The following is a 57,671-nucleotide window of genomic DNA, read 5'->3' on the forward strand; positions in this document are numbered from 1 at the left end:
TAAAATATCATTATGAGAAAAAATTCTACTTAATAATTAATATTGGCAATATTCATATTAAAACTGCCTTATCACAAGTTAAATATGCAAGGCGTATTCGACTAATTTTTGGTTTTATTAGTTTCAAGTTGGTTACAACAAGGATGTAACATACCATAACCAGAGAAAAGGAAGTCTTGGAAATATTAATACCGGCATTTCATTATCGATCTATTTGAAAAAAAGTTTCTTTATTGAGGAAAAGAAGTAAATATATTGGTATTAATAAATACATTCATTAAGTAACAGGTAATTAAATATGGTAAAAAATTCAGTTTAAAGCTAAATCCGCTTTATACATCCGGCAATTATGTAAATAAAACTATTGTAAAAGATATTAATGGAATATCAATTAACTTAGGAAAATAAAATTTTTCAATTATCCTATTTGAACAGAAAATTAAGTAAGGAACATACTTATGAAAATAACATGTAATCACTGCAAACAACCTGTTGAAAAAATGAATCTAAAACAAGCTAAAGTTATTCAGACTCTTGAATTTGGTGAATGGGTTGTTGATTTAATCTTGGTTTGTCCACATTGTAGTCAGCAATACGGTGTATCTGTGGCAACATGGGATTTACAGCCACTGGAGACCCCTCATGGATAAAACGGTCTTATACCGAAAAGCCAGGTTCAGTAATATCAAGTTAATGCTGACTATTTTGGTTTACTCAATTAGAGAGTACATAGCAGAGGATGAATAAGATGGCAAAACAGAAATTTATTCAGCTTATTCATATTGCACATAGTAATCTAAAACTAGATGAAGATACGTATCGCCAGATGCTACTTTCAGAAACCGGAAAAGCCTCTACGCGGGAAATGGATATCCCGCAGTTAACTCGCGTTTTGGATGCGATGAAAAAGCGCGGTTTTAAGATTAAATCCCCTAAGAAATCCAAAACATCGCGTTCATTAGATTGCCACCCCCACTCAAAGAAGATACGTGCATTGTGGTTGGAAATGGCATCTATAGGTATTGTTCATAATAGTTCTGAACAAGCCTTAGCTCACTGGGTTAAGCGTGAAACGGATATTGATGATTTACAGTGGTTGGATTCAGGCCAAGCCAGCAGCATTATTGAAAAACTGAAGAAGTGGCGGAACCGCGTCACGAGGAAAAAATATGAATGATGTGAATAACTTTCGTAGCAAAGGTCCTGAACTGCTGGTAGAACTGGCACAGCACACAGCCTGTACGGTCAGTGAAATAATCCATGTTGAGCCAGCGTTAGCTGAACAAATTGGCGAAGCTGTTGCGAACCATATGATGCAGGTTTGGGGCGGTCAGAATGTCTATTTTCCTATGGGCATGGTTTGGAAAGTCAGCCTCCGTGATCGTGAGATTTTCAACGAATTTAACGGTAAAAATCATCATGATCTGGCTCGCAAGTTTGGTGTTTCTATTCAATGGATTTACAGCGTAGTGAAGCGTATCCGAAAGGAAGAACTAGATCGCCTGCAAGGTAAGTTATTTGATAACGAGTCTGAATAGGCAGGTCAAACTGATTGAGCTTAGTAAAATTAGACGGCAGACTAAGCATGATTCTCGTTCGGTCTGCCTTTCAAATACTGAAAAGAATTTACAATTGAATCTCCATAACTTCCCACTTAGTCCAAGTTTTTCCCATAATTATCTTTCAGTTCCCTGTCAAATATCTTACTTATGATCATGTTGTGTCTGCTGCACAGGATGCCGCGCAGCGCGCAGTTGAGCAGTCAGAAGTACTCCGTTTGTCTCTGATCGATCAGCAATGTTTTGCGCAGGCATTGCTGAATCCACTGGAACCTACCCTGGCACTTGAACGTGCATTCGCACGGCGCCGCTCTTTGTTACGATCAGAATGAGTTCCACGACGTTTGATGTTATGCAACTTAACGAAGAATATGATCGGGGTTTGTTCTACAGTGGTTCAGAATCTCTTTCACCATTCACATTATTCCTTCCTCTCATAGCTGTAGATAAAAAAGGGAAAAAATAAGCAGTTCACCTGTAATAGCGCTGAATGAACAAGTTTATTGGCTATTTTTGCGATAGTTTTGTTCAATGTTTGAATAACCATTGCAGCAATGAAATGGGAATGGTACAACCGATATATCAGATTATTTATTGTTATCAATCATTGTTATTTCGTCAGAATAAGGTGAGGTAAATGAATCAGGTATATAATTTTAGTTCAGGTCCCGCTATGTTACCGGTTGAAGTATTGCGTAGAGCTGAACAGGAGCTCTGCAACTGGAATGGTATTGGGACTTCAATTATGGAGATCAGTCACCGAGGTAAGGAATTTATCGCGGTAGCAAAGGAAGCTGAAAATGATCTGCGAGATCTCTTGTCAGTGCCTGAAAACTATAAAGTGTTGTTCTGTCATGGCGGCGCCCGCGGTCAATTTGCCGCTATCCCGATGAACCTACTGGGTGACAATGTTAAAGCCGATTATATTGATGGCGGTTATTGGGCTGCATGTGCAGTTAAAGAAGCAAAAAGATACTGCACGCCGAATGTGATTAATATCAAAACCGAAATTAATGGTTTGAAAAGCGTTAAGCCAATGCATGAATGGTCATTGAGCGATGATGCGGCTTATGTTCATTATTGCCCGAATGAAACTATTGATGGTATCGCCATTTATGAACAGCCGGATTTTGATGATAATAAAGTTATTATTGCCGACTATTCTTCTTCTATTCTTTCCGGGCCATTGGATGTGAGCCGCTACGGTGTGATTTATGCGGGAGCGCAGAAGAATATTGGTCCGGCTGGTATCACATTGGTTATTGTGCGTGAAGATTTATTAGGCAAAGCTCGCAAAGAAACCCCGTCTATTTTGGACTATGCTGTTCTGGCAGAGAATGACTCCATGTTCAACACTCCGCCAACGTTTGCCTGGTATCTCTCTGGTTTGGTCTTCAAATGGCTGAAAGAGCAAGGCGGGGTACAAGAGATGGCAAAACGTAATCAGGCTAAGGCTGAATTGCTTTATCGTGCCATTGATAACAGTGATTTTTATCGCAACCAGATTACCCCTGAAAATCGTTCCTTGATGAATGTACCGTTCCAGACGGCAGATGCCTCGCTGGACAGTAAATTTCTGGCAGAGGCTGATGCTCAAGGGTTGCAGGCACTGAAAGGACACCGGATTTCCGGTGGTATGCGTGCTTCCATTTATAATGCGATGCCGATAGAAGGGGTTCAGGCTTTAGTTGATTTTATGGCTGATTTTGAGCGTCGTAACGGCTAATTTACCAACTATTACCGGGAACAACGGTTCCCGGCCTAATTTAAGGTAAAAAATATTTCCTCAAACGTAAAAATGACTCACTTATAATTAAAATAACCTAATTGAGAATTGGAGAGCCTGTTATTTATGCAATCCCTGATGCTACAACCTATTTCCTCCATTAGTGGAACTATTAACCTGCCAGGGTCAAAAAGTGTTTCTAACCGTGCGCTATTACTAGCGGCTTTTGCCAAAGGTACTACCTGCTTAACTAACTTGTTGGACAGCGATGATATTCGCCATATGCTCAATGCCTTGGTTGCGTTGGGTGTCAGTTATCGTTTATCTGATGATCGTACCCGTTGTGAAGTTGACGGTATTGGAGGGGTGATTACCCATAAAGGCCCGATAGAACTGTTTCTGGGTAATGCCGGCACGGCAATGCGCCCCTTAACCGCCGCGTTATGCTTGGGCAAAAGTGACGTCGTTGTTACCGGCGAACCTCGAATGAAAGAGCGTCCGATTGGTCATCTGGTGGATGCTTTGCGTCAAGGGGGCGCAGAAATCGATTATCTGGAGCAAGAAAATTATCCGCCGTTACATATCAAAGGGGGTTTTGTTGGCGGCAGAGTGACGGTAGATGGCCGTGTTTCCAGCCAATTTTTGACTGCATTGCTGATGGCGGCGCCATTGGCGGAACAGGATTCTGAGATTCATATTCAAGGGGAATTGGTTTCCAAACCTTATATTGATATCACTCTGGCATTGATGAAAAGTTTTGGTGTTACCATAGATCACGATCAATATCAGATTTTCCATATTAAAGGCCGACAGCAATATGTTTCTCCGGGTCACTATCTGGTTGAAGGTGATGCTTCTTCTGCCTCCTATTTTCTGGCGGCCGCAGCAATTAAAGGTGGCACTGTGCGGGTGACCGGAATTGGTAAACATAGCCTGCAAGGGGATACCAAATTTGCCAATGTGCTGGAGAAAATGGGGGCGAAAATTCGTTGGGGTGATGATTTTGTTGAATGTGAACGCGGCACCCTCACTGGCATTGATATGGATATGAATGAGATCCCCGATGCTGCTATGACCATTGCCACCACCGCGTTGTTTGCGCAAGGGGAGACTGTCATTCGCAATATATACAACTGGCGGGTAAAAGAGACGGATCGGCTCCATGCGATGGCAACTGAATTGCGTAAAGTCGGCGCAGAGGTGGAAGAGGGGGTTGATTACATTCGCATCACACCACCACCAAGATTATTACCTGCTGAAATTGGTACTTATAATGATCACCGAATGGCGATGTGTTTCTCGTTGGTGGCGCTGTCCGATACACCGGTTACCATTCTCGATCCAGGTTGTACAGCGAAAACCTTTCCTGATTATTTCAATCAATTGGAGAGATTAAGCCAGCGAAAGTCATAATTATCGATTATTATGATCCAATAGAGCGTATTTTTTTGATTAAAATCTATCTACATGGCATGCGCTTATTTCGTTCACTCTGTGAGTGCATATAATAAACGGCAGATATTGATTATTTTATTGAGTAAATATTCAGCATCTGGTGACGTGTTAACTTGCCATGCTAAAGGAGAACAATAATGGTGGCGATAGCCCCAGTAATAACTGTTGATGGGCCAAGCGGTGCAGGTAAAGGAACGTTATGTCAGGTACTGGCAGAGGCTTTAGGCTGGCAATTGCTTGATTCAGGCGCTATTTATCGAGTATTGGCGCTGGCCGCGATTCATCATCAGGTGGATATCCAGTCTGAAGATGCGTTAGTTCCTCTGGCTGCTAATCTTGATGTACGTTTTGTCCCTGGCAAAGGAAAGCTCAGTGTGATGCTTGAAGGCGAGGATGTCAGTAATGAGATCCGTACTGAAACGGTTGGTAATACTGCCTCGCAGGCGGCTGCTTTCCCGCGGGTTCGTGAAGCGTTGTTACGGCGTCAGCGTGCTTTTCGGGTTGCGCCGGGCTTGATTGCCGATGGCCGTGATATGGGAACCGTGGTGTTTTCTGATGCTCCGGTAAAAATATTCCTTGATGCCAGTGCAGAAGAACGCGCGCGCAGACGTATGCTACAGTTGCAGGAAAAAGGCTTTAGTGTTAACTTTGAATGTCTTTTGTCCGAGATACAGGAGCGTGATTATCGCGATCGTAACCGGGCAGTTGCGCCATTAGCGCCGGCTGAAGATGCATTAATATTGGATTCAACCAGTATGTCTATCGAGGAAGTTATCGACAAGGCGCTAAATTATGCGAAAAAAATTCTCTCAATTACCTGAACGATTTTAAGTTTTTAGCTTATAATTGGTGACGATGTACTAAAAATTGAGTACGCGGGTAGAGAATTTTTCCGCGAACTAAACAACCCTGTTACAGGAATCGTAGCGGGGCATGTAAAACAACCCCATTCGGCGGGAAGCTAAATGGACGTTAAATTAAAATCTTGAAGATCATTAACATGACAGAATCTTTTGCTCAACTCTTTGAAGAATCCCTGCAATCTATTGAAACTCGTCCAGGTGCTATTGTTCGCGGCATCGTTGTTGCTATTGATAAAGACGTTGTATTAGTTGATGCAGGTCTGAAATCAGAATCCGCTATTCCTGTAGAACAGTTTAAAAATGTTCAGGGTGAGCTGGAAATCCAGGTTGGTGATGAAATTGATGTTGCGCTAGACGCTGTTGAAGATGGTTTCGGTGAAACTGTTCTGTCTCGTGAGAAAGCGAAACGCCATGAAGCGTGGCTGATGCTGGAAAAAGCTTACGAAGACGCAGAAACTGTTACCGGCATCATCAACGGCAAAGTGAAAGGCGGCTTTACTGTTGAACTGAACGGTATCCGTGCATTCCTGCCTGGTTCTCTGGTTGATGTTCGTCCAGTTCGTGATACAACTCACCTGGAAGGTAAAGAGCTTGAGTTTAAAGTCATCAAACTGGATCAGAAACGCAACAATGTCGTGGTTTCTCGTCGTGCTGTTATCGAATCTGAAAACAGCGCAGAACGTGATCAACTGCTGGAAAACCTGCAAGAAGGTATGGAAGTTAAAGGTATCGTTAAGAACCTGACTGACTACGGCGCATTTGTTGATCTGGGCGGCGTTGATGGCTTGCTGCACATTACTGATATGGCTTGGAAACGTGTTAAACACCCAAGTGAAATCGTCAATGTGGGCGATGAAATCGCAGTTAAAGTACTGAAATTTGACCGCGAGCGTACCCGTGTATCTCTGGGCCTGAAACAACTGGGCGAAGATCCTTGGGTAGCAATCGCTAAGCGTTATCCAGAAGGCACTAAACTGACTGGTCGCGTAACTAACCTGACTGATTACGGCTGCTTCGTAGAAATCGAAGAAGGCGTTGAAGGTCTGGTACACGTTTCAGAAATGGACTGGACCAACAAAAACATCCACCCATCCAAAGTAGTTAACGTTGGTGACGTTGTGGAAGTTATGGTTCTGGATATCGACGAAGAACGTCGTCGTATCTCCCTGGGTCTGAAACAGTGTAAAGCTAACCCTTGGCAGCTATTTGCTGAAACTCACAACAAAAATGACCGTGTTGAAGGTAAGATCAAGTCTATTACTGACTTCGGTATCTTCATTGGTCTGGATGGCGGCATTGATGGCCTGGTTCACCTGTCTGACATCTCCTGGAACGTTGCAGGCGAAGAAGCAGTTCGTGAATACAAAAAAGGCGATGAAATCGCGGCTGTTGTTCTGCAAGTAGATGCAGAGCGTGAGCGTATCTCTCTGGGTATCAAACAACTGGCGGAAGATCCATTCAATAACTACCTGTCTGTGAACAAGAAAGGTGCTATTGTGACTGGTAAAGTGACTGCGGTTGATGCTAAAGGTGCGACAGTAGAACTGGCTGACGGCGTTGAAGGTTACCTGCGTGCATCAGAAGCTTCTCGTGACCGCGTTGAAGATGCAACGCTGGTTCTGAATGTGGGTGATGCAGTTGAAGCTAAATATACTGGTGTTGATCGCAAAAACCGCGTTATCAACCTGTCTGTTCGCGCTAAAGACGAAGCTGACGAAAAAGACGCTATCGCTTCTGTGAACAAACAAGAAGATGCAAACTTTGCTAACAATGCAATGGCTGAAGCTTTCAAAGCAGCGAAAGGCGAATAATTCAAGTGAATAACGGTGGATAACGCGTAAGTGTTATCCAGGTGCGGTAGTTTAGGGAGGTACTCATGACCAAGTCTGAATTAATTGAAAGACTTGCTGGCCAGCAATCTCATATTTCGGCCAAAACCGTTGAAGATGCAGTGAAAGAAATACTCGACCATATGGCAATAACATTGGCAGATGGCGAACGTATAGAGGTGCGCGGATTCGGCAGTTTTTCTCTTCACTACCGTGCTCCGCGCGTAGGCCGTAACCCTAAAACCGGTGATAAAGTGGAGCTGGAAGGTAAATACGTTCCCCATTTTAAACCTGGCAAAGAGTTGCGTGATCGCGTGAATATCTACGATTAAGTTTGAAGATAACAAGTTATTGCTTATTCTAAACAGTGTTTCGATGCTGTTTTAGATTCATCGCAAAGTGCTGGCCTTTTGGTCAGCACTTTTTTGATCTAACCAAGACTCATATAAAAAGAGCTGATTTTTATACTGAGAAAACCTACTCCCGTAATCCTGCCAATCTGACATTGTTTCCCCAGAAACCATTTGGTGTGTAAAACTCATATCATTATTGGTTTTAAATTTATTTGTGATGTTCACTTTTGATAAAAAATTGTATTCAAATCATTAAAAATATGAGTTGTTACAAGCAGAAATCAATTCGTGGTATAAACGCTGGTTTAGCGGCAATAAAGATAAAACCGAAGCAGCCGTGGTCGCTGCGGCGGCAACTGCCCGCTGCACCGAATCCGTTGACAGTTGGATTAGACATATTGAAATTCATTCAAATAGAAGAGGGATAAAATAAAACTGAAAGAAAAGTTAGAAGATTATACAGAATCGGGATTTTTAGAATTTGCTAGAAAAGTGTGCAATGCAGATTATGCAACTGAAGATTAAGCTAGTGTTACAGTTCAAGATTTTATCCGCTTATCAGAGCATCCTGATGGTATTGATATACTCTTTTATCCATCGCCTGGTAAGGATGATTCTCTTGAAGGAATAGTGAAACAAATCAAAGAATGGAGAGCCAGAAACGGTAAACCGGGAGCGGTCTGAAACGCCTAATAGGGAGTTCGTTCTTATAAAGTTATTGGTCTAACGGTAAGTGAGATCTTAGTCTAATATATTGATTTTTATGATGATCAACCATTCGTCTTAACTCTTCATCAAGAAACATATCCGGCAACTCGTAATCATCCCTGTGTTCAGAGAGATTAACTTGAAGTGATTCAATAACTTTATGGAGTTCAATCCCATACTTGACAAGACAGTGACGCCGGGTTCGTTCTTGTAGCAGATAATCAAAGTATTCAACATATTTTCTAGCTGTTCGAAAATCTTTATGCTCAAGTTTTTCTAACAGAAAGTAATAAGCAGGGATCATCAGGCTTCTGATGCGCTCTTTCTCGACCTCAATATCGTCTTTGACTTTATTCACAATGTTGGCGAGGCGAGATCGAATACAAGCGATAGGATTCAAAACACGGACGAACTCATGAGAGCCTGGCGCTGCATTAATCATAAAACGTTCTGTGTTTAAGTATAGTTTGTCGCCAGATAAATCGTCGTGTTCAAAACCTGCTGGCCGGTCAATGATATCAACAAGGTTACATTCATCATTGTTATCAGGGTTAGAGAACAATCGGCCTTCATGCTCTTTAATCGTCTTTGTGTCCTTATCGGTCAGAAGGCATATTGCAATAGATGGGAGATCAAGTGGGTTGTTATAATGAGGTTCAACGTTGAATGCTCTGGCGATGTTTTCAACATTGTTTCGTTTTGTTACATAATCAACATCAACAGAAGTTATGAAAACTTCGTTAGGTAAATTATTTTTCGAGTATTTATGAAGGTATGTATTTACCCAGTAGCACACAGCTTGACCGCCAACAGTGATTGCCGGCCCTGTTAAGCTATCAGCGTTTTGGATTAGCTCTTGATTGAGCAAATAAATTTGTTCAGAAGGCGGTATGTGTTCAACAGTCATAAAAAAGAGCTAAATATTATAAACACTTGGCTTAATATATCATGTTCGGTACAGGGGAAGAATCAGAAGTTCGGAGCCATATCTGCGACGGAGCTACCTGATGGCATACTTAAAGCTGGTCTTTGTATAACGGGCTGTGGAGCTGCATGACCATTCTGCTGCTTTTTTACACGTTGAGCGTAGGCAACATGTTGTGCTTTTTTAATATCAGGCGCATTCATCTTGAAGTTCTCCCTACGAGGGAATTAATTTAAAAAATCTTTGCACAAAATATATGCCAAAGTCACAGCAACTTCAACTAAGTTTGTTTGATCATGTTTTTAATGGCGTAAACGCTTATCGGATAGCACAATGGAACGGGGGCAAGAAATTGAGAATATCCTTGTCGTAGTTCTTGAGTTTAATGGGTGTGTCGAGAATCGTTACCGCTCCGGTATCCTCTGTTCAGTACGGATAAGACGTTCCACAGCTTGATACAATCCTTCTCGTTTAATTAACAATAAGTAATGAAATCAGAGCAGTTATTTTAAATAAGGTTTCATAATAGTGCTACACCCATTTTTTTGTCTTCCTGGTTCTTGCTGTGATGAAAACGATCTCAAAAAGGCATCAACATAATTAAGCAACTGCCACATAAATTGACAACTATGATTTCGCGTTACTGTCTCACGGAGCGATTTCTGGGTCATAATCATCAGAAAAAACACGGATTTTGGCACTGACATTGATGATGGAAAGCGGACTTTGGTGTTGCTTTCCTCTTGGTGCCACCATATTATAAAACCACATTTTGTTGTGGAGTTAATGGCATGAAACCATCAGTAGCTTTGGCTGCCAATCGGGAGGCCATCCGTCGTGTAGTGGAGTCTCATCGTGCCCGTAATGCCCGTGTTTTTGGGTCTGTTATACACGGTGATGACACCGAGGACAGTGACTTAGACATCCTGATCGACCCGACGCCGGAAACCACTCTCTTTGACATTGGCGCGATCCGGCATGAGTTGTTGCAACTGCTCGGTGTGCCAGTGGATGTGCTGACTCCGAAGGCACTACCAGAGAAATTCAGGGCGACCGTTCTTGCCGAGGCTGTGCCTGTATGAGCCGTGATCAGCAGCGTCTTGTCGATTATCTGGCCCACATCCTGGAAGCCATCAAGCGTATCGACAGCTACACGGAAGACATGGATGAACTGGCGTTCCTAAACAACCAGTTGGTGCAGGACGCCGTGATCCGCAACTTCGAGATCATCGGCGAGGCCAGTAACAACATTGGGAAGCACTATCACAATTTCGCCGTTGCTAACCCTGAATTGCCATTGTCGTTCGCTTACCATATGCGTAATGCTTTGGCTCATGGCTACTTCAAGGTGGATCTTGAGATTGTTTGGAAAACGATCCACAGCGATCTACCAGGACTTTACCAGCAAGTTCTAGAAGTAATGCCTAAAGATATCCACGAAATTTCGTTTGATTAAAAACGTTATTCGACCTTCAGGCATAATATTTCCTGACTTAAGGAAATTTTAGATTAAATAATGTTATTGAATATGAAAAGAAATAGATTCCAAGCATAATAAGAACGACACCGCTGGTGTAATTAATAAACTTAATAACACGATGACTGAGCATTTTTCTGGAGAAAAATATAACAGCATTAATAAAGGCAACCCAAACAATAACGCCAATAATTGTCCCTGCTGCGCCAATAGCTAAACTATATTTACCTGATGCAATATTGTTGAGTTGCGCACTGACAGACAGCCAGAAAATAACATTGTATGGATTTAATAGTGTTAACAATACACCATCAAAAAATTGCCTATGATAAGGTTTGGAGATGATATTGATATTTTCCTCATTTTTCTTATTAATGAAGCTGGTAATACCAAACCAAATGACCATTAATGCCCCTAAAAACCCCAAAATAGGCATGAAAATAGTATTGGAAAACAGTTGTAATATGCCAAAACCTAGAAGTAATAAATAAATTATATCGGCAAAACAGGCGCCTAAACCAAAAACTACTGCGTGAAGACAACTGATATTCAAGTGCCTACGCATAATTTCTATATTTATCGGGCCAACGGGAGCCGCAGCTCCCAATCCTAAAAGAAAAAATGTTCCTAATGTACTGATTACATCAACCATATAATTAATTCCATAACATGAGATGTTTATTTAGTGATAATCCAATAAAGCTTTGCAATGATATTCTGCACCCCTCGGGAAAACTACGAATAGCATGGGGTTTCCTGGTGTTTATTATGATCAAATCTCCTTGTTCTGGTTTAATAAGGATAGATGGCGGAAGCGTACCTCGCCAATCATTTTCTGCATTATCTTCGATTAACTCGGTGATAGGAATTTCGGGAACATCCCACAGCTCTAGCTCTCCTCCAATTGCAGGCATTTTTATATAGATATTCACTGAACATTGCCCCAACAAATTGACCGATTGTTGTTGAAGGCCATCAAAATGGGGTTGCTTTTCGACCATGAAAGAGCGTTCTGGCCTGTTCATCACCCTGGCAATACCAGCATGCATCTTTTTACCTTCAAAGTTGGCGATACTGGCCCCGGCGGACCATATTTCGTCCAGTTCTAAACGAAATTTATCGAAAGGGGCTAACATGGGAGCACAGAAATTTCTGACATTTCTGATGGCAGGTAACGCATTTTCAAAATATTTTTTATAGCTATCGCTATCTTTGGATTTGCCAAAAGTTGTGTTGTAAGATGGGCCGATTCTATCAACACCATAATCAACTAAAACAACCTCATCTCCTTTTTTCAAATCATGAGGGTGACATTCTAGATTTTCGTGGGAGAGGAAAAAATCAGAAAGCTTGTTTGCAAGAGGGATATCAACATATTTCTTTATATGGATTGCTAACACTTCATCATTAAATAATTTAGTAAGATGATGTTCTTGCAGAGAGTCAGATACAATTATCTTGTTTTTCATAAAAACCACCTTATTGTATTTAACATGATTTTTTAATTATTTTCCATATAAAAACAGAATGGAAATATTAATTTAATATTATTTAAATTTAATCAATGCGATCTTAATCACAAAACAAAAAGTAGACAATTATTTAAGTCGTTTTATTAATTCAGTGCTTAATCACTTAGGTAATGTTTGGCAATAATGATTTTTATTGTTTTATACCCGTTACCATAGGGTATATATATGGTTAAATTAATTTTTTATTAATCTATAGGCTTGGTTAATAATTTCAAAAATGAATTTAGTCTTTAATTATAATAATAAGTGGATAATGTAACTTCTAGTGAGTTTTTATATCTGTAATAAGGGTGTAGACAAAACCTTACGAAATATTTTATTTGATATCAATATCGCAATGTTGCATTTACGACCAATATAACATTGGGTGGTAATGAGCAGGCGGCAGTTTCTATCTTTGCGAAGCTGTTCGCATATATTTTTGAAATGATTGTTAGCCTGGAATTAATCTGCGAAGGTGTTTGATAATTTTTCTTGTGCTTCTGGCTGCATTGTAAAAAATGAGGAATACTTTGCTGGAAAGATAAAAGGGTAAGGATGAATAAGGATGTGGTTTTCAGTTTTGATAAACAAGATAACGACAAATTGGAAACAACCTATACCAATCATTAGCGTGAATCAGGCTGCAATAGCTATTATTATCGGTATTGTACCCTTGCTTTTTCTACCTGAGTTACCACAGAAATGGCAGATTATTATATTGCTGTTACTGGCTCTATTCTGCTTATTCTTGCCATTTTGTTTTTGCCGGATGGTTTCAATTTCGTTACTGGCATTTCTTATTGGGTGCTGGCAGGGAAATCATCTGCTCGAACAGATAATCTATTTTAGTGAGAAAGTGCATTTATCACGGGTTATTATTGAAAGTTTATCATTAGATAATGAAGAGAAAGGCAGGGTTATCCTGCGTATTATTGAGGATGAAAATAAAGTTATTTTTCCACCACTGTATGTTTCCGTTGCTTGGGATATTTCGCCTGAATCTCTGTGTGCTGGTCAAAAATGGTTGCTGAAAATGAAATTACGGCCAGTTCATAGTCAGCTAAATCAGGGTGGATATGATAGCCAGCGTAGAGCATTAGCTATCCGCCAACCTTTAACAGGGAAAGTCATTCACGCTGAATTAATTGACGGTAAATGTAACTTACGTCAGCGATTGGTCAGTCATATTGCACCGGATATTCGTGAATTGAAGCATAGTGGCATTGCGATGGCATTATCATTCGGGGAACGTCGGTGGTTAAGTAAGGAGGACAATTTATTATTGCAACAAACAGGTACGGCTCACCTTATGGCTATTTCCGGGTTGCATATTACCGTTGCCAGTATGTTTGGTTGGTGGATGGCAAGATTATTACAGCTCTTCTTTCCCGTGCACTGGATAGGACACAGATTTCCATTGATTATCGGCTGGATAGTGGCAATAAATTATGTTTGGTTATCGGGTTGGGGCATTCCGGCTATTCGTGCATTACTGGGGTTAACGCTCTGGCTATATTTACGTTACAGAAATATTCTCTGTTTCCCTTGGCAGTGGGCATTGTGGACAGCCGCAATGATTCTCTTATTTGATCCCTTAACTGTGCTTTCTGATAGCTTCTGGCTCTCTTTCTTTGCTGTGATGGCGCTAATGTTCTGGTTCTTTTGGGCGCCGTTGATTGAGCCATTTCGTTATGGTTGGAAATGGCTATGGCTGCGTGGGTTATATATGCAAATGGGTATGATGTTGATGCTTATTCCTCTCCAGCTATTATTATTTCATGGCGTCAATTTTGCCGCTTTATTTGCTAACTTTTGGGCCGTGCCAATCATCTCATTTATTACTGTTCCGTTGATTATGCTGGCATTAATCAGCCATTTTTGTTCCTTTATTAACGCTTTATTATGGCAATTAGTCGATTACTCTGTAACCTTCTCTTTAATTCCTTTGCCAGTATTACAACAGTCATGGAGTGAAACTGGCTGTTTTCCCTTCTTAATAACGTTTATTGGTTGGTTTGTTGTCATTATTTGGCGGTTTGCTTGGTGGCAATCATATAAATTACTGATTGGCATTTCTTTAGGGATAATGCTCTGCTATCTGAGGCGCACCGAAGAATATCTGTGGCGATTTTCTATGTTGGATGTAGGGCATGGGCTTGCGGTTATCATTGAAAAAGATGGCAAAGCGCTGATTTTTGATACCGGTAATCGTTGGGAAACCGGCAGTATGGCTGAAAGGGTGATTATCCCTTATTTGCGTTGGCATCGATTAACGCCAGAACAGATTATTATTAGTCATGATCACCTTGACCATACGGGTGGGTTAGAATTCTTACAACAAAAATATCCTGGTATTGCTGTGAGAAGTTCTTTAATCAATCAGCAACATCTTCCATGTATACGCGGTGAGCAGTGGTACTGGCAAGGGTTGAGCTTCCGTGTATTATGGCCGCCGGTAAGATCATTACATGCAGGTAATAACGAATCCTGTGTTATTCGGGTAGAAGATGGCAAACATAGCTTGCTTTTAACCGGAGATCTGGAAAAGCAAGGGGAATATAAGCTATTGGGAATAGAAAAAGAGAATTTAAGATCAACCATATTGCAAGTTCCACATCATGGTAGTAATACGTCATCTACATCTGCTTTTATTCATACCGTCTCACCACAATATGCACTGGCCTCTGTTGCACGTTATAGCCCGTGGCGACTCCCTTCGGTTAAAGTGCAGAGACGTTATCGTAAAAACGGGGCAGAGTGGCGTAGCACCGCAGTATCCGGGCAGATAACAGCTTATTTTTATGGCGATCATGTTGAAATGATGAGCTATAGGCAACAAATTATGTCACGCTGGTATCATCAGTGGTTTGGTATTCGTGGTGATCATGAGTAGAATAACCCGCTATTTCTTTTGGTGTTGGTACTCAATAATGAATGATAAAGACCTTTCTACCTGGCAGACGTTTCGCCGACTATGGCCGATTATCACTCCGTTTAGGATTGGGCTGATAGTTGCTGCGGTTGCACTGATCCTTAATGCTGCCGGTGATACGTTAATGCTTTCATTGCTTAAGCCTTTACTTGATGAAGGTTTCGGCAAAGCAAGCAGTGATGTACTGAAATGGATGCCGCTGATTGTGATTGCTTTAATGGTTATGCGAGGGCTATCCGGGTTTGTATCAAGTTATTGTATCTCTTGGGTCTCCGGTAAAGTGGTAATGCAGATGCGTCGCCGTCTGTTCAGCCATATGATGGGGATGCCAGTGTCATTTTTTGATCAGCAATCGACAGGAACTCTGCTTTCCCGTATCACTTATGATTCTGAACAGGTGGCCTCTTCGTCTTCCAGCGCACTGATTACTGTTGTCAGGGAAGGGGCATCAATTATCGGCCTGTTTATTTTGATGTTTTACTATAGCTGGCAATTATCTTTGATCCTGATTGTGATTGCGCCGGTTGTGTCATTAGTGATTCGTGTGGTATCGAAGCGATTTCGTGATATCAGTAAAAATATGCAAAACAGTATGGGGCAAGTTACTGCCAGCGCAGAGCAGATGCTGAAAGGTCACAAGGAAGTGCTGATTTTCGGTGGGCAGAAAGTAGAAACTGAGCGCTTTAATAAAGTGAGTAACCATATGCGCCAGCAAGGCATGAAGATGGTTTCTGCTTCCTCAATTTCTGATCCCATCATTCAGTTGATTGCTTCATTTGCTTTAGCTTTTGTCCTGTATGCAGCAAGTTTCCCGGAGATTATGGACACACTGACTGCGGGGAAAATTACCGTGGTATTCTCATCAATGATTGCGCTGATGCGTCCGTTAAAATCTTTGACTAATGTTAACGCGCAATTCCAGCGTGGTATGGCGGCCTGTCAGACTCTGTTTGCTATTCTGGATATGGAACAGGAAAAAGATGACGGCAAATTGGAACTTAAAAAAGCGGACGGTAATATTGAATTCCGTAATGTAACTTTTTGCTACCCGACCAAGGAATTGCCCGCGCTACAAAACATTTCTATGCATATCCCGGCGGGGAAAATTGTCGCTTTAGTTGGGCGCTCTGGCTCGGGTAAATCCACAATAGCGAATTTGCTGACCCGTTTTTATGATGTCAATGAAGGCAGTATTCTGCTTGATGACCGTGACTTACGGGAATATACGCTCTCTTCTTTGCGTAGACAGGTTGCTCTGGTATCGCAGAATGTGCATTTATTTAATGACACAGTAGCGAACAATATTGCTTATGCCAGTGAAAACCAATATAGCCGTGAAGAGATTGAGAGGGCGGCTGAGATGGCTTATGCGATGGACTTTATCAAGAAGCTGGATAACGGTTTGGATACCATGATCGGTGAAAATGGCGTGTTGCTTTCTGGCGGTCAGCGTCAGCGTATTGCTATCGCGCGTGCCTTATTGCGTGATTCTCCAGTCCTGATTCTTGATGAGGCTACTTCGGCGCTAGATACGGAATCTGAACGGGCGATTCAGGCGGCACTGGATGAGTTGCAGAAAAACAGAACCTCACTGGTTATTGCACATCGTCTATCAACCATCGAAAACGCGGATGAAATTCTGGTGATTGAAGATGGTCATATTGTTGAACGGGGTAATCATCTCTCGCTGCTGGAGCGAAATGGTGTTTATTCACAACTACATCGGATGCAATTTGGTCAATGATTGAGCGCATATGGTCAGGCCGCTCATGGCTTTATTTGCTGTTATTACCTTTTTCAGCCCTTTACGGGCTGATAAGCGGCTTACGGTGGTTGAGTTATAAAACTGGGGTGAGTCAATCCTGGAAAGCGCCTGTACCTGTTGTGGTAGTCGGTAATCTAACCGCCGGCGGTAATGGTAAAACGCCGGTAGTTATCTGGCTGGTGGAGCAGTTGCAGAAAAAAGGTTATCGGGTTGGTGTTGTTTCTCGTGGTTATGGGGGTAAAGCAGAAAATTATCCTCTGTTGGTGACTAAAAATGTCACTACGGCTCAGGCCGGTGATGAACCGGTATTAATTCACCGTCGTACTGGCGCGCCTGTGGCGGTTGCGCCAAAACGGGTTGCAGCAGTGAAAGCATTACTGGCAGATACGCCATTGGATATTATCGTGACTGACGATGGCTTACAGCACTATGCTTTGCAGCGAGATTTTGAAATTGCGGTTATTGATGGCGTGCGTCGTTTTGGTAATGGTTGGTGGCTTCCGGCTGGCCCAATGCGTGAATTATCTGGGCGATTGAATCGGGTTAATGCCATTATTACCAACGGTGGTACTCCTCAGCCAGGCGAATTATCCATGACATTAGCTGGCGAATTAGCTGTGAATATGGTGAGTGGTGAAAAACGCGCAGTGAATCTCATACCTCACGTTGTGGCTATGGCTGGAATCGGCCATCCACCGCGGTTTTTTGCAACTTTGCAACAGTTAGGCGCTGACTTACAAAAAGAGTACCCATTTGCCGACCATCAACGGTACACCGAAGATCAATTGCGTCATCTGGCTGATACAAACCAGAATTTACTGATGACGGAAAAGGATGCAGTTAAGTGTTTTAGTTTTGCTCAGTCGAACTGGTGGTATTTGCCGGTAGATGCTCAATTACCCCAGGAGAAGGGGCAGTCGATGTTACGTGAAATTTGTTCATTATTAGCAATAAATAACAATATTAAGTAAATCTTATGCTTGAGCCTAAGCAGTTTATACAACCCTCTGGTCAACAGAGGGATTGCCCTTCTGCTGTCTGCCAAAGCGGTTCTCGCTTTGCTGATTCGTACAGTTCAATTCGTACAATTCAGTAATTTTTCCAGATTTATTTGATTTTTCGCCATTGTTACATGATATTAAAACTATCCATTTTGGATAAACAACTATTGTGTATTCTTGGTTCAGACATGTGCGATTCTGGTAGGATATCCGCTCGTATCTGTTACTTAAACAATACACTACTCGAATGAAATGTATTTCAAGGTTTTAAAACTGAGATGAGGTTCTATTCGAAAACTTAATATGAAGGGTAAAAAACATCAAAAACAATGAATTAAATTATTGTGAGATGGATAAATGGGGGAGTTATCATGACATTACAATTAAAGATGGGTAGAGTGAAATGGTTTGATGAGCGTAAAGGATATGGCTTTATTTCTCCGCAGGATGGAGGACAAGACATATTCGTCAGTAGAAAAGCGATTGCTAATACCAAAAACAAGTCACTCACAGAAGGGCAGAATGTAGAATTTTCAATTATTCGCAAAGGTTATGATTTAACCGCGGCAGATGTGATTGCATTCTAAAACCCTATTAAAATCAAGCTATTTTATTACCATTCTTTAAGTAGTAAAGAGGAAGCATTGAACCATGTGCAAACAAAGGTAATCGTTTTTTTGAACGTACCTTTGGTAAAGCCCGGAGAGTAGCGAAATGAGTCATTTCTGATAATGGCGTTTACTCTCCGGTTTTTGTTTGTCGTCTATATTGATGATTTATTGGCAATTTGGGATTGTGCCAATTACGCCTACCGAGATAGTTTTGGACTTTCACCAACTTACCTGACTTTTCAGTGGATGATATTGGGAAAGGGATCGAAAGATCAAATAACAAGAGTTAACGATGATACCAAGCTTATGTTATTCTGGGCCGCACTAAGTTGCACTAAATTAAAGCTCCATAATTGGAGGATGTATGGATCACCGTTTACTCGAAATTATTGCCTGTCCTGTATGTAACGGAAAACTCAGCTACGATAAAGAAAATTTTGAACTTATCTGTAAGTTGGATCGACTTGCGTTTCCTGTACGTGATGGTATTCCCGTCCTGTTAGATCACGAAGCCCGTGAATTACCTCTGGATGAGGAAAAATAAGGTATGTTCACCGTTATTATTCCAGCCCGCTTTGCTTCAACCCGTTTACCCGGTAAACCTTTGGCTGATATTCACGGCAAACCAATGATTGTCCGTGTTATGGAGCGGGCGAAGCGTTCAGGTGCTGCGCGCGTCATTGTAGCAACAGATAATCATGACGTTGTTGATGCGGTTGTGGCGGCGGGGGGAGAGGCTTGTCTGACCAACGAAAATCATCATTCTGGTACCGAGCGGTTAGCTGAGGTTATCAACAAATATCAATTTTCCGATGATGAAATTATCGTTAATGTTCAGGGTGATGAACCGCTGATTCCCGAAGAGATTATTAAACAGGTTGCAGAGAATTTGGCAGGCTGCAACGCGGGAATGGCAACGTTAGCCGTGCAGATTCATGATGCAGAGGAAGCTTTTAACCCTAACGCTGTGAAAGTCGTTATGGATAAACAGGGTTATGCGCTCTATTTCTCCAGGGCGACAATTCCTTGGGAGCGCGACCGTTTTATTCAATCACGGGAAACGATTGGCGATCATTTCCTGCGCCATATTGGTATTTATGCCTATCGCGCGGGTTTTATCCGTCGCTATATACAATGGGAGCCAAGCCCGTTGGAACAGATTGAAATGCTGGAGCAACTGCGAGTACTTTGGTACGGAGAAAAAATTCATGTGGGGATTGCATTAAAAGCGCCGGGAGTAGGCGTTGATACCCCGGAAGATTTGGCCGCAATCAGAAAAATGTTTGCTGAAATTTGATTAACTGTTTGAACTTATTTTTGGGTTAACGAAAGCGCGTCATTTATTGCTGTTTATTTCTATTGCATATTATTTCTATTGCGCTTTCGTTTCTCCATCTATTTTTACTTTAAGAAGTAGTTTGAGGATTTTTTCTTGGTTGAGAATGTTCTGATTTTTGTGGGTGTTCTGGATCTTTCGACGGCTTAATACGTTGCCAGAGGGTGCCTAAAGTTTCATACCATACTCGTTCCGAATGAGACAGAAAGTAAGCTGAGGGCAGATATTTTTCCCAAGGATGTAATGGTGAAGTGATCGCTAATTGGTTAGCTGGGCCGGGAATGGGGTTCAACCCATGTTGTTTAAAGAAATTTATCGCTCGCTGCATATGATTGGCGGAAGTCACTAAAATAAAGGGTTGTTTACCAATCAGTTTCTCAACCTCATTGGCTTCCTGCTCAGTATCCATTGGCTTTGTCAGTGCGATGGTATCTTCTGCGGGCACGCCGAGCGACTGGGCTACGGTAGCGGCGACTTCGGCGCTGCTTTTAACATTCGCTCCTTTACCACCGGTAAAGACCATTTTAGAGCCGGGGTTCAAGCGATATAAGCGAATGCCTTCTGTCACTCGCGGCAAGCTGTTGTTAAGTAAGTTTGAACTGGGTGCCCAATTTGGGTTATAAGTGAAGCCGCCGCCAAGAACGACGATATAATCAACCGGTGGATTGATGTGACTGGGATCGGATTGATCGCTGTTAGCATAAACCGATTCCAATGGTAACAGCAGCTTATCGGCAACAGGTTGTAAACTTAGCAGAAGTAGCGTGAGCCAACTGAATGTCAGAACCGTTTTTCCTGTTTTTTGCCAACGGGTAAACCATAGCAGTAATAAAGCGGCAAATGAAATTAGCAATATTAATGGCAGAGGCATTACCATTGCGCCGAGATACTTTTTAAATAAAAATTGCATTTATTTACCTTAATTTGGTTGAATTGTAGCCATGTGGTTCACAGTTTGTTGTCAAAAGTGGTTATATCAACGAATGCTGTGCCAAAATAGCAGCCAGTGTAATGAAATCTCAACAGATAAATCAGATCTATACCTAATAGATTTCGAGTTGCAGCGCGGCGGCAAGTGAACGAATCCCCAGGAGCATAGATAACGATGTGACTGGGGTGAGTGAAAGCAGCCAACAAAGCAGCAGCTTGAAAGATGAAGGGTATATTCCATTAGTGAGGCAGTTTTTCATGCGGGATCGCAATTTCGATGATATTGCAGACAAATTCTCTCGTAATATTTACGGCACAACCAAAGGTAAAATCAGGCAAGCCGTTGTCTGGCAGGATATCAGCGAATTACTGGCTCAATTACCTCAACGTCCATTGCGTATTTTAGATGCGGGCGGCGGAGAGGGAAATATGGCATGCCAATTAGCTGAATTGGGTCATCAAGTGATATTGTGTGATTTATCAGAAGAGATGATCCAGCGGGCAAGGCTGGCCGCAGAACAAAAAGGGGTCAGCCAAAATATGCAATTTATACAAAGCCCGGTACAGGAAATTAGCCAATATATAGAGCAGCCGGTAGATTTGGTATTATTTCATGCAGTACTGGAATGGATTACCGATCAGAAATATGTAATAGAAGTGCTAATGAATATCATTAATCCGGGTGGCGCTCTATCTTTAATGTTTTACAATGCCAATGGTTTGGTAATGCGTAATGCTATTTTAGGTAATTTTCATTTGGCGACACCCAATATACAGCGTCGCAGAAAACGTTCATTATCGCCTCAGAATCCATTGGCGCCGGAACAGGTATATCAATGGCTTGATGAATTAAATATGACGATTACCGGCAAAACAGGTGTGCGCATTTTTCACGATTATTTGCAAAATCGCCAATTACAGAGCGAAAACTTTCCGGCATTGCTGGAATTGGAACAGCGTTATTGCCGACAGGAGCCTTATATCAGCTTGGGGCGCTACATTCATGTCATGGCGCGTAAGCCTGCTTTAACAGTTTAAAGGACAAATTATGAGTGAATATTCCCAGACTGTCCCGGAACTGGTGTCTTGGGCCAGGAAAAACGATTTTTCCATCTCCTTGCCCGCAGAAAGATTGGCTTTTCTGATGGCAATTGCGGTGTTGAACAGCGAGCGGCTGGATGGTGAGATGAGCGAAGAGGAGCTAGTTGATGCCTTTCGTGAAGTTTGCAAAGGATTTGAGCAGACCACAGAATCTGTCGCTGTGCGGGCCAACAATGCCATTAATGACATGGTGCGTCAGAAACTTCTTAACCGTTTTACCAGTGAATTGGCCGAGAGCAATGCAATTTATCGCTTAACCCCGCTTGGGATGAGTATCAGCGACTACTACATTCGCCAGCGGGAATTTTCTACCTTACGTCTTTCGATGCAACTTTCGGTGGTGGCGGGTGAGTTGCACCGGGCAGCGGAAGCGGCGGAGGAAGGGGGAGATGAATTTCACTGGCATCGTAATGTTTTTGCGCCGCTGAAATATTCTGTTGCAGAAATCTTCGATAGCATCGACATGTCTCAGCGCGTCATGGATGAGCAGCAAAGCTCGGTTAAAGAAGATATTGCGGCGTTGCTGAATCAAGATTGGCAGGCCGCGATTGCCAACTGTGAGCAACTGTTATCCGAAACATCAGGTACGTTGCGGGAACTCCAGGACACACTGGAAGCGGCGGGAGATAAACTACAGGCTAATTTGCTGCGTATTCAGGAAGCCAACATGGACAGCGGCGGATCAGAACTGGTTGATAAACTGGTATTTGATCTGCAAAGCAAACTGGACCGTATTATCAGTTGGGGCCAGCAGGCGATTGATTTATGGATTGGCTATGATCGTCACGTTCACAAATTTATCCGTACTGCGATTGATATGGATAAAAACCGTATTTTTTCTCAGCGTTTACGTCAATCGGTTCAACATTATTTTGATCACCCGTGGAGCCTCACCATTGCTAACGCTGAACGTTTGCTCGATATGCGGGACGAAGAATTGACGTTACGTAATGAAGAAGTGACGGGGGAACTGCCATTAGCGCTGGAATATGAAGAATTCAGTGAAATAAACGAACAACTGGCGGAAATGATTGAAAAAGCGCTGTTGATATATCGGCAGGAACAGCGCCCACTGGATTTAGGGGCAGTGTTAAGGGATTACCTTGCTCAGCATCCGCTCTCTCGTCACTTTGATGTGGCGCGTATTTTGGTGGATCAGGCTGTACGATTGGGTGTGGCAGAAGCGGATTTCTCTGGGTTGCCAGCGGAATGGTTAGCGATTAATGATTACGGAGCCAAGGTACAGGCACATGTCATCGACACATATTGAACAATTTATGCCAGTTAAACTGGCGCAGGCGTTAGCCAATTCACTTTTCCCGGAACTGGACAGCCAGCTTCGTGCGGGTCGTCATATCGGAATGGATGATCTTGATAATCACGCTTATCTGATGGATTTTCAGGAGCAATTGGAGGAATTTTACGCCCGTTATAATGTGGAGTTGATCCGTGCGCCGGAAGGTTTCTTCTATCTGCGTCCCCGTTCAACGACCTTGATCCCGCGCTCGGTATTATCAGAGCTGGATATGATGGTAGGAAAAATTCTCTGTTATCTCTATCTCAGCCCGGAACGTCTGGCTAATCAGGGGATTTTTACTGCTCAAGAGTTATACGAAGAGCTAATCTCACTGGCGGATGAAGGCAAGTTGATGAAATTTGTCAACCAGCGCTCTTCCGGTTCCGATTTGGATAAACAGAAATTGCAGGAAAAGGTGCGCACGGCACTGAACCGCCTGCGTCGTCTGGGCATGGTCTATTTCCTGCCAAATGACAGCAACAAATTTACCATTACTGAGGCGGTATTCCGTTTTGGTGCGGATGTACGCAGCGGCGACGATCCTCGTGAAGTCCAACTGAGGATGATCCGTGACGGTGAGGCAATGCCGGTTGAAGGCGGCTTATCGCTTGATGAGAGTGAAAATGATGAAACACCGGATAACTCAGCAGAAGATGCGGGAGATGAACAACCATGATTGAACGCGGTAAATTTCGTTCACTGACGCTGGTTAACTGGAATGGTTTTTTTGCCAGAACATTTGATCTTGATGAATTAGTGACCACCTTATCAGGCGGCAATGGGGCGGGTAAATCCACCACGATGGCGGCTTTTGTCACTGCGCTGATCCCTGATTTAACCTTGTTGCATTTCCGTAACACCACCGAAGCCGGTGCAACTTCCGGTTCGCGTGATAAAGGTTTGCACGGCAAGTTGCGTGCGGGGGTCTGTTACTCAACGCTGGATGTGCTTAACTCTCGGCATCAGCGGGTCATCGTCGGGGTGAGGTTGCAACAAGTTGCGGGGCGTGACCGTAAGGTCGATATCAAACCTTTTATGATTCAAGGCTTGCCAACCGTTATTCAACCTACGCAGCTATTAACTGAAAATGTGGGTGAAAGGCAGGCGCGTGTATTGCCGCTAAATGAACTGAAAGATCGCCTTGATGAAATGGAAGGCGTGCAGTTCAAACAATTTAACTCCATCACCGATTACCATGCGCTGATGTTTGATTTGGGGGTGATCCCCAAACGCCTGCGTTCAGCAAGTGATCGCAGTAAATTCTATCGTCTGATCGAAGCTTCCCTGTATGGCGGTATTTCCAGCGCCATTACCCGTTCCCTGCGCGATTACTTGCTGCCGGAAAACAGTGGGGTTCGGAAGGCATTTCAGGATATGGAAGCGGCGCTGCGTGAAAACCGTATAACACTGGAAGCTATCCGGGTAACCCAATCTGATCGCGATCTGTTCAAACACTTGATCACCGAAGCGACTTCTTACGTTTCCGCTGATTATATGCGCCATGCCAATGAACGTCGCACCCATCTGGATCAGGCATTAGCATTGCGTGGAGAACTGTTTGGCAGCCATAGGCAACTGGCGACTGAGCGGTATCGTCATGTAGAAATAGCGCGAGAATTAGCTGAACAGAATGGCGCCGCTACTGATTTAGAAGCTGATCATCAGGCAGCCAGTGATCACCTGAATCTGGTGCAGACAGCCATGCGTCAGCAGGAAAAAATTGACCGTTATCAGGGGGATCTGGAAGAACTCTCTTATCGTCTGGAAGAGCAAACTGAGGTTGTTGAAGAAGCAGCGGAAATTCAGGCTGAATATGAAGCCAGAGCGGAAGCGGCAGAACAGGAAGTCGATGAGCTGAAAAGCCAATTGGCGGATTACCAGCAGGCATTGGATGTTCAGCAAACCCGCGCTATTCAATATCAACAGGCGTTACAGGCACTGGAACGTGCCCGAGAGCTGTGTCGGCTACCGGATCTTTCTGCGGATAATGCAGAAACATGGTTGGAAACTTTTCAGTCTAAAGAGCAACAGGCGACAGAAGCCCTGTTGGCGTTAGAGCAGAAATTAAGTGTTGCAGATGCGGCGCATACTCAGTTCGAACAGGCGTATCAATTAGTCAAAAGTATGGTTGGTGAAATCAGCCGTAGTGAAGCATGGCAGAGCGCCCGTGAATTGCTGCGTGATTGGCCGGCGCAGCAACATCTGGCGGATCGTGTGCAACCATTGCGAATGCGATTGGCTGAACTGGAACAGCGCTTGAACAACCAACAGGATGCTGAGGATTTATTAAGCGAGTTTTGTAAGCGTCAGGGGCGACAGTATCAAGCCGAAGATTTGGAGGCGCTGCAAAATGAACTGGAAGCCCGGCAGGATGCGTTGAGTCTGAGTGTCAATGAAAGCGGTGAACGCCGTATGGAGATGCGTCAGACGCTTGAACAACTGAAACAGAAAATTCAGTCATTGACTGCCCGTGCGCCAGTTTGGTTGGCTGCACAGGATACCTTGCATCAACTGTGCGAACAGAGTGGTGAAACACTGGCAAGCAGTAATGACGTAACGGAATATATGCAGCAACTACTTGAGCGCGAACGTGAAACCACGGTAGAGCGTGATGAAGTTGCCGCACAGAAACGTGAGTTGGAAAAGCAAATCGAACGTCTCAGTCAGCCAAGTGGTGCGGAAGACAGCCGAATGATTGCATTGGCGGAACGTTTCGGCGGAGTTTTGCTGTCAGAAATTTATGACGATATCACCATTGATGATGCACCGTACTTCTCCGCCCTGTATGGGCCTGCCCGCCACGGCATTGTAGTGCCAGATCTCTCTTTGGTGCGTCCACAGCTTGAAACGCTGGAAGATTGCCCGGAAGATCTCTATTTAATTGAAGGAGATCCGCAATCCTTTGATGACAGCGTATTTAATGCCGAAGAGCAGCAAAATGCGGTACTGGTCAAATCCTCTGATCGTCAGTGGCGTTATTCCCGTTACCCTGAATTGCCGTTGTTTGGTCGTGCTGCCAGAGAAAACCGTTTAGAAACTTTGAATTTGGAGCGCGATACCTTAGCAGAGCGTTATGCCACGCTCTCTTTTGATGTGCAGAAAATCCAGCGTGCTCATCAGTCGTTCAGTCAGTTTGTCGGTAAACACCTCTCTGTGGCATTTGATACCGATCCAGAAGCGGAAATCCGCGAACTGAAACAGCAGCGTACAGAGTTAGAGCGGGAACTCTCCCGGTTTGAAGAGCAGACTCAACAACAGCGCCAGCAATATACTCAGGCTAAAGAGAGCCTGACCGCATTAAATCGCCTGCTCCCTCAAATCACGCTACTGTTAGATGAAACCTTAATTGATCGCGTAGAAGAAATACGTGAAGAATTGGATGAAGCGCAAGAAGCCGCCCGTTTCTTGCAACGGCATGGTTCGGCACTGGTGAAGTTGGAGCCGATGGTTGCTGTTCTGCAAAGCGATCCACAGCAGCATCAACAGTTGCAACAGGATTATGAAACCGCCAAACAGAGCCAGCATCAAGCTAAACAACGGGCTTTTACGCTGGTGGAAGTGGTACAGCGCCGTGCGCATTTTAGCTACAGCGATTCTGCCGGTATGCTCAACGAAAATGCGGATCTGAATGACAAACTACGTCAGCGTCTGGAACATGCAGAATCGGACCGCAGCCGCGCCCGCGAACAATTGCGTCAACAGCAAGCGCAATATTCCCAATTTAACCAAGTGCTGGCATCTCTAAAAAGCTCTTACGAAACCAAACAGGATATGCTGAAAGAGTTGCAACAGGAGATGAAAGCGCTCGGTGTTCAGGCGGATGCTAATGCAGAAGCGCGTGCTCGTGAACGTCGTGATCATCTGCATGAAGCGCTTAGCGCTAACCGTTCCAGAGTCAATCAGCTTGAGAAGCAGATTGCCTTTTGCGAAGCGGAAATGGATAGCTTGCAGAAAAAACTGCGTAAACTGGAACGCGATTACTATCAAATCCGTGAGCAGGTGGTTTCTGCCAAAGCGGGTTGGTGCTCAGTGATGCGCATGGTGAAAGACAACGGTGTTGAGCGTCGTCTGCATCGCCGTGAACTGGCATATATGGAGGGGGGCGCATTACGTTCCATGTCGGATAAGGCACTAGGGGCATTGCGTCTGGCAGTCGCTGATAACGAACATCTACGCGATGCGCTGCGTTTATCCGAAGATCCAAAACGCCCTGAGCGTAAAATTCAGTTTTTCATTGCTGTTTATCAGCACCTGCGTGAACGCATTCGCCAAGATATTATCCGCACTGACGATCCGGTTGATGCCATTGAACAGATGGAAATCGAGCTGGCCCGTTTGACAGAAGAGCTGACCGCTCGCGAGCAAAAATTGGCTATCAGTTCAAAAAGTGTGGCGAATATCATCCGCAAAACCATTCAGCGTGAACAGAACCGTATCCGAATGCTAAATCAGGGATTACAAGCGGTCTCCTTCGGACAAGTTCGTGGTGTGCGGTTGAATGTAAACGTGCGTGAAAGCCATGCGATATTGCTGGATGTGCTTTCTGAACAGCAGGAACAGCATCAGGATCTATTTAACAGCCAGCGGTTGACCTTCTCGGAGGCAATGGCGAAACTTTATCAGCGCCTGAATCCGCAAGTAGATATGGGGCAGCGCTTGCCGCAAACCATAGGTGAAGAGTTGCTGGATTACCGTAACTACTTGGAACTGGACGTTGAGGTTAACCGTGGATCTGATGGCTGGTTAAAAGCAGAGAGTGGGGCGTTATCGACCGGTGAAGCGATTGGGACCGGTATGTCCATTCTGGTGATGGTGGTGCAGAGTTGGGAAGAAGAATCCCGCCGTCTGCGTGGTAAAGATATTTCCCCTTGCCGGTTGCTATTCCTTGATGAAGCGGCGCGTCTGGATGCTAAATCCATTGCCACTCTGTTTGAATTATGCGAACGGCTACAAATGCAGTTAATTATCGCTGCGCCAGAAAATATCAGCCCTGAAAAAGGGACCACCTATAAACTGGTGCGTAAAGTATTTAACAACCACGAACATGTTCATGTGGTCGGGCTGAGAGGATTTGGGCAGGATGTTCCGGCAACTCAACTGATTTCAGATGCTACTGCTTAATTAAATTGGATGGTTTACGGTCATTATAAGTAGGGAAAATAAAGAAAGTGCGCCACGGATGGCGCAATAGTTTTTTAGCCTGAGATTGTACCGTTATTTTTTGCTTATTAGATTCGGTATTAGTTGACCACTACACTCGGATTTATTTTTGATTAAAAATATTCGCGATCTTGCTTTGAGTGTACAATGAGAGAAACACCGAGGAAAAATGTAGTTAAATATACATATTGAATTTTAATATTCAATATATCATAAACAGGTGTTATATAATTTTCTTTCGAAACTCTTTTTTTAAAATTAAATGTAGCAGAAATGAGGTGTTGTATGAGGACTCTTTCGAAACTTTCTTTTTCTAGTCTAATTTGTTTTTCCTTGTTGGCAAATAAATCTTGGGCAAACAATTGTAGTGACTGCGAATCTATTAACGGGGAGTTTGTTAAAGTGAAAGAGGTGGGAATTGTAGTAGGCAAGTATAACTACATCCTAACTAAGGATGGTAAAAAAGTGGAAATTCATGATAATGCTGTTCAGAAAGCACAGATTGCTTTTGTTCTGGATTTGCCATTTTATATAGACGATAGAATAACAAATTACTCCATTAAAAAGGATTGAAATAGAACGGAGGGATGATTTCTATCCAAATCTTATAGAAGCCTTAATAATACCAATATACAGCGTGGCAAAGGTTGTCGCACTGATAAAAAGTCTGACAGCAAGAGAAATATTCAAGCGTTGTCCTCAGATGAAAAAGATACTCTGAGGCGGAGAATTTTTGGCTGATGGGTAAATCGATATCCTTTCACTAATTTTATAGTAGTTTTATTTTAATGGAATATTTATGAATAAAAAAATCAGTGCTATTTTCATTGCTTTGTCTTTATTTTCTGCACCATCATTCTCGGGACAGTACACGATATCTGGCTATGTTCAGTGGCTTAAAGCTAATTCAGATAAACACTGCTGGGGATATTTAAATTCAATTGGATATGGACAGGGCTTTTATTTAGATGACTGCAATCAGGAGATGATGCATTTGTTAAGGACAGCTCAAATTATTGGTACAAAAGTAGACATAACCATCGAAGGTGATGGTAGTGAGTACAAACCTTTATATGCGGTTACACTTTATCGTGAATAAGTTATACCAGAATAAAGGGCATTGTTGTAAACAGCGGCTCAGAGGAATCCTTTCCGCAGAAGTTTTTCCATTTAATGTAAATGGGATGGGTAGTACTGTTTCAATGTTTTAAGATATCCCGCTGCTTGCGGCGGGGCTCTTCATTTAATTGACACTTTAAGACTAATTGAAATATTAAGTTCTAATCATAATAGAAGAGAGCGGAATGAAAAATTCTTACAGGTACTTGATTTTATTTTTCTTTTTATTTAGTAACGTAGTATATTCTAAGAGCGTCAATTTTGATTATTCAGATGCTCAAAACTATATTAAATCCATTAAGAATCTTAGATCTATAGTAGGGAGCCCCCTACCTAATGTTCCCGGATTACTTGTCCTTAATCCTACTGAACCATATACATCAGTTCACCTCATAAGTAATAATGGGGATGTTATTGATCTTATATTATCAAATACTAATTTGTATATGGTGGGATTTGTCTCTGCTGGGATATTCTACAGATTCAATGATACTGAATTTTCCAACATAACAGTTCCGGAGACAAACCTTTTAAATTTAAATATTTCTTCAAGTTATATTGATTTATTTAGACGGGCTAACCGTACAAGAGAAGAAACAATTGTGAGCAATGAAACCATCAATAGCGCCATTACGACTTTATGGAGGCAAAATGGTTCAGGAACAGTAGAACCTCTAGCAGCAAGAGCTCTTATGACATTGATTACCGCTGTGGCTGAATCAGCTAGATTTAGCCGAATATCTTCGTTTATAACTAGCAACTATGATAATAATGTGCAGATAGGAGGAGGTTTGGTCAGATTAACCAACCGGTGGTCAAGCCTAAGCAGTTATGCATATGAAATGTCGAATAATGCAGGTTCAAATGCGGGCTATTTTGACGATATAGTTAATTCTATAAATAGAAATAGATTATATGGAGTACTCGCATTGGCATTATATTGTGATTTTTCTACTCCCTCTAAGCTAAGACCAAGGCTATTGACGTTTTCTGAGACTACCCCATTGACCGCAGATACCTGTTCATCTGAACGAGATATTACTCTCATAAATAATATTTATTGGTCAAACAATGTGTTACAAGCAGTGTTTGATTGAATTGACAGCACTTTTGCAAATAGAAATACGAGTTATTCACTAGGCGTACTTCGTCTAGTTGTAGTGGCATACTAATTTTAGTCACCTGAATGGGGTTGTAAGCCGGAAATTTCGTCTTACAACCCCTGTGTGGCAATTGTGAGGGATGGTCAATTAAGCTGGCTCGCACCGTTTGGGTAGTGTAAGGTGATCGATTTATTATTCTTTCTTGTCGGTATCATTATTAGTGGGGGGAGTACCTCATATTTCTCGTCTGAAATTATTTGTAAATTTTTAAGAGTGAATAAAATCAGGATAATCCGCCAAATAATACTATTTATTTTACGGTAGCCATATGAGTAGGAAAAAATGCGCCCCGGAGGGCGCAATAATTATCTTAAATCAAGTGTTTTTATTTAAATATATATATATTTGCGGAATAATATTGATTTTATTTATTGATAGTGGCATTTACCAAAGTATTTCTAGTTCATATCAGAGGCCAATTCAAAATCACCACGCTATCATTGTGATTACTATTGGCGCCATTTTCAGCACTGATAATAGTTGTTCGCGGATTTCTATCAAATATATTATCGAAATAACGAAGTTTGCATGGTTTGCTATTCTCTTCAACCTCAATACAGACTTTGCCCGTACCTGATGTGTAGACTTTAGTCGCCATGAGATTATTTTGTCCTTTACCGGTTAATGTATCTACCAGAATATCATCAATATATACTTTTACAGTTTGCGAAGTATCTGTATTAGTATAGGCAATCAAACCGAATCTAGTGCTTTGAGGTAACTGGAAACAGTGTTTACCCGTGTCATTAGTACCATATGTTCCACTACAGACGCCATTATTGTCTCGGTTGCTGCCTAATAAATCAGTATCGACCGATACTGCCGATTGAACATTTTTGAAAGTTAATCCTCTCCAACCTGCATGATTACTTGAGATGATGATAGGCCCAGCATCAAGTACATTTGATTTTTGGTCGAACCGAATAAAAGAATCATCTTTGAAAAAATAAATAAAATTTCCATCAATACTTGGCCATAAAATAGCAGCATCAAGGTTAGTACTAAATTTTTCATATTTTTCTGTAATGTTCCATCTGTCTGAAATAGTATTCATCTTAATTGTGTTTAAATCGATGGTGTAATCTACACAATATCTACCTTTGAAAAAACAAACAGTGTTTGTGGTTAATTCTATGGCTGCATCTACTCCATTTTCAAATTCTGTTCCTTTTAATTCAGGCCACCCATCGACAATAAACTTCGGCCCATCAACGACCTCTGCTTTTGCGATATCAAATTTAAGATATTGTGAACCTTTAAAAAAGTATAAAAAACCATTTAAATTAATAATATCGTCAATATGTCTTTGGAATTCAACAGGTAGATTAGGCCAATCTTGACTGATGGGTTGAGGGTAGCCAATGGATGTATTTAAACATTGATTATTAAATTTAACGTTTTCTTCATTCAGGAAGAAGTAACTGGATATATTCATTGTTATATATTCTTTGTCGTTAGAAAATGAGAGATAATTTAAATCGCCTTGAGCAATGGAATTAAAGTTTCATAATAAAAGCCAGTAAATAATAAGGTGGAATAATATCAACACTATGATTATGTGAAGAGGACGATGCTGCTGCTGGGTGATTATGTCCTTGTCCTCCGCCGGTGTTTGATGTATATGCGTAATTAGGTCTGTCGAAAGTAGTCGTTGTTGGCTCTTTATCATTACGTATTTGTTTTATATCAGTGCCGCCAGGATAATCACGACCATATTTCATTCCATCACTAGAAAAATAAGCCATACCCCCAATATGTTTATGACTAGGTATTTGTGATTCTGTTAATGTTGTATTTCCCACAGTAACATTTACCGAAACTATAGTGGATGTTGTATTTTTGGAAAAGTTTTTTCCATTGCCATTACCACTAGCTTTACTAGCGCTTTTTCCTGCCTCAGAAAGAGTTTCACCGCACATGACAAAACGGCTTCTTAAATCTGGAGTTCCATTATTGCCATCACAAAAAGCCCAGCCTGTAGGAGCATCCTTACCGGAGAACATCACAATCATTCCTTTTGGGAATACATTATCGGAATCAATACTGATTCCGTTACTGTCTACTTTTAAGCCTCCGTTAGGGTTAATTTTTATTGCTTGTGTATAGTCATCACCCGGTTTTAGCGCATCAGTCCGACCGGGCGTTTTACCAACTGTATGGCGATCCAGAGTATTGGTATTCTCTGTGTTGGATTCTGAAGTGGACCGGTTATATTTTTTTTCCATTTTTATCACCTTGTATATGATATTGAGTTGTTTTGTTCAACAATGAAATTGATGATTTTTTCCTTTATTTACTATTTACATTTAAAATATAAAAAGTGTTTATTACTTGGTTTTTATTGAAAAGTATAGCTACCGCAATAACATGATTTATAGATGTTATTATTTATATTTAAAAATTTATCCAATAGTTATTTAAATGAATTTTCGTGAAACAAAACAATTATGGGAGGGGGATTTTTAGACACAACATCAATTAATAACAGAGATTGTTATCTGATGTTTATTTTCTCTGGCTGTTCAATTTTAAGTATGACAGGTCGGGGATAATGAATAGGGTTATTTTTATTGCTTGGGGTAATTGAATTCGTTTTATTTCTATATTTATAGTTTTGTTGATAAATTGATGTGATTATCAGTGAAATAAGTTAAAATAATTTATTGTTTCACCTATCTACCCGTTTTTCTTTCCACCTTTAATATGATCAGGAAATGTGGGTGTCTTATCTCGGGTAAATATAATTTGTTGTTTGAAGTTAAATTTTTTCCTCATTTTATTTAAATGTTCTTGCATAGGATTAATACTCAGGTGAGCATCTCCTATGGAGAAAACAAATGTATGATTTTCTTTTTCAGCAGCATGTTTTGCAATTTTCTCTGCTAACGTTGGATTAATATATTCATTACTCCATGTACCCGAAGTAAAACGAACCATTTCTGGTGCGACTTTATATAACTCTCCTCTATTTCCAGCTTTTGCCATAATTTCATTCAATTCATTACTTAATTTCTTAAAGTTGGGTAAAAACTCTGAATAGCGGTCATATAGAATTCATAAAAGGAGGAAATATCTTCTTCTTTAAACCCCGTTGGTTCACTTATTAATGTCATCGATAAATCAAACGTCTCTTTCATGGCATTGAATAACTCTGAATCCTCCCATCCAACAATTTCAGCCTGCCTACTTTTATTCATAAACCAGCTTGATTTTTCCATAAATTCTTTTGGTATATACTCCAGTTTATTTTTATTTATCTGTTCATCTGTTGCCTCAATATAAAGTTGAAGCGTTCCAGAGTTAAAACTGCTATTAACGTCAGGTATATTTTTTGCGTATTGAAACGGTGGTTTATTATGGTCATCACCAGCAATAATAATTTTAGGCTGTTTATTTGAAAGTATCTTTCTTATTTTTTTCGGAATAAGTTCCACTTCCGTGTCGTTTTCATAAGTAAACCATTTGCTATGTGGAGTGGCAGGTGTCACAGAATAAGAATGCTTACCTGGTTCTAATTCTAATGAATCGTTTGCATTATGATGAGTTGTATTTTTTGACTCTAATGGGGATCTTTTCTGATTCTCTTTATATTCATATTCGCGTTCCATATTATCACCTATTAAGTTGACGGACTTAATAAATATATTGAAAATAAATAGTACACTAGTGATTACTTATAATGCAATAATTTTGTCCTACCACTTGATGCTATATATTTTAACTTTTTGAATTTATTAATAGAATCAGATTAGGGTTATTAATTGATAAAGAGGAAATTTGAATGCTTAATTCACACGGGTCTTTCTTAATATAATCTAAAAAATATATTATTATGAATTAATTATTAAGATGTTATTCACCCTAAAGATTCATTTAATGACGAATATATGATGGTAATGAGTACTGCTGTGTAGGTATCAATGACGGATTTCCTGGGCACAATAGCATCACACCTTGCTCTGGTAACATAACGACTGAGGATATTGTACGCTCACGACGTATATTACCGTTATTTCCAACGTAAATCGGTGGTTTAGCAAACAATGTAAAACAATCTTCAACATCTATCTGTTCTCTGTTAGTCAGTGTTCGAGCAATTTCTAGTCTATGCAGAGAAGAATTTTTAGCGAAAATGTTGATTTTATCCTGAGGGATAAAATCAACATGAAGAAAATGATTTGTATGTGTAGTTGTTATCCCATCTTCAACGATACGCAATTGGTTATTCAGACTCTCGACACATACAGCTCTATGTTTATCACATAACGTAAATGAGCGTGAACTAGATAATGGGATACGATTAAGTTCTTCCAACGCCTGCTCAATACTAACGCAATTGTCCAATAAATGGCGGATAACAAGGTAGGGAGGAACGCCGATCCCCCAGTTTCCTCCTAATACCAAATTGAGTCCGACTGCTAGCCCGGCATTATTTAAGCCTAAATAGCCTAATAGTCCAGCAAAACTCAGCAGCAGTGAGCGGTAATGGGGTCCTTGGCAATCCAGAACGCTAATAAAATCGTCCAAATTCCCATTCAGATCCACGGTTTGAGCTAATAATCTCACTCCCTTAAGAGAGGACAGTGTGGTGCAGTCGCCAGTTGTAATGCTGCTATAACCTATAACTTCTCGTCTTAGCTGTAATAGCCAGGCTAGATCGGGTGGTAAGGATGCACCGATGGCTAATCCTTCCACTTCTTGTGCTAAATCGGGTAACCATGTTTCTACTTGTGAACGATAAGCGGAAATAGTTGAAGCTAAGCTCTGAAGTGAATGAGAGGTATTGCTCAGCTGGTTTAAACGGCATAATCCATCATCAGCGAATGCCTGCAAGGTTACTCGTTGTTGTTGACCATGTTGGATGCCCCTTGTAAGGGCATCGCCATTAAGTGTGATAAAATCAACGACAGAGGTCATTCTACCTCCATCTGATGTACGATTTTATTATGCTGTTGTAATGTGTTTTTAATTTCTGGCCACTCCTCTGCCAGAACGCTATAAAAAATCGCATCACGTCGCCGGCCACTAGGCATAAAATTGAAACTGCGCAATACACCCTCTTCGATTGCTCCAATATTGCGTAATGCGGCACGGGCCTGAAGATTGAGTACGTCGGTTTTAAATTCAACACGTAGCGCTCCTAGTACTTCAAAGGAGTGTTGCATTAACAAATATTTCGCCCAGCGATTGATTCCTTTGCTGCGGAATGCTTCCCCTAACCAAGACCAGCCAATTTCCAGACGAGCTTCTTTTTCCACCATATTGCCAAAGCTCATGCTGCCAGCGATACTCCCTGAGGGTTTATCTACCACCGTATACACTGCGCGTATGCCGGAAGTTTGATCGCTGAGCATTGAGGTGAAAAAACTTTCAAATTCATCGTCATTACTAACGTTAAACACAAAATATCGCCATATATTTCTATCACGTGATAATTCTCTAATTTCTGCTTTATCTTTCACATGAATCGGTTTTAATAAAACGTGTTCGTTTTCCAGAATGGTGGATACTTTCTCTCTCCAGCTCATATTTATACCCTTTTTCTGTGTGTGATGTGATTACGTTGCAGCATGAGCACTTAAGATATCAATCACATTGCCAAGTGTACGCATATTCTCCAGATCGTCTTCTGTAAACCGGGATAAATCGATCTCCATCTTATTGCACAATGAGGTGATGAATAACACTTTATTCAGTGATGTTAAGCCATAAGCATCGCTCATATTTTCTTGCAAGCTTATAGCCTGCGCGGTGATAGGAATGGTCAATGAAGCGGCTAACCTTTCGCGGGCGACGATTTCAAGTTGATTCATATTGGAATTGATTTGCATAGTGGGCTTCCTTTTCTTAAGAGAAAAGTTGAGTTTGATAGCGCTCGAAAATCATTTTACGAATCGGTTTGAACTGTGATGTTAGTAAACCGTTTTCAATACTGAATGGCTGATCTGCGATTATCAGACGGGCAATATATTCATCTTTTTCCACTTCAGTGTTAACGCGCTCCAATGCTGCTTGGATCGCGGCATGATCAACGGGAACGCTGGATGGTGATATTACGGCTACAAGATCTGTCTGTTTAGGACTGAAAATAACACATTCCGCTATTGCTTTTTCGTTGCGAAAACGTGCTTCTATTGGTTGGGCGTCGATTTTTTTACCATTGTCGAGCACAATGACATTGTCTGCCCGGCCTTTGATGTAAAGAAAACCATCTTCGTCAAGGTAACCAATATCACCAGTGCGCACGTAGCCATCGCGAATGAATATTTTTTCTGATGCGCCTGGGGACGCATAGAGATAGGCAGTATTAACCGGATAATCACTGCGTACGAACACGCTGCCGTCTTGGTCGATGATGATTTCTTTTTCATCCAGTACGCGTCCTACGCTGCCTGGGCGGTGTGAACCTGGGTAGTTTTTAGTGACAATACAGGTTTCATTCATGCCGTAGCCTTCATAGATAGGAAGACCAACCTGATGGAAGAAACGTAGTGTTCCTGAATCTGAGGGAGCTGAGCCCGTCCACAGATAACGGATTTTGTCGCCGAATAAGGCTTTTGCATGTAAGATCATAGTATTAATGTCATTACTTTGTTGCTCTATGTGTCGGCGTATCGCATTAAAAAAAGCGGGTACTCCCATGATGACTGTTGGTTTTACCTGTGACATAACGGTAAACACTGATTGATAATTTGTTAGTACGGTATCATGACCGTACTTCAAAGCTGAATAAATCCAGTAACGTTGCTGTAATAGGGATAGTGGTAAGAAAACTAACAAGCAGTCTCCAGGTTTATGGCAGAAGATTTTTTGTACGCTGCGTAAAGAGGAATCAATACTGCCGATGGTTGCAGCCAGTCCTTTGGGGATACCGGTAGAGCCAGACGTAAATTTAATGGTTGTGGTTTCAGTCAATGCATAGTGTATTGGGGGTAACGATTCAGGGTACGTTTCTAGGAATGTATTTATTTCCCGAATATCACGTAGTGCAGAGGTAGTTTTATCATAGGATTTATCAGTAAATAGCCATTTTAGCTGGTAATTTTCGGCTAATGTTGATGTTGCTTCAAATTTTTCCGGATCAAAGCCTGCAATACGGACTTTTATACGCAGAGCGGCCAGATCTAGCAGTGCCCATTCCAGTTGGTTAGTGGAAAGAATGCCAATAGTATCTCCGGTTTTTATGCCCTGAGCCAATAATCCGTTGGCAACACGACCAGCCATCTCATAAAGCAATGTCAGAGGAACAGTCTTATGTTCGCCCAGTGTTGCAATGATAAGATTACCACCTGCTTGTGGTGCTTGGTTGACAATATCATTAATAATGGATTCTTTCATACGTTAACCTCTTGATCGGCGATTTGTGCGGCCATCTTCCGAACCGTATTAAATTGATAAATGGATTCCAACGGCATTGAGACACCAAAGGTTTTACGCACGGAAGTTATAATACGCATTGCAATCAAAGAATTACCTCCTAATGCAAAGAAATCTTGCTCAACATCGATAGATCCTTTTACTAAAATGTCCTGCCAAATGGTTTTTAAAGTACTTTCAATTTGGTTTTTCGTTTCATGTTCAATCAGTGTTGAAACCGCGTTCTCCTCAATCGGTAATTGGCTTAATGCGTTACGATCTATTTTGAGGTTTTGATTCAGCGGCAGTGTTGTATGCCATATTAGACGCGAAGGGATCATATAGTCGGGTAAACGGAGGCTAAGACGTTGACGCACTTCAGCAGGCATAAGGCGAGTTTCATTAGCGACTAAATGAGCGACAAGGATATCGCCTTTATAGCTTTTTGATGCGACAACAGCGACTTGTCTGATTTCTGGAAATTGTGCGATTAGATTTTCTACTTCACTGGTTTCAATGCGATGACCGTTGACTTTGATTTGTAAATCTATCCGTCCAAGGATATCGATATCGCCGTTAGGCAGATAACGACCAAGATCGCCAGTTCGGAATAAGCGTTCATGGGTTTGAGTATCAATCGGATAACGTTCTGTAGTGCGTGCTTCATCCCCCCAGTAGCCTAAGGTAATACCCATCCCTCCCGCATAGATTTCTCCAGGTACCCAATCCGGACATTCAATGCCCTGTTCATTACGGATTTCACATTGGTTATTAGCATTAGGATGCCCATAAGGAATTGACTCTCGGGTACAATCTTGTGGGGAAATTGGATGGCAGATATTCCAGATCGTGGTTTCTGTTGGTCCTCCTAATGACCATAAATCGACATGTGGTTGTTTTGCCATTAAGGCGGCTGGTAAATCTGGTGGAATGCGGTCACCGCTCATCATCACCAATCGTACAGTAGATGGCATTGCACCTGCATAGTCATACATCATTCGTACGATGGCCGGTACGGAATTCCATATGCTGACATTCATTTCACGGCATAAAATAGCCCAGTGTTGCACGTCGGTTGCTTTATCTGCATCGGGGATCACCAATGCTGCACCGGCAGACAATGCACCAAACACGTCCCAGACAGATAAATCAAAATTAAATGCGCTGATAGCAAAAAACCGATCTTGTGGCTGGATAATAAAGCGCTGCTGGCAATCCGCAATAACATTAGTCACATTACGGTGGGTTACCATCACTCCTTTAGGATTGCCTGTGGTACCAGATGTATAGAGCACATAAGCGAGATCATCAGCGGAAAAAGGCATTTCACGAGGTGGTAAAGTAAATTGTTGCTGATGTTGGTGTGTTCGTAAATCGAATTGGGGGAGTTTCGTAGTTATGTCTATATTAGTTAATACTACGTTTATGCGTCCGTCTCGTAACATGAAATTACGGCGTTCAGCTGGTAAGTCTGCATCGATTGGTAAATAGGCCCCTCCAGCGAGAATAATGGCTAGTATTCCCACTATATGCTCAGGTGAGCGTTTAGCGATAAGCCCGACTAGTTCATTACGTTTAACGCCTTGTACTTTCAACCATTGAACAACTTCAGCCACCCGATTTAACAGGTCTCCATAACTTATCTGCCGTTGCAGAGTGTAAATAGCTATATTATTTGGCTGATGTCGGCCATATTCGATAAAATCATCTCCTAGCATACGGTCATCACGGGTAGCTTGGGTACTATTTACTTGACGGCGTCGTTCACGTTGATCTTCAGGTAGCAGATCAAAAAATTGTTGTTGCCATGCTTCCGGTTGGCAGAGTAACTGCAAGAGAAGTTGTAACCCGGCAGTGAAAGCATCTAAGAAGTCGGGATGGAAATAGGTATCAATACCATCCAAGCGGATGATTAGAGCATTCTCTTGTTCAAATATGAAAGCATCTAACAGTATCTGAGGTGTCTGGCTAACGGTGAAAATTTCATGTCCAAACCCTTCCAGAGCATTGCCGTTGACACCTTCTAATGCTCCCAACGTACAGTTAAAGGTATAGGGCATTCTCGCGGCGGATAATCCCCGATGCCGAGCCAGTTCTTGTATGACTTCAATACCAGAAAAATAGCGGTGATCGATGTCGTTGTGGAGACGTGATTGCATTTGTATCGCTCGTTCAGCAAAGGAGCGTTGATGGTCCAGATGAACTTCGGCCAGCATAGGATCAGAGAACGGCCCTATGGTACGAAACGCCTGCGGATGAATTGGGCGGCGTTCAGATACGGTGACATTGAGTGTGAAATTTTCACCGGCTCCCCAAACATACAGAATTTCCGCGTAAGCAGTCATTAATGCGGCTGAGGGGGTTAGTTGATGATGAAGGATGAGGGATTGTAACTGTTGCCACTGTTCGGGTGTTAACTTCACCACACGTTGATGGAAACGAATTGGCTCTTTGGTCAGCTTATTGGTTAGTGGTAATTCTGGCGCTTTAGCTAAAGTGGGCACCCGTTGTAACCAATAATCACGAGAACGTGCATAAGCAGAATGTTGGCGTTCTTCCTTTCTTACTGCAATGTGTTCACTAAACGGCAAGTAAGTGACATGCTCTAAATCGTGACGATAATGTTGCTGCCAATGATAAAACAGTAGGAACATACTGATGCCGTCAACAATCATACCATCATGGTTGACGTAGAGTACCATGTTGTTATCGGATAAAATTGCTACTTCAACTTGTAATAGTGATTCTTGCGGAGACAGCATCAGATGTGATTTCTGCTCTCTCTGTCGCTCACGGAAACGTTGTTGTTCCTGAATGGATAAGCTTCGGAGATCGTGCTGGACAATCTGCGGCACTTCATCACTTTCATATTGCTCTGAATCAGTTACGATACGTAATCTTAGTGCAGAATGTTCTGCTATTACGCGCTGTAATGCTTGTTGGAGACGATCGAGGTCCCATATTCCCTCAATTTCGTGGTAGACTTGGTTAGCTATGCCTCCGCCATCAAAGAGAGGGGAACGCCCACGATAGTATGCCTGTTGTAGTGTTGTTAACGGAAAACAGGATACCCGATGGTTTAAATAGTCGATAAGCGCCGTTTTTCTTTCGCGGATCGTTGCTACAAGCTGAGGGGAGATCGCTTGAGTGGCGCCTTCCAGCTTTAGATTACCTTCAACCACACTGATTTTTAGTCCAGCGGCTTCAATATTTTTCAACAGTTCTGCTTCCGTCATACTATTGTTCCTCCTGATATCTGGGTATGAAGCATCTGCTGTTGGGCGATCTGTTTAGCAATAGTATCTAAGGATTGATGCAATAATGTCTCTATTGAAACATCAACCTGTTGCTCATACAGTAGCTGATATTGTAACGTGACGGCTGCTAATGAAGAGATGCCTAGGTTGATAAGTATTCTGTCCGGTTGAATGTTAGCGTTCGGTATTAGTGTGTTTAGTTTTTCTACTAACCATTTCCACTGCGACGTTTCTGTTTGAGTATCGGGTGCGACAAAGAAAAGTGTTTCACTTAACTTAATAATATGTCCCGGTGTGATCAGTTCGGCCTGTTGCGGCCAAGAGGTTACCATCTCATTACCCAATGCTATTGCGAGCCGTTTAGCAAAACGTGGCATCAACGGTATAGCTATGACAGATAGTAATTGTGCGGAAGCCAGTTCTAACGCAATTGTTGTTCGGTATTCATCTTTCCAGATTTCAAGTCCCATTAGACGTTGCTGGCTATGGGAGAAATTTACAGTATCTTGTACTAAGATTTTTAATTGTTTGGCGGCTCGGCGCAGTGAGAAACCGTCGGTGTTCAGTGCGTCTGTCATGGTGCGTAAGTGATCGTTAAGTTGAGCCCAGAATGCCACATGTTCTTTTGTCCAGATACCGGTATCAGGTGCTTTTCCCATAAACAGGCGAGTTACTCGTAGCCCGAGATCGTGCAGCCACTTCTGCCAAACCCCAATCAGCGTCTGACATAGTTCCGCCTTATAAGCATCAAGCTGGAAGTTTGTTTGTTCTTGTTCTGGTCGGGTTAGGCAGAGATAATAACGAATCGCATCCACGCTTTCTGGAGTGAGGATCTCTTTTCCCCAAATTGCGTGACGGCGGCTGGTAGAGAATTTCTTGCCTTCAAGCAAATAGAATTCGTTATAGTGATAATCAATATCCGGCTGCCAGTCTGGATAGGCCAGACGGTAGAGGACAGGGTAGAGAATACTGTGATAAAAGCTATTGTCATAACCGAAAAAGTGGACAATTTTCCACGAATTATCAGGCTTATCCGCTTTCCACGGCTGGTTCAGTTTTTTACCTAGTGCTTCAATACCGTACAGAAAGCCATAGCTCATTTCTGGCCATACCCAAATGACCTGACCATCACCTTCTTTCTCTTTTGGTGTGATTCCCCAATCAGAAATATGAGATATAGGGAGATCGATTTGAGGTCGGGAGAAAACACGATGAGCTAGTTCTCGCATTCTGGCAGGAACACGTCCTATTTGATGATGCTCCACCACTGTTTTTTCGAATTCATGTAAAGGTAACGTAAAACGGTTAATGCTGTCCGTTTTTGGTGTAGTTTGGCTGATTTTAGAGACAGGGGAGGCCAGATCAACGACTAGATTCGGTTCACCACACTCTTCACAGATGTTTCCGCTAGTGCTGGAACCACATCCTGGGCAGTTGCCAAAAATATTTACCTCATACAGGAACTCTCCAGTTGTTGCGTCACGGAACGCGGGTGTTTCTCGGAATGCGACCTTACCAGATGTTTGTGTGCGTGTGAAAAACCGTTGAGCACCTTCAATATATCCCAAGGAATCATTAGTTACCGTATACTGCTCGACTTCAATATCCATCATATTCAACGTTTGCAATATCTCTTTTGAGTAGTATTCAGCTACTGCGCTAGGGGAGGTTTTTTCACGTTTGGCTAGCGCCATCACATAACTTTGATAATCGTCGGAACCTGTTATATGCCAAGCGGAATTACCAATCAAACGTTGGTAGCGCACATAGGCATCGGCACCCAAATAAGGGCCAGATAAATGGCCTAAATGCAAATCGCCATTAGGTGTCGGCGGTGTAGAAAATACAAACTGTGGACGTTTAGGATTTTGGCGTTCCAGTGATAAGGCCGATGCCTGTGCTCTTGCTGCATCGCGACGATATTGAAGGAAAAAGATCACATCTTCATCGCCAGTATTTTCCAGTACGTGTGACTCAAAAGGTTCAAATTGGGCAACTGTTCCTGCTTTGACGGGGTATGAGTGACCGTCAACAATTAATTTTCCTTGCCCGTTCAAGATAACAAACATTTCCGTTTCATCATGCTGATGACTGTTGGAACGGTTACCCGGTGTAACTTTTCCCCATCCTGCTGAGATACTTAATCCTTTAATACTAGCGATATCAATGCCGAACTGTTTCGACATTTCTGTGCTGTCATAGTAATGGATAATCATTATATTTCTCTCTTAGGAATTTATTTGCAAAAGCAATTTAATAACGTTGGCGGCGATAGCCGGCGCGAGCCGATAGCCGGCACCATTCGTGGCGCCAGCAAAAATCAGATTTTCATCCAAATAGGTAATAATGGGTTTACGCGACACACTGTAAGCATCACAGAATACGCGCCCATCATAGATTTTTTGGGCCAAAGACGGGGCGTATTTGCTTAGTACATCCCTTGCCTCACTTAAGTCTTTAGGTTGTAAGGCGTAAATATTTTGTGGTTCAACATCCCATTCTTGGCAGGTATAACTAAACAGCCAATGTCCTCGGTTGTGACATGGCAGTAAAAAGGCATCCTCATCATGAAAGATAGTCAACGGATCTTGTGGCTTGGGTATTTGCCTAATATGTGCCGCAACGATTTTCTTTACACGAATTCCCAATGCAGATACTTGATCGTGCCAGGCTGGCTCTGCTATCCAAGAGCCTGGTGATAAAATGACCTTTTCTACTTCCAGTTGTTCTCCAGTACTCAGGCCAAGTTGATATCCTTTGGTGAGTTTTTGCAGAGTATTAACGCTGGTTCCTTCGTAAATTTTAATCAGTGGACGTAACTTACGTATTAAAAGATTAACCACGTTAAATACATCTGCATAATGACAGCCTTTGCCTTGGAAAATATTCATTTCAGGTAGTAAAGAAATATCAATATCTTTATTAGAGGATGATTGAATCGACATAAATTCTGTTAAGGGTAAATAAGAATCTAGTGTGCCTTTTTTATTATTTCTCTCTGTAATTAATTCTGTAATGAGAGGATATATTGGTGCGCCTTCTGTTATCATTTTCTGATAATATTCATGGCTATATAAAGACATTTTTCTGACGTACTCACTATTTCCTCTTGGAAAATGCACACCAGCAGAATAAAAAGAACTGCCAAATCCTAAAAGTCTTTTTTCGAGAATCGCGATCGATAATTCAGGGTTAAATTTCTTTATCTCTTTGGCTATTATGGTTCCAATAATTCCTCCACCGATAATAGCAATATTAATCTTATTCATGATATTTTCTTGGGTTAGTGTTTGGATATTATTTTTAATAAATTATGTTATTTTTTCATTGTTGTTTCATTTGATTATGGAGATGTATTATTTTTCTCTATAAACTCATGTCTTGGAGACCACGCAATAAAAGAAGGTAATTGCTGTTTAGGATATTTTCCGCATAGACGGCCCACTATGCGTTGTGCCCGCCAAGCATTTAAGCTTAAATTTAAATCCGGTAATCCTCGTTGGCCGTGTACTGAATTTTGAACAAAGATGTGATGATCAGCTGGACCATCCCATACAACAGCAAAGTCATCATTCACAACGAATTCATTATTTTCATGCAAAATACGGTCATTTAATGGGCCAAGAAAATGTTTTTCAGTTGGACGATAACCTGTAGCCCAAATGATTTCATTCACTTCCATTTGTTCAGTTTGTGCGGTATCAGTATGGTCATATATCAACATCCAGTTTCTATCTGGTATAGATTTAACTTGTGTAACAGAACAGTTGGGTAGTAAATCAAATGTAATGCTATTAGGTATAACAAACTGGAAGTAATACAGTTTTTGGTAGATATTTCGCAGGGTAGGCCCTGAGATACCGTCCGATGTCAATATGTTAGCGGTATTCGTACTTTGACGTAAACTTAAAGGTAATTTACTAAAATAATCCGAGTAGCATGGCATGTAGAAATCGTTAGTGAAAGTGGAGTCATCAATCGGAAAGAAATTACGGCGTCGTGAAATCCAGCTAATATGTGCTGGGCGTTCATTTGCTGGCTTGGATAAAAGATCTAAAAAAGCTTCTGCTCCAGATTGACCGCCACCGACAACTGCAACGTGTTTACCCATAACGTTTTTACTTTTTTGCATGTACTGGCTGATGTGATATTGTGTATCACCTAACCAGGGTACAGCAAATTCAGGCACCCACGGTTGTGTACCTACACCAATTGCTAGATGATCTGCTGTTACTACGCGTTTAGTGGTTTTAATTCTGAATACGCGATCAAAATCAATATAGAAAACCTTTTCTCCAAATATTATATTTTCGTTTTTTTCAGCGGCCCAAGCCATATAGTTACGAAATTCACGGCGTGGTATCTTATCAAATTGTGCATTAAGGAAATGGTAAATGCGCCCTTTTTCATGTAGATATGAAAGAAAAGTGAATATACTGGTTGGATCAATAAGCGTGATCAGATCTTTAAATATAGAAACCTGTAATGTAGCCCCTTCAATCATTTGATCGTCATGCCAAGAAAACTCTTCTTTCTGATCGACAAACAGATTAGTGATATTGGGTTTGTTATAGAGTAGTGATGCCAGACTTAAATTTGCTGGACCTACACCAATACCTAAAAGGTGGTAATGTGATTTTATTTCTTGTGGTGATTGGATCATTTTCTCTCCTTCATAACTTGTGGTATATGCTCACTTTGTAGTTTCATCAGTTTTGATGACAGTATGATTTGTTGCCGTTTTTTCTGCTGTTGTGTTTTCTTTGGCATAGTAGCCACAGATTGCAGCAGCAAAGAAGGAACCTAAAGCGACAATGGGCCATACACCTTCATCGAAGGCCAGATATAACCACCCACCAATAACGGGTCCTAAGGCGATCCCTAAACTAAACATAAAGTGAAAACTTCCTAAATAGTGGGCTTTCAGTTTGGATGGTCCTGCATTCGCAGGGAAAGCAAAGAAGGCTGGTCCAGAGATAATTTCACCTAAAGACCAAATGAGGGTTCCTACAATCAACGCCGCAGGCCCGATAGGCACTGCATAAAATGCTACACCTGCACCGATCAGAGTGAAACCAAAGGCCAGCATTTTGCGTTTCTCATAATTTTGCGTCACTTTGGTGATCAACAGTTCAAAACAGATCACAATCATGCCATTGAGAGAAACGGCTAAGGTGTACCAAAACAGGGCAATACCTTTATCTTCCACATACATCGGTAACGTAGTGATGTACTGAACAAATACCGCAGAATGACAAAAGGTTGCTAGTAAAAATAGTATGAAACGACGATCTGCTAAAATCTGACGGTATCCACCCTGTATTTGAGAGGTTTCTCCGGTATTTTCTGGGCTGTTGGTAGCTAGTTTTCCTGGTAGAGTTAGCGCTGCCAGCAACGCGTAAAGCCCCGCAATGATTGCTTCTCCCCAGAAAAGATAGGTAAAGCTTTCATGCCCCCATTGATACAGAGCATAGCCAACAAGCGGAGCTCCTGTTGCACCGAGATTAAGTCCTAGACGATAAATGGCGAAAATCATCGTTTGGCGTTCTGGTGGTGTCTGTTGTGAGAGCAGCGCTGATGATGCCGGACGGAATAACTGTGCGCATAAACTAGCTAATGCGACAACAATCAGAATCACAATGAAATTGGAGAGATAAAGCAAGGCTGCTGTGAGTATGCCAGTGGCTCCCATGCTGATCATGCTAGCAGTACGTGCGCCAAAATGTTCACTGATACTTCCTCCCATTAAAGCGCCAATAACAGCGCCTGCTCCGTAAACGGCGAGAGCAAAAATAGTTTGCTGGTGTGAGTACCCTAGAGAAATGAGAAATAGCACAATAAAGATTTGTAGGAAACCAGATAAACGGTTCACCATTACGCCCAGTAAAATCACTTTTGAAGAAAGCGGGCTTTGGGCGAAAGTCTCCCAAACACCAGGGGATGTTGAACGACTAGTCATGATAATCCTCAATTTCTAAAGTAATGCTGGCTTTGACTTGTGCTTCAAGCTGATCCAGTTCTTCAAGGGTGGCGGCGTCAATGAAAAATGCAACGGCGCGATCGTCGGAAGAACGTAATGGATAAAGACGTTCTCCTCGTTGCTTATGGACAAATACTGCACGTAATGTGGGGGCATCATCAGGGTTGCCGGAAGGTATATCTGGCCAGGTATCGCTATCACTGATCCATTTAATTGTAATGCCAGGCCAATTAAGACGGACATCCATCAGTAATCCAGGATGATGTTCCAGATAGACCTGACGTGCTACCCTGCGTGGGGACGGGTATTCTGCTTTTTCACCCAGCATGATGCGTAGAATCGCTGGTTCGAGAGGTTGACCGCAGGCTAACTGATATAACGGTAAGATGCCGTCTCCTGGGGTTCGGGCAGCTATCTCCATGAGATAGGGTTTTCCTTCGCTGCTCAGACGCCATTCTGAGTGCGCGATACCGTCAGCGAATACCAAATCTGCTAGTACGCGTTCTGCTGCTTCAATCAAAATTGTACTTGCGGGTTCTTTGCAGGGCACTGTGTGAGCCAATTCAACAAAGGTGTTACTGTGGGTATCCGTAGTTACTTTGTGCGTTACGGAAGAGAACAGGGGGATTCCATTTTGAATTAGAGATTCTACAGAATATTCCTGTCCGATAACCTTCTGTTCTAGTAGCAGTGTCTCATAGTCTGGATATTCCAATAGCGCTGCACGCGCCTGTTTCTCATTATCAACACTGATGACTCCAGATGATGAGTGGCGGGTTGCCGGTTTAATAATCATTGGATATGGCATCTCTTCTAACATTAATTGTGAGCACTTGCCTGGGGGAACAATTTGGGAGTACGGGCTGTACTGGTTCAGGTAAAAGCGCTGAAGATATTTGCTCCGACAGACACGCGTCGCCCTCAGGCCAGGAGAACGGATATCTAATGCATCAGTAAATAAACCTGTGGGTTCAACCAGTGTTTCTCCGACAGCAAAAGCGCCAACGATGTCGTAGCGCAGGCGCCATTCCTGTATTGCCGCGATTGCGCTTGGATTAAATGAGGCTTCTTTGCTGAGAGCGCCTTCAACGTAAGTGACTTCGGAGATCAAGGAGATCGGACTGTTACGATCGGAACGAGCTTTTTCTGCGTGATGACGGTAATGCTCAGGCGTCATTACTAAAATCGCTAGCCCACGTTCAGCTAATTGTATGAGATATAAAGAGTTACGGCAAATTACCCAAAATGCGCCAGTTAAAATGAAAGCCTGAGGTAAAGGAGTTGTTGTGTTCATTAAGTCCTCTAAAAGTGTTAAAAAATAAATTCTGGGATACGTGCATTTCCCGATGGCAAATAGCGCACCCGATATGGTTTATCTGCCCAATTCGGTTGATACTTCAATAAAGCGTCTACTACACCGCAAGTTATATCCTGAGCAATCTTGGCTCCTGGGCAGCGGTGTTTTCCATCGCTAAAGGTAAAGCTCTGTTCTTGCATACGTCCCAGAATGAATTCATGGGGATGTACAGTTGATGCGGGATCACGGTTTGCAGCCGCAAGTAGCAGTAATATTGTCTGCCCCTGATCTATTTGTTGGCCGTTGTGACTAAATGAGCTGGCAGCAAAACGGCGTGTATTTTGAATCGGTGCATCAAAGCGAGAAACTTCTTTGATAAAAGACGGTAATACATTAGCGGCAAAAGCATCCGAATAATGACGGTAAGCTAGAAGCGTGTTACCAATGAGACCCGCTGTTGCATCGTAAGTCTGAGAGAGAAAGCCGATAGCGTTGGAGATAAGTGCTGCGTGCTGTGTCCAACCGTTATCGCTAGAGGCTTGTAATAGCTCAGAGAATAAAGTTCCTTGTTTGGCCTGTTCTATTTCTTTTGCGAAGAAAGTCAGAAGTTGTCTGGCAGCCTGACTGGCACGCTGTTGCTGTTCAACCCCTGCAGTTGGTGGAATACACAAGACGAATTCGGCAATCAGCGACAGGATTTCCGGTACCATGTCGGGAACAAAACCGCATAAGATTGCGATAACGCTGGCAGGGACCAAAAACATTAATTTGTTAATATCCGTTTTTTGACGTAGCTGTATGTTAGTAATATCCGTGGCTAGCGCTCGTACATATTGTGAGTCAACGGATGAGAGTGCTTGAATTATGGTAGATTTAAGTTGTCGATGATATTCACCATCTTGCATGCGAACCAATTGTCCAAACACTTCACCTGCTGGTGTACCAATTAATCCAGTTGGGACCGGTTGCGCTACAGGACGTACCTGCATTTGGGGCGCATTAAGTATAACTCTGACTGAGGCTGCGTCAGAGGCGACCCAAAGATTCAGCTTATTGTCGAAATAAAAAGGGCGTTCTCGGGTCAGTTCAGCGTAATAAGGATACGGATAGGGATGTTGAATTGCGCTTAGTGGGTTCATTTGCATCTCTTTCATCATAGATCCTCCCGTTCCTGTAGGCGGTATGCGTCCAGCGCTGATGCAATATTCATCAGCAATGTTTCTGATGAGCCTTCATAAATACGTAGTGGGCGGATTTGGCGATAAAGACGTTCAAGCTGACTGTTAGCCACGACACCCGTTGCGCCTAGTATCTGCACAGCATCATCTACAATTTCACAGGCATTCTCTGTAGCAAAATATTTCGCTATTGCGGAATGTTTTGCGAAAGGGTGTCCCTGATCCAGCATCCAAGCTGCGCGTGCGGTTAGCAATGCAGAGGCGGAAAGTTTAATCTCCATTTTAGCCAACATGGCTTTGATTAATTGCAGATCCAGCAACCGGCCTTGATAAATTTTGCGGTCAGCCGCATGGCGTAATGCCACATCAGCGGCTCGTCGAGCAAAGCCAATGGCTGCACCAGCTACGGTCATACGAAACCGGTCTAGAATTTCGAGTGCTACAATAAAGCCTTGCCCAGGTATTCCCAATATAGCTTCTGATGATACTTGCACATTGTCAAAGTGTAGATGAGCCCATGAACGCGGCGCTATTGCTCCGATGGCGCTGCTACTTATACCGGGAAGACAGGTATTCACGATGAATGCACTTAATCCGAGAGCTCCTGGACCTTCGTCAGTACGCGCAATGACCACACAAAAATCAGAGATATCTCCCTGTGCTATCCAGGCTTTTTCTCCATTAAGAATGTATGATTCACCCTGCTGTTCAGCTTTTAGCGCTATAGCTGAAACGTCAGAGCCAGCCTGAAGTTCTGACAATGCAAAGGCAGCAATCCGTTCACCGCTGGCTAAACCAGGAAGATAGTGTTGGCGTTGTGCTTCGTTGCCAAAACGTTGAATGATACTTCCGCTAAGTGATTGAATGGAATATGCAAAATCAAGCAGATCGTCAAAATAGGCCAATGTTTGACGGCATAGGCAGAGTGAACGCGCATCTGCTGGATATTCTTTGGGTTGTCCAATTAAATGCTGTAGCCAACCTGCTTGTCCCAGAAGTTGTATCAGGCGTTTTCCCTGTTCTGCACTGTCGTATTGTGCAAGCTTTTGTAACGTTTTGTACTGTTGTTGACACCATGCTTCCAGAGCCTCGATCTGTGCAAGATGTACGGGCTGATAGAAAGGTAGGTTCAGCATTGCAGCATCATGACTAACGAAATGATTATGATTCACAAGGTTGGCCTTTTGCATGGTTATTGTCCTTAAAAAGTTAGATCAGTAGTTCACTGTAATTTTCACCAGCAGATTGATACTGTTTGACCAGATCCGTTTCTATAAAATAGGCGAATGAGGCATAACCAAGCCAAATACGCAACCAGCGTTGCTGAAGTTCTTCTTCGGTGAGTAATGTCCTTATCTCGTCGAGATAGGCAATAATCAGATCGACGGACTGTCTTGCGTGACCGGCTGAAAAATTATCAATGGTGAGGTGAGCTTCTTCATAAATTGTGTCAAAACCATAATGGCGCAATTTTTGGATTTCATGCATGCGCATTTCACCTAACCCTAACATTTCAATACCCAGGTTATAGCCCAACAGCTCTTCATAGAAGGTGTCTGGAAAGAGTGACATACCTAGTTGATGCAGAGAGAAAGCATAGATATCAGGAAGTTCATCTTGTTGGCGGAATTCGGGATCGCGAATATGAGGAAGATGGATATCCATGCTTTTGAGAGCACGCAAAATCAATGTGATGTGATTTTTTTCAACATCTCCCCGCCCCATTTCATCGGCGTAAATTGCTAGCATCATGCCATCTGAGCATCGATAGTAGCGGAGCGTTCCGCCTATTTTGTGGGTCCATGCGCCGTCAATCATGCTGCCTAATGCCGTCAGTTTTTGACCAAAAATAACATTTTCCCGGTCGGGAATTTCAGTCAGTCTTTGATAGGGATATAGCAGCTTATTCCAGTAAATTGCATCTGTACGTTCTTTAAGGGCTTCAGGCGAAAAAGGGAAATAACTGGCATCGGTATAACGCCCATTCTGACCCGCAGTAAACAGAATTTCTGCTTGTTGAAGCGTTTGCATTACTTGCAATTTAATACCGTCGAGGTGATTGGCAAAATGTTCAATGTTCACCATACGGTAGAACAATTCCCGTTCATCTAGCACTTTTGCTGTCTGCCAGACAACCTGTTCTTCTACAGACACATTTTGATAATGGTTTTTCCAGCGTTCGGCTTGTTTGTTGCCTGCTTCTGTTGCCTGTGTTAAATGGATGCTTGTATCAGCTTGACGGGACTGTGCTATCCAGCGTGCTATCGTGTCGGCTTCATATTGGTTAAAAATACCGAACATAGGACCACCAAATCGGATTGCTTTTAAGAAACTACAGTTTCCGTTTGCAGTTTGACGCAGATAAGGAGAATGTTTGAAAGTCTCTAAAAATACTTTCATATTGCTATCTTTTTCATTAAACCACTGTGTTAGCGAGCGCTGTTCCAGATTGATGCGTTGATGCTGTTTTCCTGCAAAGGGAATATGCCGTTTCACAATTTCCGCCATGCAATCGTCCAATGTCTGTTGCTGTAACTGATTTTGCAATTCCAGTAACATGTCACTGTGTTCAAGCTCTAGTTCAACGGCGGCGTTAATTGCACGCATTAAGCGTTTAATATCATCCTGTCCAGTAGAGGAGTGCTGACAAAATGTCAGATAGGTCTCAAGGAGTTGTTGAAGTTGGTGTGGTTTAATCGGAGTTGGGAGATTCAATAAAGCATCATCAAAGCCAAGCCAGTAATAAGCGTACTGGAACCCGATGACTTCTGGTAAATAACTGGCGGAGAGACGGGAAAGCGCCAACCAAAATGCGGCATGCCAGGCTGTAAGCTCTGTTGTTTGCAGAGTCGCTAAGATTCCTTGGGTATATACTTTCGGTACATTTATCCCTAGTTCCGACAAACGGCGATGACGTTGTTGCTGTTGGCTTTTATCTATTTCTCCATTGCCTTTCAGATGAAAATTATGACCACTAAGCATACATACAATCTGCGCAGGTTCAGTTGCTGGTTGGGATATGTAATCTAACCAACAGCCAGCAATCAGTGATAATAAAGCCCTCTGACGCAATAATCGATCCCAAATATCTGCTTTGGACTGTTTAAGATGACTAATACGTTGTATTAAGGCTTCTCTAGCCTGCGCCATATATTGCCCCAGCGTTTGAGGCGTTAAAATAATGTTATCCCAACTATTTAATTCCGTGGTTAATAACGTTTCAATCAGTTGTAGTGCCAACAATTGCTGATGTTCACTTTCTATATCTTTGGCAAATAACGTATAAAACTCTTTCGCAGAACTTGTCATTCTTATTAATGTGGTGAGTTCTGTTTTTTTTTGTGGAGAAAAATGGAATTTTCCTCGTGGTAAAGCGGTTGTCCTGTCAGTGTTATGGATGGTCATATTTAATTTCCTTTCTGTAATAGCAAGGATGCTCTAGCTCCGGGAATACTGGCAGCCAATTGAAAGAAACCACCGGCTCGTAATTCAGTATGTTGTTGGGCATCAACCAAATTAATCAGAGGATCCGCTGCAAAACAATGTCCGATGCGTGTGATATTGTCGGTATACAATTGTGTAGCATGGTAACCGGCTTGCATTTCTTTCAGATTGCATAGCGGGAGATAGATATTGGAGTGAAAGAGGCGCTCCACATCGGAAATAGTAAGATTGCTGTGACAGAACAAGCGCTGATTTACCGCCTTGGCCAGCTCAACGGAAAGTCCCTGTGCTATTTGTTGTAAATCCTGTTTTTCTGCGCTGGCAATGATATTAAAACCGGGATGTGGGTCGTCATTACTGACCACAAGACAGCTTGCTGCGCCATCAGAGAATAATGCAAAATTTTCCAAGCGTTCTGCTTCACAGGTGATGCGGTCTGTGGTTATCACCAGAATCTGTTTAGATTGACCGCTTAAAATGCGAGCCTGTGCGATACGTAATGCTTTTATCAGGTTGGTGCACCGTCCAAGTGTGATACCGATGATCTCAGCCTTTGTTAAACTTAATGGTTGTATTATTTCACGGAGAAATTGCGTATGTTCTTCGGGACCACCGTGAAAACGTGTACTACAGATCAAAAGCGTATCAATTTGCTCACCCTCACAACGAGCTTCAGCTAGCGTCTTCTGTGCTGTATGGAGTGCCATTTCTGCTATGGAGAGTGAGGTCTTATAGACATGTCCCCATCCCCAAAGTGATGGTTGTTCTATCATTGAAAACTTAGAAGCTCTTTCCTGCCATTGCTCTATCTTGTTATAAGGTAAAGGATATTCACCAAGAAAATAGTGTGGGGCAATAAGTCTAGCCTGTGGTGAAATATCATTTGGGGTTATCATTATGTACCCTTCATTAATAAGGTATCGACATCAAAATAGCCCACAGCACTTGTAAGAAACTCACAACTGCCATGTTGCTTAAGTTCCTGTAGTGCGCTAATGAGGCTGCCTAACGCTGCACGAGATAGCGCAGAACCTAAGCTAACCCGTGTAACACCCAAGGCAAATAATTCAGCGGCAGAGAGTCGATTACCTGCACCAAGCAAAACATTAACTGGGGAGTCAACAGCCAAGCAGACTGCTTTAATAGATTCCGCATCTGGCAAAGCAGGTGCATAAAGAACGTCTGCACCTGCTTTTGCATAAGCTTTGAGACGTGCAATAGTGTCTTTTAGATCATAGATACCATATAGATAGTTTTCTGCTCGTGCAGTTAACGTAAAGGGAAAATTCATTTGACGTATAGCCTCGACTGCTATTTCAACGCGCTCCACTGAAATGGCAAAGTCACGTATTGGGTTTTGCCGATCGCCGGAATAATCCTCAATGGATCCTCCTACGGCACCTGTATCTGCCGCTGCTCGCATGGTTTGCATGATTTCATCAGATGTTTTACCAAACCCATCTTCAAGATCTACGGATACAGGTAATGATGTGATATCAACAATAGACTGTGCATTGTCCAACGTTTCCTGAAGAGTAACCGCTGTAGAACGATCCGATTTTCCTAATGAAAAAGCTAACCCGGCACTGGTTGTACCTAAGGCTTTAAATCCAGTGTTTTCCATTATAATTGCAGTTCCACGATCCCAAGGATTAGGCATAATAAAAGGGCCATCATGGGTATGGAGTCGACTGAATATTTCACCTTTTTTATATTGGCTATGTTGCAAAGCAGGTGTTTTTTCATTATTTTTCATAAATATTACCGATAAACATTATTGTATATATGTATAGAGTATAATTTATATTGCTATAATAGATAAGAGTGATCAAATAATGACGGAACTATATCTCTCATTAATAGCATTTGGTGATAAAGCTAATGTGTTTTTTATAATATTGACAATCAAGTCGGGATATTTATCAAAATAAAAATGATTGCCTGTAACAGTATGATGACCTATATATTTTTCGGTGAAGGATTCCCATTCTCTCATCAATTGTGAAGAGATATGAGGATCTTCCGAACCGACAATGCTTAAAATAGGAGTTTTAATTGGCGCACGCTCCTGATAACAATATTTAGAAATGAGTTGAAAATCTCTCTTCAAACGTAAAGCTATCAGTTCAGAGGTCTCAGGAAAATCCAATAGGCTATCTGGTAGTCCACCAAAAAATAGCGCTTTTTTAATGAATTCTTCATCTTTTAAAAGCGACATTTCAACAACTCTTTTTGAGGGAACATCTTTTGGGGCAGCGCAAGCTGAAACTATTAATCCACTAGCATGTGACGACACTCGATTTGCTACTTCAAAAGCAATGATTCCGCCCATGCTATGTCCGAACAAATAATATTGTTCGGGGCTATTATCATCAATTGCTGAGGCAATTTGTGTAACTAATAAGTCGATATTTTTTATATATTCTTCTTTATAACGACGCCCTGTTCCAGGTATACAAATTGCTCTCATCTGTATTACATCAGATAACTTAGATTGCCAACGTAAATAATCTTCAGCATTCCCCCCAGCATGGGCAAAACAATATAGGACAGGTGATTTTACTTGTGTCTCTTCAGTAGTATAAAACCACGGAGTAGGTTTACTTTTTTTTCGTTGTTGGAACAAGAAATCCATCATCACTGCCTTATTGAGATAGTTGTTAACAGATTTATCATTAATATAAAATTAGCACACAAAAAAAACAAAGCAATATAGAAAAATAACATAAATAATAAAAACGCTCTAAATTGTGACATGTTTCAAATAATTTGGACAATAATGGATTATCTGAATAAATTATTAATAATATTGATACACTTTCTTCTTTCATTCTTTTGTTGCCTTAATTTAATGAAATCATTAATTTTTTCCATTAATCGAGACATAGTTAATCTCCTCGAAAAAACAGAGTGTATAAGTAGAATTTTCTCGTAATTTAAACTTAAGGGGATCACATGAAAAAATCGTGTTATCACCGATAGCTTAATCAGGGAAAAAACAAGAATATTTTTTGCCGATAACCTCTATACACAGGCAGGTAGAATTACTTACATTGGTAAAAACAATAAGAACTAGCGGATTCGACTGATAAGTGCAATTTATTGATCGATCTGTTTGAGGCTCTCAAGAGCCAGGATATTTTGTCAAATAGCTTGGTCTTGGTAATCGGAGAAATGGATTCCCTGGAATGTAGTATCAATATAGTCATGAAATTGCAGGCGTCATTCAATCCAATGGGTGATTCGTTTTGATTTGGTGATTTATCAGATCACAGAAATTAGACTAAGTACTAAGAGAGGAGGAGTATAAATAACTTTTCAAAATAATAGAAAACCCTTCATGCCGCTCGTTTTTCCGTCAATCGTTGGATTGAGTGCTTTACATTATATGGGCTGGAAGGGCTCAAAAGTTTACCGGCTGGCCGACCTGCTGTCTGGGATCTCACCCCGCTCTATGACCTATTGCTTTTCTTATTACAGCAATCCCCCCAAAAGTTAGGTTATCTCCGCTCTCGCTGGAGCCTTGAGCTCATGACTCATACCCTCAATGAATGACTCAACCTCTCTCTGACACAAAATGTCCTCTATCGTTACTTTGCTCTGGTGGGGATTGTCTGGCGCAGAGCGGCGCCAACGGTAAAACAACCTGATCCTGAATATGATGAGAAAATGGCAAAGATCACGGAAGCTAAAGCGAATAGCTCAGAAAAACATCCCGTTTTCTATGAAGATGAGGTGGATATTGATTTCAACCTGAAAATCGGCACGGACTGGTGTTTCAAAGGGCAACAAAAACGGGTTATCACCCCGGGAAAAAATGAAAAACATTACCTTGCGGGCTGCCTCAATGCCCAAACAGAACAAGTCACCTATGTTAAAGGATTAAAAAAGAACTCAGATTTATTTATCAAAATATTAGATGAACTGAACCATCAATATCCTCATGCGGAAACCCTCACATTAATCTTAGATAACTACTGTATTCATAGAAGTCAGAAGGTAAAGTATTGGCTGGTCCAACATCCCAAATTTACCTTGTTATTTTTACCGGTCTATTCACCGTGGCTAAATAAAATAGAACGATTATGGCAATCGCTCCATGAGACAATAACGCGAAATCATTGTTGTCAATTTATGTGGCAGTGACTTAATTATGTTGATGCCTTTTTAAAATTGTTTTCATCACAGCAAAAACCAGGAAGGCAAAAAATGGGTGTAGCACTATTATGAAATCTTATTTATACCGATAGAGCATTCACCAGCTAATGCTAAACATTTACTTAAATCATTAGAGCAGGTGAGTAATAGTAATTTACAGGAAAGGCAGTGAGATGA

General features: G+C 42.0%; 50 protein-coding genes and 2 pseudogenes. 26 read left to right on the plus strand and 26 right to left on the minus strand.

The annotated features are described in order from the left end of the window. Window positions 1-458: 458 nt before the first annotated feature. The 9 genes from V2H77_RS14165 to ihfB all read left to right on the plus strand — a co-directional run bounded on the left by V2H77_RS14165 (window position 459) and on the right by ihfB (window position 7,764). On the plus strand, window positions 459-650 hold the full coding sequence (locus V2H77_RS14165; RefSeq protein WP_088371061.1) for a hypothetical protein: 192 nt from the start codon (window positions 459-461) through the stop codon (window positions 648-650). Between the two features lie 98 nt (window positions 651-748). Beyond that, window positions 749-1,177 (plus strand): gp16 family protein, encoded by a 429-nt coding sequence (locus V2H77_RS14170; protein ID WP_341499311.1) that lies wholly within the window; start codon window positions 749-751, stop codon window positions 1,175-1,177. Further along, on the plus strand, window positions 1,170-1,538 hold the full coding sequence (locus V2H77_RS14175) for a Mor transcription activator family protein (RefSeq protein ID WP_036843675.1): 369 nt from the start codon (window positions 1,170-1,172) through the stop codon (window positions 1,536-1,538). Before V2H77_RS14170 ends, V2H77_RS14175 begins: the two co-directional genes overlap by 8 nt. A gap of 182 nt (window positions 1,539-1,720) precedes the next feature. Next, window positions 1,721-1,891 (plus strand): type II toxin -antitoxin system TacA 1-like antitoxin, encoded by a 171-nt coding sequence (locus tag V2H77_RS14180; RefSeq protein ID WP_341499312.1) that lies wholly within the window; start codon window positions 1,721-1,723, stop codon window positions 1,889-1,891. Between the two features lie 305 nt (window positions 1,892-2,196). Next, complete coding sequence (gene serC / locus V2H77_RS14185; RefSeq protein WP_341499313.1) at window positions 2,197-3,285, plus strand: 3-phosphoserine/phosphohydroxythreonine transaminase; 1,089 nt, start codon at window positions 2,197-2,199, stop codon at window positions 3,283-3,285. A gap of 126 nt (window positions 3,286-3,411) precedes the next feature. After that, window positions 3,412-4,698 (plus strand): 3-phosphoshikimate 1-carboxyvinyltransferase, encoded by a 1,287-nt coding sequence (gene aroA / locus V2H77_RS14190; protein ID WP_265379816.1) that lies wholly within the window; start codon window positions 3,412-3,414, stop codon window positions 4,696-4,698. A gap of 179 nt (window positions 4,699-4,877) precedes the next feature. Then, window positions 4,878-5,561, plus strand: a complete 684-nt coding sequence (gene cmk, locus V2H77_RS14195; protein WP_265379817.1) for a (d)CMP kinase — start codon at window positions 4,878-4,880, stop codon at window positions 5,559-5,561. Between the two features lie 179 nt (window positions 5,562-5,740). Further along, entirely contained in the window at window positions 5,741-7,414 is a 1,674-nt protein-coding gene (gene rpsA / locus V2H77_RS14200; RefSeq protein WP_139656636.1) for a 30S ribosomal protein S1, read from the plus strand. 65 nt (window positions 7,415-7,479) lie between these two features. Beyond that, window positions 7,480-7,764, plus strand: a complete 285-nt coding sequence (gene ihfB / locus V2H77_RS14205; RefSeq protein ID WP_011145915.1) for an integration host factor subunit beta — start codon at window positions 7,480-7,482, stop codon at window positions 7,762-7,764. A 289-nt stretch (window positions 7,765-8,053) separates the two neighbouring features. On the opposite strand, the gene V2H77_RS14210 is transcribed toward ihfB, so the two are convergent. Then, a complete protein-coding gene (locus tag V2H77_RS14210) occupies window positions 8,054-8,182 on the minus strand; it encodes a hypothetical protein (RefSeq protein ID WP_341499314.1) in 129 nt (42 codons plus the stop codon). Window positions 8,183-8,214: 32 nt separating this feature from the next. Here V2H77_RS14210 and V2H77_RS14215 point away from each other — a divergent pair. After that, window positions 8,215-8,469 (plus strand): annotated as a pseudogene (locus V2H77_RS14215) (bacteriocin immunity protein). A gap of 31 nt (window positions 8,470-8,500) precedes the next feature. On the opposite strand, the gene V2H77_RS14220 reads toward V2H77_RS14215, so the two are convergent. Both V2H77_RS14220 and V2H77_RS14225 read right to left on the minus strand, forming a co-directional pair. Continuing rightward, window positions 8,501-9,400 carry a hypothetical protein gene (locus V2H77_RS14220; protein ID WP_132344420.1) on the minus strand — a complete coding sequence of 300 codons (900 nt, stop codon included), beginning with the start codon at window positions 9,398-9,400 and terminating at the stop codon, window positions 8,501-8,503. Window positions 9,401-9,462: 62 nt separating this feature from the next. Next, the gene (locus V2H77_RS14225; RefSeq protein WP_192900798.1) at window positions 9,463-9,621 is read right to left on the minus strand and encodes a hypothetical protein; all 159 of its coding nucleotides are present in this window, start codon (window positions 9,619-9,621) and stop codon (window positions 9,463-9,465) included. A gap of 588 nt (window positions 9,622-10,209) precedes the next feature. Here V2H77_RS14225 and V2H77_RS14230 point away from each other — a divergent pair. Further along, complete coding sequence (locus V2H77_RS14230) at window positions 10,210-10,500, plus strand: nucleotidyltransferase family protein (protein ID WP_225812616.1); 291 nt, start codon at window positions 10,210-10,212, stop codon at window positions 10,498-10,500. Then, window positions 10,497-10,874 (plus strand): HepT-like ribonuclease domain-containing protein, encoded by a 378-nt coding sequence (locus tag V2H77_RS14235; protein ID WP_341499315.1) that lies wholly within the window; start codon window positions 10,497-10,499, stop codon window positions 10,872-10,874. The genes V2H77_RS14230 and V2H77_RS14235 overlap by 4 nt, the downstream gene beginning before the upstream one ends. Window positions 10,875-10,911: 37 nt before the next feature. On the opposite strand, the gene V2H77_RS14240 is transcribed toward V2H77_RS14235, so the two are convergent. Together V2H77_RS14240 and V2H77_RS14245 are read right to left on the minus strand one after the other, a co-directional pair. Further along, entirely contained in the window at window positions 10,912-11,547 is a 636-nt protein-coding gene (locus V2H77_RS14240; RefSeq protein WP_049585241.1) for a LysE family translocator, read from the minus strand. Window positions 11,548-11,551: 4 nt separating this feature from the next. Continuing rightward, a complete protein-coding gene (locus tag V2H77_RS14245) occupies window positions 11,552-12,364 on the minus strand; it encodes a 2OG-Fe(II) oxygenase (RefSeq protein ID WP_341499316.1) in 813 nt (270 codons plus the stop codon). Window positions 12,365-12,974: 610 nt separating this feature from the next. Between V2H77_RS14245 and V2H77_RS14250 the strand changes: the two genes are divergently transcribed. The 6 genes from V2H77_RS14250 to kdsB all read left to right on the plus strand — a co-directional run bounded on the left by V2H77_RS14250 (window position 12,975) and on the right by kdsB (window position 20,015). After that, complete coding sequence (locus tag V2H77_RS14250; protein ID WP_341499317.1) at window positions 12,975-15,302, plus strand: ComEC family protein; 2,328 nt, start codon at window positions 12,975-12,977, stop codon at window positions 15,300-15,302. 34 nt (window positions 15,303-15,336) lie between these two features. Then, window positions 15,337-17,085 (plus strand): lipid A ABC transporter ATP-binding protein/permease MsbA, encoded by a 1,749-nt coding sequence (gene msbA / locus V2H77_RS14255; protein ID WP_341499349.1) that lies wholly within the window; start codon window positions 15,337-15,339, stop codon window positions 17,083-17,085. Next, window positions 17,082-18,077 carry a tetraacyldisaccharide 4'-kinase gene (lpxK, locus tag V2H77_RS14260; RefSeq protein ID WP_341499318.1) on the plus strand — a complete coding sequence of 332 codons (996 nt, stop codon included), beginning with the start codon at window positions 17,082-17,084 and terminating at the stop codon, window positions 18,075-18,077. Before msbA ends, lpxK begins: the two co-directional genes overlap by 4 nt. A gap of 401 nt (window positions 18,078-18,478) precedes the next feature. Continuing rightward, the gene (locus V2H77_RS14265) at window positions 18,479-18,694 is read left to right on the plus strand and encodes a cold-shock protein (RefSeq protein WP_341499319.1); all 216 of its coding nucleotides are present in this window, start codon (window positions 18,479-18,481) and stop codon (window positions 18,692-18,694) included. Window positions 18,695-19,082: 388 nt separating this feature from the next. Beyond that, a complete protein-coding gene (locus tag V2H77_RS14270) occupies window positions 19,083-19,262 on the plus strand; it encodes a Trm112 family protein (protein ID WP_049585246.1) in 180 nt (59 codons plus the stop codon). A gap of 3 nt (window positions 19,263-19,265) precedes the next feature. Beyond that, entirely contained in the window at window positions 19,266-20,015 is a 750-nt protein-coding gene (kdsB, locus tag V2H77_RS14275) for a 3-deoxy-manno-octulosonate cytidylyltransferase (RefSeq protein ID WP_341499320.1), read from the plus strand. A gap of 109 nt (window positions 20,016-20,124) precedes the next feature. On the opposite strand, the gene elyC is transcribed toward kdsB, so the two are convergent. Next, entirely contained in the window at window positions 20,125-20,964 is an 840-nt protein-coding gene (gene elyC, locus V2H77_RS14280) for an envelope biogenesis factor ElyC (protein WP_341499321.1), read from the minus strand. A gap of 278 nt (window positions 20,965-21,242) precedes the next feature. Here elyC and cmoM point away from each other — a divergent pair, with 278 nt between their 5' ends. The 7 genes from cmoM to V2H77_RS14315 all read left to right on the plus strand — a co-directional run bounded on the left by cmoM (window position 21,243) and on the right by V2H77_RS14315 (window position 30,758). After that, on the plus strand, window positions 21,243-22,022 hold the full coding sequence (gene cmoM / locus V2H77_RS14285; protein ID WP_341499350.1) for a tRNA uridine 5-oxyacetic acid(34) methyltransferase CmoM: 780 nt from the start codon (window positions 21,243-21,245) through the stop codon (window positions 22,020-22,022). Between the two features lie 10 nt (window positions 22,023-22,032). Beyond that, window positions 22,033-23,355, plus strand: coding sequence for a chromosome partition protein MukF (gene mukF / locus V2H77_RS14290; protein ID WP_341499322.1), 1,323 nt, complete (start codon window positions 22,033-22,035; stop codon window positions 23,353-23,355). Beyond that, a complete protein-coding gene (gene mukE, locus V2H77_RS14295; protein WP_341499323.1) occupies window positions 23,336-24,058 on the plus strand; it encodes a chromosome partition protein MukE in 723 nt (240 codons plus the stop codon). Before mukF ends, mukE begins: the two co-directional genes overlap by 20 nt. Then, window positions 24,055-28,503 carry a chromosome partition protein MukB gene (gene mukB / locus V2H77_RS14300; RefSeq protein ID WP_341499324.1) on the plus strand — a complete coding sequence of 1,483 codons (4,449 nt, stop codon included), beginning with the start codon at window positions 24,055-24,057 and terminating at the stop codon, window positions 28,501-28,503. The genes mukE and mukB overlap by 4 nt, the downstream gene beginning before the upstream one ends. A gap of 324 nt (window positions 28,504-28,827) precedes the next feature. After that, window positions 28,828-29,115 (plus strand): hypothetical protein, encoded by a 288-nt coding sequence (locus V2H77_RS14305; protein ID WP_341499325.1) that lies wholly within the window; start codon window positions 28,828-28,830, stop codon window positions 29,113-29,115. Between the two features lie 226 nt (window positions 29,116-29,341). Next, the gene (locus V2H77_RS14310) at window positions 29,342-29,641 is read left to right on the plus strand and encodes a hypothetical protein (RefSeq protein ID WP_113024944.1); all 300 of its coding nucleotides are present in this window, start codon (window positions 29,342-29,344) and stop codon (window positions 29,639-29,641) included. A gap of 205 nt (window positions 29,642-29,846) precedes the next feature. Continuing rightward, window positions 29,847-30,758, plus strand: a complete 912-nt coding sequence (locus tag V2H77_RS14315) for a ribosome-inactivating family protein (protein WP_341499326.1) — start codon at window positions 29,847-29,849, stop codon at window positions 30,756-30,758. A gap of 469 nt (window positions 30,759-31,227) precedes the next feature. On the opposite strand, the gene V2H77_RS14320 is transcribed toward V2H77_RS14315, so the two are convergent. The 20 genes from V2H77_RS14320 to V2H77_RS14415 all read right to left on the minus strand — a co-directional run bounded on the left by V2H77_RS14320 (window position 31,228) and on the right by V2H77_RS14415 (window position 55,974). Beyond that, window positions 31,228-32,259, minus strand: coding sequence for a fucose-binding lectin II (locus tag V2H77_RS14320; protein WP_341499327.1), 1,032 nt, complete (start codon window positions 32,257-32,259; stop codon window positions 31,228-31,230). 61 nt (window positions 32,260-32,320) lie between these two features. Next, entirely contained in the window at window positions 32,321-33,049 is a 729-nt protein-coding gene (locus V2H77_RS14325; protein WP_341499328.1) for a hypothetical protein, read from the minus strand. 451 nt (window positions 33,050-33,500) lie between these two features. Continuing rightward, entirely contained in the window at window positions 33,501-33,809 is a 309-nt protein-coding gene (locus tag V2H77_RS14330; RefSeq protein WP_341499329.1) for a hypothetical protein, read from the minus strand. 20 nt (window positions 33,810-33,829) lie between these two features. Then, window positions 33,830-34,432: a hypothetical protein gene (locus tag V2H77_RS14335; RefSeq protein WP_341499330.1), complete on the minus strand. Its 603-nt coding sequence runs from the start codon at window positions 34,430-34,432 to the stop codon at window positions 33,830-33,832. A gap of 265 nt (window positions 34,433-34,697) precedes the next feature. Continuing rightward, window positions 34,698-35,741, minus strand: coding sequence for a C45 family peptidase (locus V2H77_RS14340; RefSeq protein ID WP_341499331.1), 1,044 nt, complete (start codon window positions 35,739-35,741; stop codon window positions 34,698-34,700). Next, a complete protein-coding gene (locus tag V2H77_RS14345; protein WP_341499332.1) occupies window positions 35,738-36,352 on the minus strand; it encodes a GNAT family N-acetyltransferase in 615 nt (204 codons plus the stop codon). The genes V2H77_RS14340 and V2H77_RS14345 overlap by 4 nt, the downstream gene beginning before the upstream one ends. A gap of 30 nt (window positions 36,353-36,382) precedes the next feature. Then, window positions 36,383-36,655, minus strand: a complete 273-nt coding sequence (locus V2H77_RS14350) for an acyl carrier protein (protein WP_341499333.1) — start codon at window positions 36,653-36,655, stop codon at window positions 36,383-36,385. Window positions 36,656-36,671: 16 nt separating this feature from the next. Next, the gene (locus V2H77_RS14355) at window positions 36,672-38,162 is read right to left on the minus strand and encodes an AMP-binding protein (RefSeq protein WP_341499334.1); all 1,491 of its coding nucleotides are present in this window, start codon (window positions 38,160-38,162) and stop codon (window positions 36,672-36,674) included. Further along, window positions 38,159-41,416: a non-ribosomal peptide synthetase gene (locus V2H77_RS14360; RefSeq protein ID WP_341499335.1), complete on the minus strand. Its 3,258-nt coding sequence runs from the start codon at window positions 41,414-41,416 to the stop codon at window positions 38,159-38,161. Before V2H77_RS14360 ends, V2H77_RS14355 begins: the two co-directional genes overlap by 4 nt. Then, window positions 41,413-43,653 carry a class I tRNA ligase family protein gene (locus tag V2H77_RS14365; protein WP_341499336.1) on the minus strand — a complete coding sequence of 747 codons (2,241 nt, stop codon included), beginning with the start codon at window positions 43,651-43,653 and terminating at the stop codon, window positions 41,413-41,415. Before V2H77_RS14365 ends, V2H77_RS14360 begins: the two co-directional genes overlap by 4 nt. A 12-nt stretch (window positions 43,654-43,665) precedes the next feature. Next, window positions 43,666-44,706: an FAD-dependent oxidoreductase gene (locus V2H77_RS14370; RefSeq protein ID WP_341499337.1), complete on the minus strand. Its 1,041-nt coding sequence runs from the start codon at window positions 44,704-44,706 to the stop codon at window positions 43,666-43,668. Window positions 44,707-44,780: 74 nt separating this feature from the next. Next, window positions 44,781-46,100 carry a lysine N(6)-hydroxylase/L-ornithine N(5)-oxygenase family protein gene (locus V2H77_RS14375; RefSeq protein WP_341499338.1) on the minus strand — a complete coding sequence of 440 codons (1,320 nt, stop codon included), beginning with the start codon at window positions 46,098-46,100 and terminating at the stop codon, window positions 44,781-44,783. 30 nt (window positions 46,101-46,130) lie between these two features. Next, on the minus strand, window positions 46,131-47,396 hold the full coding sequence (locus tag V2H77_RS14380) for an MFS transporter (protein ID WP_139656127.1): 1,266 nt from the start codon (window positions 47,394-47,396) through the stop codon (window positions 46,131-46,133). Beyond that, window positions 47,389-48,711, minus strand: a complete 1,323-nt coding sequence (locus tag V2H77_RS14385; RefSeq protein WP_341499339.1) for an ATP-grasp domain-containing protein — start codon at window positions 48,709-48,711, stop codon at window positions 47,389-47,391. The genes V2H77_RS14380 and V2H77_RS14385 overlap by 8 nt, the downstream gene beginning before the upstream one ends. A 17-nt stretch (window positions 48,712-48,728) precedes the next feature. Further along, complete coding sequence (locus tag V2H77_RS14390; RefSeq protein WP_341499340.1) at window positions 48,729-49,871, minus strand: cytochrome P450; 1,143 nt, start codon at window positions 49,869-49,871, stop codon at window positions 48,729-48,731. Beyond that, the gene (locus V2H77_RS14395) at window positions 49,868-51,082 is read right to left on the minus strand and encodes an acyl-CoA dehydrogenase family protein (protein ID WP_341499341.1); all 1,215 of its coding nucleotides are present in this window, start codon (window positions 51,080-51,082) and stop codon (window positions 49,868-49,870) included. The genes V2H77_RS14390 and V2H77_RS14395 overlap by 4 nt, the downstream gene beginning before the upstream one ends. Window positions 51,083-51,101: 19 nt before the next feature. Further along, window positions 51,102-53,297 (minus strand): iron-containing redox enzyme family protein, encoded by a 2,196-nt coding sequence (locus V2H77_RS14400; protein WP_341499342.1) that lies wholly within the window; start codon window positions 53,295-53,297, stop codon window positions 51,102-51,104. A 2-nt stretch (window positions 53,298-53,299) separates the two neighbouring features. Next, complete coding sequence (locus V2H77_RS14405) at window positions 53,300-54,232, minus strand: hypothetical protein (protein ID WP_341499343.1); 933 nt, start codon at window positions 54,230-54,232, stop codon at window positions 53,300-53,302. Beyond that, a complete protein-coding gene (locus V2H77_RS14410) occupies window positions 54,232-55,092 on the minus strand; it encodes an isocitrate lyase/PEP mutase family protein (RefSeq protein WP_341499344.1) in 861 nt (286 codons plus the stop codon). The genes V2H77_RS14405 and V2H77_RS14410 overlap by 1 nt, the downstream gene beginning before the upstream one ends. A gap of 72 nt (window positions 55,093-55,164) precedes the next feature. Continuing rightward, window positions 55,165-55,974 carry a thioesterase II family protein gene (locus tag V2H77_RS14415; protein ID WP_341499345.1) on the minus strand — a complete coding sequence of 270 codons (810 nt, stop codon included), beginning with the start codon at window positions 55,972-55,974 and terminating at the stop codon, window positions 55,165-55,167. A gap of 692 nt (window positions 55,975-56,666) precedes the next feature. Between V2H77_RS14415 and V2H77_RS14420 the strand changes: the two are divergent. Next, a pseudogene (locus V2H77_RS14420) lies at window positions 56,667-57,566 on the plus strand (IS630 family transposase); the annotation flags it as partial. Between the last annotated feature and the right edge of the window lie 105 nt (window positions 57,567-57,671).

It is taken from the genome of Photorhabdus sp. P32 (genome assembly GCF_038085095.1).
In the GTDB taxonomy this organism is placed as follows: Bacteria; Pseudomonadota; Gammaproteobacteria; order Enterobacterales; family Enterobacteriaceae; genus Photorhabdus; species Photorhabdus luminescens.

Bases quoted from the DNA above. Each gene is read 5' to 3' on its own strand.
- V2H77_RS14165 (WP_088371061.1), top strand. From the start codon at position 459: ATGAAAATAACATGTAATCACTGCAAACAACCTGTTGAAAAAATGAAT.
- V2H77_RS14170 (WP_341499311.1), top strand. From the start codon at position 749: ATGGCAAAACAGAAATTTATTCAGCTTATTCATATTGCACATAGTAAT.
- V2H77_RS14175 (WP_036843675.1), top strand. From the start codon at position 1,170: ATGAATGATGTGAATAACTTTCGTAGCAAAGGTCCTGAACTGCTGGTA.
- serC (WP_341499313.1), top strand. From the start codon at position 2,197: ATGAATCAGGTATATAATTTTAGTTCAGGTCCCGCTATGTTACCGGTT.
- aroA (WP_265379816.1), top strand. From the start codon at position 3,412: ATGCAATCCCTGATGCTACAACCTATTTCCTCCATTAGTGGAACTATT.
- cmk (WP_265379817.1), top strand. From the start codon at position 4,878: ATGGTGGCGATAGCCCCAGTAATAACTGTTGATGGGCCAAGCGGTGCA.
- rpsA (WP_139656636.1), top strand. From the start codon at position 5,741: ATGACAGAATCTTTTGCTCAACTCTTTGAAGAATCCCTGCAATCTATT.
- ihfB (WP_011145915.1), top strand. From the start codon at position 7,480: ATGACCAAGTCTGAATTAATTGAAAGACTTGCTGGCCAGCAATCTCAT.
- V2H77_RS14210 (WP_341499314.1), bottom strand. From the start codon at position 8,182: ATGTCTAATCCAACTGTCAACGGATTCGGTGCAGCGGGCAGTTGCCGC.
- V2H77_RS14220 (WP_132344420.1), bottom strand. From the start codon at position 9,400: ATGACTGTTGAACACATACCGCCTTCTGAACAAATTTATTTGCTCAAT.
- V2H77_RS14225 (WP_192900798.1), bottom strand. From the start codon at position 9,621: ATGAATGCGCCTGATATTAAAAAAGCACAACATGTTGCCTACGCTCAA.
- V2H77_RS14230 (WP_225812616.1), top strand. From the start codon at position 10,210: ATGAAACCATCAGTAGCTTTGGCTGCCAATCGGGAGGCCATCCGTCGT.
- V2H77_RS14235 (WP_341499315.1), top strand. From the start codon at position 10,497: ATGAGCCGTGATCAGCAGCGTCTTGTCGATTATCTGGCCCACATCCTG.
- V2H77_RS14240 (WP_049585241.1), bottom strand. From the start codon at position 11,547: ATGGTTGATGTAATCAGTACATTAGGAACATTTTTTCTTTTAGGATTG.
- V2H77_RS14245 (WP_341499316.1), bottom strand. From the start codon at position 12,364: ATGAAAAACAAGATAATTGTATCTGACTCTCTGCAAGAACATCATCTT.
- V2H77_RS14250 (WP_341499317.1), top strand. From the start codon at position 12,975: ATGTGGTTTTCAGTTTTGATAAACAAGATAACGACAAATTGGAAACAA.
- lpxK (WP_341499318.1), top strand. From the start codon at position 17,082: ATGATTGAGCGCATATGGTCAGGCCGCTCATGGCTTTATTTGCTGTTA.
- V2H77_RS14265 (WP_341499319.1), top strand. From the start codon at position 18,479: ATGACATTACAATTAAAGATGGGTAGAGTGAAATGGTTTGATGAGCGT.
- V2H77_RS14270 (WP_049585246.1), top strand. From the start codon at position 19,083: ATGGATCACCGTTTACTCGAAATTATTGCCTGTCCTGTATGTAACGGA.
- kdsB (WP_341499320.1), top strand. From the start codon at position 19,266: ATGTTCACCGTTATTATTCCAGCCCGCTTTGCTTCAACCCGTTTACCC.
- elyC (WP_341499321.1), bottom strand. From the start codon at position 20,964: ATGCAATTTTTATTTAAAAAGTATCTCGGCGCAATGGTAATGCCTCTG.
- cmoM (WP_341499350.1), top strand. From the start codon at position 21,243: ATGCGGGATCGCAATTTCGATGATATTGCAGACAAATTCTCTCGTAAT.
- mukF (WP_341499322.1), top strand. From the start codon at position 22,033: ATGAGTGAATATTCCCAGACTGTCCCGGAACTGGTGTCTTGGGCCAGG.
- mukE (WP_341499323.1), top strand. From the start codon at position 23,336: ATGTCATCGACACATATTGAACAATTTATGCCAGTTAAACTGGCGCAG.
- mukB (WP_341499324.1), top strand. From the start codon at position 24,055: ATGATTGAACGCGGTAAATTTCGTTCACTGACGCTGGTTAACTGGAAT.
- V2H77_RS14305 (WP_341499325.1), top strand. From the start codon at position 28,828: ATGAGGACTCTTTCGAAACTTTCTTTTTCTAGTCTAATTTGTTTTTCC.
- V2H77_RS14310 (WP_113024944.1), top strand. From the start codon at position 29,342: ATGAATAAAAAAATCAGTGCTATTTTCATTGCTTTGTCTTTATTTTCT.
- V2H77_RS14315 (WP_341499326.1), top strand. From the start codon at position 29,847: ATGAAAAATTCTTACAGGTACTTGATTTTATTTTTCTTTTTATTTAGT.
- V2H77_RS14320 (WP_341499327.1), bottom strand. From the start codon at position 32,259: ATGAATATATCCAGTTACTTCTTCCTGAATGAAGAAAACGTTAAATTT.
- V2H77_RS14325 (WP_341499328.1), bottom strand. From the start codon at position 33,049: ATGGAAAAAAAATATAACCGGTCCACTTCAGAATCCAACACAGAGAAT.
- V2H77_RS14330 (WP_341499329.1), bottom strand. From the start codon at position 33,809: ATGGCAAAAGCTGGAAATAGAGGAGAGTTATATAAAGTCGCACCAGAA.
- V2H77_RS14335 (WP_341499330.1), bottom strand. From the start codon at position 34,432: ATGGAACGCGAATATGAATATAAAGAGAATCAGAAAAGATCCCCATTA.
- V2H77_RS14340 (WP_341499331.1), bottom strand. From the start codon at position 35,741: ATGACCTCTGTCGTTGATTTTATCACACTTAATGGCGATGCCCTTACA.
- V2H77_RS14345 (WP_341499332.1), bottom strand. From the start codon at position 36,352: ATGAGCTGGAGAGAGAAAGTATCCACCATTCTGGAAAACGAACACGTT.
- V2H77_RS14350 (WP_341499333.1), bottom strand. From the start codon at position 36,655: ATGCAAATCAATTCCAATATGAATCAACTTGAAATCGTCGCCCGCGAA.
- V2H77_RS14355 (WP_341499334.1), bottom strand. From the start codon at position 38,162: ATGAAAGAATCCATTATTAATGATATTGTCAACCAAGCACCACAAGCA.
- V2H77_RS14360 (WP_341499335.1), bottom strand. From the start codon at position 41,416: ATGACGGAAGCAGAACTGTTGAAAAATATTGAAGCCGCTGGACTAAAA.
- V2H77_RS14365 (WP_341499336.1), bottom strand. From the start codon at position 43,653: ATGATTATCCATTACTATGACAGCACAGAAATGTCGAAACAGTTCGGC.
- V2H77_RS14370 (WP_341499337.1), bottom strand. From the start codon at position 44,706: ATGAATAAGATTAATATTGCTATTATCGGTGGAGGAATTATTGGAACC.
- V2H77_RS14375 (WP_341499338.1), bottom strand. From the start codon at position 46,100: ATGATCCAATCACCACAAGAAATAAAATCACATTACCACCTTTTAGGT.
- V2H77_RS14380 (WP_139656127.1), bottom strand. From the start codon at position 47,396: ATGACTAGTCGTTCAACATCCCCTGGTGTTTGGGAGACTTTCGCCCAA.
- V2H77_RS14385 (WP_341499339.1), bottom strand. From the start codon at position 48,711: ATGAACACAACAACTCCTTTACCTCAGGCTTTCATTTTAACTGGCGCA.
- V2H77_RS14390 (WP_341499340.1), bottom strand. From the start codon at position 49,871: ATGATGAAAGAGATGCAAATGAACCCACTAAGCGCAATTCAACATCCC.
- V2H77_RS14395 (WP_341499341.1), bottom strand. From the start codon at position 51,082: ATGCAAAAGGCCAACCTTGTGAATCATAATCATTTCGTTAGTCATGAT.
- V2H77_RS14400 (WP_341499342.1), bottom strand. From the start codon at position 53,297: ATGACCATCCATAACACTGACAGGACAACCGCTTTACCACGAGGAAAA.
- V2H77_RS14405 (WP_341499343.1), bottom strand. From the start codon at position 54,232: ATGATAACCCCAAATGATATTTCACCACAGGCTAGACTTATTGCCCCA.
- V2H77_RS14410 (WP_341499344.1), bottom strand. From the start codon at position 55,092: ATGAAAAATAATGAAAAAACACCTGCTTTGCAACATAGCCAATATAAA.
- V2H77_RS14415 (WP_341499345.1), bottom strand. From the start codon at position 55,974: ATGATGGATTTCTTGTTCCAACAACGAAAAAAAAGTAAACCTACTCCG.